Here is a 57,671-nt window from a genome sequence, read left to right on the forward strand (position 1 = left end):
CCACGCAGCGATGGCCTTCCTCGAGCGGGCAGAGTTCGAACCCGGCTGCGCAGTCGCCGTCCGCGCAGTCAAGCTCGATGCCGCAATGCAGCCACTTGCGTGGCGGGTAAGCACGCAGCCATGCAAGGCGCGCATCGTCGCGGTAGAGCGGCCGAATGCGCTCCAGCGGTTCCGCGCCGGCCAGCGCGAAACCATCGCTCCAGGAAAAATGATCGCGCTGCCGGTCAAAGGCAAACAGATGAATCGACGCCACCCCAGTCGCCTCGCGCAATTGCGCGCAAAAATCCTTCCAGGCGCAAGGATTATCGAGTGTGTCGTAAATAACGTGCAGCAGGCGGTCGTATTGTGATTCGTTTGTTCTCACGCCATTCTCGTTGTTCGTATTGTGAAAGACTATCGGCAGCAAAATGCGCTCCGCATAGCGTTCCACAATTGAGGAATATACAGACGCAATAGCCCCCGTTAATCTGCCTTCCGATATGGATGCGGATACAACCGTCAGCGTGGACGAGCGGCCATTGAACTTCCGTGCGGTATCCAACGGATAGCCGGGCGCGCTGGCCTTATTCTGTCTGACAGTACGAACAAAAGCTGTAAATCCGCCGCGGCGTGCATTTAGCACGGTCAGTCGGCGCGATTACCAAACTGACCGATTATCCGCGGCATGCGGAAAAGCGGCGATGCGACGAAAGTGAGTGCATGCTTTTTGCGCGCGCTCGATAAAACTTGTCATTACCGGGGGCAGCGATGAATCATCACCAACTCGAAAAGGACATTGAGCATCTCGAACACATCATCGGGCGGCTCTCAGGGCGCGACCGTATTCCGCTCTCTTATTGGCGCGGCCGGCTCGAGTCCGTTTCCAGCGAGAACCTCGTGCCTTCGCAGGTACAGCGCGTGAAGCGGCTCAATGAAGCGCTGCGCGCGCTCGAAAGCCGTCTGTCACACGAATCGCTGCAACAGCGCGAACGTTAACGCCAACGTTTGCGGCAGCGTTGTAAAAAAGCGCGCCTTCATCGTCGCTCGGGCTCCAAACCGGTCACAATGGCACTCTCTTGACCGAACTGGAGATGCGTTTTCATGCCGAGCTACAAGCAACTGACCGCCCAGCTGGAAAAGCTTCACAAGGAAGTGGCTGCGGCGCGTGAAAAGGAAATTGACCAGGCGATCGCCGAGATCAAGGAAAAAATCGCGGAGTACGACATCACCGCGGAAGAACTGGGCTTCGCGAGCCGACGCGCAGGCCCCGCGCGCAAGAAGGCGCTGCCGGCCCGCTACGTGAACCCGAAAACGGGTGAGACCTGGAGCGGCCGTGGCCGCGCGCCGGGCTGGCTGGCGGGCAAGAACCGCGAACGCTTCCTCATCAAGGAATAACGGGCCAAATCTCGCCCGGCCGTTACACCAGGGTGCACAGCACCCGACGTGACGGCCGCACCGCTTCAAGCCTCCCGAAAAAGCTCACCTCACGCACTGCGCAGCGCGCAGCGGCATGCACGAAGCGCAGGACAGGGACGTTCGTGGAGGGGGTGGACGTCTGTGGCGAAAGGAAATCTTCGCGAAAATAGGGGGCGTCCCGCCAGCGCGCCGGGTGCATGAGGGTGTCGACGGGGCGCTCGCACCGAGGTCCTGTAAAAGCTCACCTTTGGCGATGCGGCGCCAAGCTGCGCGTCCAACCGGTTCGAACCCCATCAAACCTTTAGTCGGCGGGACGAATGCCGTGTATCATTCGGTCCCGGCGCCTTTTCGCTTTTTACGCGGGCATCCCCGGGACATTCCCGATCGCTCGTGCTATTTGCCGGGCGTAGCGGTCCGCACTCTGCCGCCGCACGCGCCGTAAGCGTTGCTTGAAAACGCGCCCGCAAGCGCCGCCGCGCTCGCCGCAACCCCTGCCGCGCGGCCCGGTTGCCCGAATTCATCTGTGATACCCGCCCTATCCATGTCAGTAGCCGAACTCAGACGCCGCCGCACGTTCGCGGTCATTTCTCACCCGGACGCGGGCAAGACCACGCTCACCGAAAAGCTGCTGCTGTTTTCGGGCGCGATCCAGATCGCCGGTACCGTGAAGGGCAAGAAGAGCGGCCGCTTCGCGACCTCCGACTGGATGGAGATCGAAAAGCAGCGCGGCATTTCGGTCGCCAGCTCGGTCATGCAGTTCGAGTACGGCGACGCTGTCATCAATCTGCTCGACACGCCGGGCCACGAGGACTTCTCGGAAGACACGTACCGCGTGCTGACGGCGGTCGATGCGGCCGTGATGGTGATCGACGGCGCGAACGGCGTGGAAGCGCAAACGCTCAAGCTGCTCGAAGTCTGCCGCAGCCGCAAGACGCCCATTCTCACGTTCATCAACAAGCTCGACCGCGAAGTGCGCGAGCCGCTCGACCTGCTCGACGAAATCGAGCAGCACCTGGGCGTGGCCGCCGTGCCGTTCACCTGGCCTATCGGCATGGGCAAGGAGTTCCAGGGCGTGTACGACATCCAGCGCGACCAGGTGCGCGTATTCCGCGCGGGCCAGGAGTCGCTGGGCGGCGCGGTGGAAACGCTGCAGAACCTCAGCGAAGCCGATGGCGAAGCGCGCTTCGGCTATCACTGGAAGCGCACCAAGGAAGAAGTCGAACTGATCACGGGCGCGACGCCCACCTTCGATCGCGACGCCTTCCTCGCGGGCGAGCAGTCGCCGGTGCTGTTCGGCTCGGCGATCAACAACTTCGGCGTGAAGGAAATTCTCGACGCGCTGGTCGATCTCGCGCCGCCGCCGTCGCCGCGTATGGCCGTGCAGCGTCCGGTCTCGCCCGACGAGCCCAAGTTCACGGGCGTCGTGTTCAAGGTGCAGGCCAACATGGATCTCGCGCACCGCGACCGCGTGGCGTTTATCCGCGTGTGCTCGGGCCATTTCGAGCGCGGCATGCAGTTGAAGGTCACGCGCAACAACAAGACTTTCCGTGCGAACAACGTGGTGAGCTTCCTGTCGCAGCGCCGTGAGACCGTGGCCGAGGCATACCCTGGCGACATCATCGGTATTCCTAATCACGGCACGCTGAGTCTCGGCGACACGCTCACCGAAGGCGAAGACCTGCAATTCACGGGTCTGCCGTTCTTCGCGCCGGAAATCTTCCAGACCATCGAAGTGGTCGATCCGATGCGTGCGAAGCAACTGGGCGAAGCGCTCAAGCAGCTTGGCGAAGAGGGCGCGATCCAGGTGTTCCGCCCGATCCACGGCGGCGCGACGATTCTGGGCGCCGTCGGCCAGCTGCAGTTCGAAGTGGTGTCGCACCGCCTCGCGGCCGAGTACAAGGTTGCCGTGCGCCTGATGCCCGCGCGCTATCGTCTCTCGCGCTGGGTGACCTGCGACGATCCCGCCGAGCTGCGCCGCTTCACCGATTCGTACGAGGCGCGCATGGCCTACGACGCTTCGAACGCGCCGACGTATCTCGCCTCGCACGTCTCCGAAATCGAAGTCGCACAAAAGGCCTGGCCGAAGATCGTGTTCAACGAACTGCGCGAGCATTCGGGCGCGCCGTTCCGCAAGTCGATGTAACACGCACGGCGCGCTCGCGCCGTGTTCACAAACCACGCGAAGTTCCTTCTCGTGCATCGTGGTGTCACACGCCCAGGGCGGCGTGCGGCGCCATGCCGCCGCGTCTGCGCTCACATGCGCCGGGCGAAAAACGCGCAGCGCCTGCGCGCTTGCCCTATCCTCTTCTCGTAACGGTAAAAGACGACAAACGGGCGTCCGCCTGCGGGCGCGCGCCTCGCCAGACCAACGAGGAGTGCCTGTGACCGTACGCAATCTCGACGCAGTGTTCCAGCCGAAATCCGTGGCCGTGATCGGCGCTTCGCAGCGCCCCGGCAGCATCGGCAGCATGGTGTGGCGGCGGCTGATCGACGGCGGCTTCACAAGCCCGCTGTGGGCCGTCAATCCGCGCCATGCGGGCGACTTCGAAGCCTTCGACGGCCGGCCCGTGCTCGCCGACGCGGGCGACCTGCCCGAGGCGCCCGGCGTTGCCATCATCTGCACGCGGCCCGCCACGTGGCCCGCGCTCGTGCATCGCCTCGGCGGCATGGGTACGCGCGCGGCGATCATCGTCGGCGAGGTGAGCGACGAGGCCGATCAGGCCGACCTGCGCCATGCGCTGGCGGCGGCGCGCCCGCACCTGCTGCGTATCGTCGGCCCCGGCAGTCTCGGCGCGCTCACGCCCGCGCTCAACGCGCAGCTGGGCGCGGCAGCATCGATTGCGCGCAAGGGCGGCGTGGCGTGGGTGTCGCAGTCCAACGCGCTCACCAACGCGGTGCTGCGCTGGGCTGCGCCGCGCGGGCTGGGCTTTTCGCACGTGATCGCGCTCGGCGACGAAGCCGACGTCGACGTGGGCGACGTGCTCGACTACCTCGCGAGCGACCCGAGCACGCGCGCGATCCTGCTCGAAGTGGACACGATCCGTGCGGCGCGCAAGTTCATGTCGGCGGCGCGCGCGGCGGCGCGCAACAAACCCGTGCTTGCGCTGCGCAGCGGCCGCGACGACAAGGGCGATGCGCTCTACACGGCGGCGTTCCGGCGCGCGGGCCTCGTGCGCGTCGACACGCTCGACGACCTGCTCGACGAAATCGAAACGCTCGGCGTGGGCCGCGTGGCCGCGAGCGACACGGCCACGCTCATCACGAGCGACCGCGGCGTGGCCACGCTTGCGCGCGACGCCTTCATGAAAGCCGGCGACACGCTCGCGCGCTGGAACGACGAAGCGCTCGCGGCCGTCCAGGCCGCGCTGCCGCACGCGCAGGCCGGCAATCCGCTCGTGCTCGGCGACACCGCGAAGCCCGAGCACTTCGGCCTCGCGCTGCAAACGCTCGCCACGCACCGCTCGAGCGGCACGGCGTTCGTCGTCCACGCGCCGACCCACAGCGCGCCGGTGGACGCCGTGGCGCGCACGCTGATCGAGCAACAGCGTTTCGCGTATCGCGGCATGCTCGCGTGCTTCTTCGGCGGCGTGGACGAAGCTACGCGCGACGAACTGCACGCGCACGGCATTCCGGTGCACACCACGCCGCGGCGTCTGGCGCGCGCGTTTGCGCGTCTCGTCGATTACCGGCTGGGCCGCGAGCTATTGATGCAGACGCCGGAGACGATGCCCGCCCAGGGCCCGGCCGCGATCGAGGCCGCGCAGGGCGAAGCGCGCGCGGCGCTGGCGGCGGGGCGCACGGAGCTGAAAGGGGAGGAGGCGGGCAGATTGCTGGCCTTGTTCGGGCTCGCCATGCAGGCGCAGGATGAACCGGGCGTGAAGCCGGTGGTGGACGTGTCGGTCGAGTTTCGCGACGACGACAACTTCGGGCCGGTGTTCCGGTTCGCCGCGCCTTCGCCGGACGATTTTTCGCCGCCGCTGCGCGTGTACAGCCTGCCGCCGCTGAACCCCGTGCTCTCGCGCGACATCGTCGCGCACTCGCCGTATGCGCGCTATACGGCGCCCGAGCCGACACTGGCCGCGCTCACCGAGCTATCGCAGTTCGTATGCGAGGTGCGCGAAATCGTGGGCTTGCGACTGACGCTGCGTGTGCTGCCCGAGGCGGTCGTGGTCGTCGCGCCTAGCCTGCAGCTTGCGGAAAAGCGCAGCCGCTTCGCGATCATGCCGTATCCGCGGCGGCTCGAAGAGACCATCGACTGGCACGGCGAGCGCCTCACGATCCGCCCGATCCGTCCCGAAGACGAGGACATGCACCGCATGTTCGTCGAGTCGATGACGCCCGACGACTTGCGCCTGCGCTTCTTCTCGGCGGTGCGCAGCTTCGATCACACGCAGCTCGCGCGCATGACGCAAATCGACTACGACCGCGAGATGGCGCTCATTGCCGTGGTGCACGGCGAAGACGGCCAGCCGCGCACGCTGGGTGTGGTGCGCGCCGTGGCCGACCCGGACAACGAGACCGCCGAGTTCGCGGTCGCGATTCTGTCGACTCTCAAGCGGGGCGGCCTTGGCCGCTTGCTGATGTCGCGCATCATCGAATATGTGCGCTCGCGCGGCACGCACTGGCTGCTCGGCGAGGCGCTACGCGAGAACGCGCCGATGATCGGCCTCGCGCGCGCCTGCGGCTTCACCGTCACGCCCACGGAAGACCCGGGCGTGGTCGGTTTTCGCATGCCGCTCGACTGAGCCGGCGTGCCTGGCCGCTTAAGCGGCCAGCTTTGCGAGCGCGTCGTCGATCTGGCCGCGCATGAGTGCGAGTTCTTCGAGCCACGTCTCGCCGTACTGCGCACCGGTTTCCTTCTCGAGCCGCGCGATGGTCGCGGCGCAGCGCGCGGCGTCCTTGGGCGTGGCGATGAACGCCTTGACCGACTGGCCGCCCTGGAACGCCTCGAACAGCGGCGTGCGGATTTCATCGGGCAGCGCGCGCGTCGTCCACTGGTGCGTCTTGCCGTTGAAGGTAAGCGAAGGCGGCAGCACGCGCTCCTTGCGCGTGGCCGGAATCAGGCCGAAATTGCGCGCGGCTTCGGCGATCTGCTCGGCCGTGAAAAGCTCCTCGGGAGCGATCTCGAATTGCGCGATGGCGGTTTCGACGGTCTTCATCGCGTCGGCGCGGTCGTCGCGCTTTTTCTGCGCGCGCGCGACGATGTCGCGCAGCTCGTCGGCTTCGTCGGTTGAGATCGTGAAGCTCGCCTGTTTCTGCTGAAGCTCGGAAAAGCGCTGGAATTCTTGATCGGTCAGGAGTTTCGCCATGGGTTTCGAATGCGCGTGAGCCGCTCGCCCGCCGTTTTGCGGCAGCGCGCGGCGCACAGGTTTTTTTGAGAGGGCCGCCATTCTAACCGTTTTGCGTGACCGGCTCTCCATGCACGAGAATCTGCGGATCGTCACGTTCGACGCAGAGCGCTGGGGCATCGAACTGCGTTCGTACTGAGCCCCACCGAGCACGACTGAGCTTCAGGCCGCGCCGTCCTCGCGAAACATCGACAAGGTCTGCACGGTCGCGCTCAGCATGCGCGTCGCCTCGTCGAGCGAGGGCGCGACGTAGTCGTCGATGCGCTTGAGGTACGGGCAGGTCAGCGCCGCGATCGCCTGACCCGAGGGCCCGAGCACCGGAAACGTCACGTCCGTCACGCCGAAAATCTGCTGACTGTCCTTGCGCGAGAAGCCCGCCTCGCGCACCTGCTCGCACGCGGCCTCCAGCGCGGCGTGGTCGACCGCCACCTCGCCCTTCACCTTCGTATGCTCCGCGAGCATGTGCGTGCGCTGCTCCGGCGTTTGCCAGGCGAGCAGCGTGCGTCCCGAACTCGTATCGACGAGACCCACGCGCGAACCCAGCCGTACCGCAATGCCCCATGTGCCCGGCCCGTCCACCTGTGCGATCACGAGCAGGTTGCCGCGGTCGTACACGGTGAGATGGCAGGACTGCTCGGCTTCGTTGGCAAAGCGCTGCATGAGCGGCAGCGCCTCCGAGATCAGGCGCTCCATGGGCGGGTGACGGTGTGCGAGCGTGAAGAGTTTCAGGCTCAGCGCATAGCGGTCGCCGCCTTCCGAGCGGATGACGTACTGGCGCGCCACCAGCCGCTCGAGCATGCGGTAGATCTCGCTCGCGTTGCGCCCTAGCGCCTTCGTGATCTCGGCGCGTGTGAGGCCGGCGCGCTGCTCCGCAAGCAGTTCGAGGATGTCGAGCCCCTTATCCAGCGCGGGCGCGCGATAGCGATCGGCGTCGTCTTTCTCTTCGGTTTCTTCGGGCACGTTGTCCATCTGGCTCTTTTTCGCGTTCTTTTCCATTCGATCGTCCCCAGGGAAATCACGGGCCCATGCTGCACTGCACATCGCTTGACCTTGTGATATGCGTATATGAATAATATGTTCACTGGTGAATAAATGCCAGCGTCGTCGGGTATGGACGAGGCAGTTGCAACGGGTCGTGGGCGCGGCGGCATTTCGCTCGATGGCGACAAGAGCGCAGGACTAAAAGCGGAGATTATTTGTGAACGGCTACGCCCCCCATACCGACGCCCGCCTCATCCTGCTCGCTCCTGAGGACAACTGCCTGATCGCGGCGGCGCGTCTGGCGGCGGGCGAGACGGTGGAGATAGAAGGCGAGCGCGTGACGCTCGCGAAGACGATCGAACTTGGCCACAAAGTGGCGCGCCGCGCGCTCGCGAAAGACGAGAAGGTGCTGCGCTATGGCGCGCGCATCGGCCACGCGAATGCGCCGGTGGCGCGTGGTGAGCATCTGCACACGCACAACCTGGAAAGCGATTACTTGCCGACCTATACGCACGACGCGGGGCACGAGTTCGTGCCGCACAAGTAACGCACCGATGATGCGGCACGCGCCGCGAGCAGGATTCAAGTGATGAGCGATAGCAACGTTACGACTTCAGAAGCCGCAGCGCCCATGCTCGAAGGCTGGCTGCGCAGCGATGGCCGCAAGGGCATTCGCAACGTGGTTGCGGTGGCGTACCTCGTGGAATGCGCACACCACGTGGCCCAGGAAATCGTCGCGCAGTTCCGCGAGCCCTTCGGCGCCTTCGACGATCCGCACGCGCTGCATCAGCCAAAAGCGCCGCCGGTGCATCTGATCGGTTTTCCGGGCTGTTTCCCGAACAGCTACGCCGAGAAGATGATGAAGCAACTCACCACGCATCCGAACGTGGGCGCGGTGCTGTTCGTTTCGCTCGGCTGCGAGAGCATGAACAAGCACTATCTCGTGGAGCAGGTGCGCGCGAGCGGCCGTCCAGTAGAAGTCCTGACGATTCAGGAAAAGGGCGGCACGCGCAGCACGATCCAGTACGGTCTCGACTGGGTGCGCGACGCGCGTGCGCAACTTGCCGCGCAACAGAAGGTACCGATGCGCCTCGATGAACTCGTGGTCGGCACGATTTGCGGCGGCTCGGACGGCACGAGCGGCATCACCGCCAACCCGGCTGTGGGCCGCGCCTTCGATCAACTGATCGCAGCCGGTTCAGCGTGCATTTTCGAGGAAACCGGCGAGCTGGTGGGCTGCGAATTCCACATGAAGAGCCGGGCGGCCCGGCCCGAACTGGGCGAGGAGATCGTTGCGTGCGTGACCAAGGCGGCGCGCTATTACTCGATTCTCGGCCACGGTTCGTTCGCCGTCGGCAACGCGGACGGCGGCCTCACCACACAGGAAGAGAAGTCGCTCGGCGCGTATGCGAAAAGCGGTGCCTCGCCGATCGTCGGCATCGTGAAGCCGGGGGACGTGCCGCCCACGGGCGGCCTCTATCTGCTCGACGTGGTGCCCGATGGCGAACCGCGCTTCGGCTTTCCGAATATCAGCGACAATGCGGAAATCGCGGAGCTGATCGCCTGTGGCGCGCACGTGATCCTGTTCACGACGGGGCGCGGGTCGGTGGTGGGCTCGGCGCTTGCGCCCGTCATCAAGGTGTGCGCGAACCCGCAGACCTACCGCAACCTCGCCGGCGATATGGACGTGGACGCGGGCCGCATTCTGGAAGGGCGCGCAACGCTCGACGAAGTGGGGCGCGAGGTGTTCGACCGCACGCTGGCGGTAGCGGGCGGCGAGCGTTCGAAGTCGGAAATGCTCGGGCACCAGGAATTTATCCTCACGTACAAGACGTTTGAGCCAGTCGGCCCCGCATGCCTGCCCGCCAGTGCGCGCGTGCCGATTGTCGAAGCCGCGAACTGAATCGCGCAGTCGGATGATTTCGTTGTGGGAACAACCATCTCCAGGAGGTGACGAGCCATGGCGCAAGAACAGCATCCCAGGGTGGCGCACAGGCGCCGTATCGGACGTACTGCGCTCGAAGTGAGCGCATTGGGTCTGGGCACCGCGCCGCTCGGGGGCCTGTATCGCGACTTGTCCGAAGAAGAGGCGCAAGCCACCGTCGACGCCGCGTGGGAAGCCGGCATCCGCTTTTTCGATACCGCGCCGCACTACGGCCACACCAAGGCCGAGCACCGGCTGGGCGCGGCGTTGCGGCGCTATCCGCGCAACGAGTACGTGATTTCGACGAAAGTGGGTCGCCATTTCGTGCCGCGCACGCACCCGTACGACGGCAGCGAGGGCTGGCAAAACCCGCTGCCATTCGAAGCGATCTTCGACTACACGCGCGACGGCATCCTGCGTTCGTTCGAGGACAGCCAGCAGCGGCTTGGCCTCGTCGATATCGATATCCTGCTCGTGCACGATATCGGCCGCTACACGCACGGCGAGCGTAACGAGCACTACTGGCGGCAACTGAGCGACAGCGGTTTCAAGGCGCTCGACGAATTGCGCAAGGCGGGCGTAATCAAGGCGATCGGCTTCGGCGTCAACGAGCGCGAGGTGATACGCGAGGCGATGGAGGAATTCGACATCGACTGCGCGCTGCTGGCGGGCCGCTATACGCTGCTCGAACAGGCGCCGCTCGACGACCTGCTGCCCGAGTGCGAGAAGAAGGGGGTGAGCATTCTGCTGGGCGGCGCGTTCAATTCGGGCATTCTCGCGCACGGGTTGCTTGGCGAACTCAAGTTCAACTACGCCGATGCGCCCCAGGAAGTGGTCGAACGCGTGGCGCGCCTCGATACGATCTGCCGGACCTACGACGCGCCGCTCGCTGCGGCGGCACTGCAGTTTCCCTATGCGCACCCGGCCGTGGCGACGGTGCTCAACGGCGCACGCAGCCCGCAGGAGGTGCGCGAGAACGTCGCCTCGTTCGAGACGAATTTGCCCCGCGGGTTGTGGCTCGCGCTGCGCGACAAGGGTCTCATCGATCCGCGTGCGCCGCTTCCGCAGGCTTGAGCGATGACTACGATCTCTACGATCGAACGAATCGACGCCCATCAGCATTATTGGGACCCCGCGCGCGGCGATTACGGCTGGCTCACGCCTTCGATGACCGTGCTTTATCGTGCGTTCGGACCCGCCGATCTCGCGCCGCTGCGCGCGTCGTGCGGCGTGGCGCGCACAGTGGTCGTGCAGGCCGCGCCGACTGTCGAAGAAACGCGCTGGCTGCTCGATCTTGCGCGCAACGAGCCCTCGATTGCGGGCGTGGTGGGCTGGGTGCCGCTGGACGACCCCCACGTCGCCACGCTGATCGCCGAACTCGCGCGCGAGCCGAAGCTGCGCGGCGTGCGCCCCATGCTGCAGGACCTGCCCGACGACGACTGGATCGCAAAAGCCGATACCGCGCGCGGCGTGCAAGCGCTCATCGCGCACGATCTCGCTTTCGACGCGCTCGTGTTCACACGTCATGCGAATGCGCTGGCGACTTTCCTCGCGCGGCATCCGACGCTGCGCGTGGTGATCGATCATGGCGCGAAGCCGCCAATCGCGGCGGGCGGCGAGAGCGGTTTTACCGCGTGGGCGCAGGCCATCACGCGCTTCGCGCAGTTTGCGCACGTGCACTGCAAGCTGTCGGGGCTCGCGACCGAAGCCGCGCCTGGCTGGGACGACGCCACGCTGGCGCCGTGGGTCGCGCATATGCTCGCGTCGTTCGGACCGCGACGTCTCATGTGGGGTAGCGACTGGCCGGTGCTGAACCTCAATGGCGACTACGCACGCTGGCATGCGAGCGCGCAACAGCTCACCAGGACACTGTCCGCAGACGAACGCGCCGCCGTATTCGGCGGCAACGCTGCAGCTTTTTATCGGCTTGAAACCGGGCTCGGGGGCCATCCAGCCGGTTAGAAAACGTCCGCCGAACGCCACGAAGCGCGCCTGCGTCGCCATAATGGCCGTTTGCGTCATCCCAACTTCTTCCCGCGATTTCATCGCTCGATCGCGGCATGAGACGCCTGCTGCAATACGGGGTATCGCCGTGCCGCGCTTCCAACCGGAGTGGCAGATGGTACAAAGACTGGCCGGCAAGACGGCCTTGATCACCGCGGCGGGCCAGGGCATTGGCTACGCGGCCGCCGAACTGTTCGCGCGCGAAGGCGCACGCGTGATCGCTACTGACCTGCGCATCGATGCACTCGCGGCGCTGCCGGTCGAGGCGCGCAAGCTCGACGTGCTCGACGGCGCGGCCATCACCTCGCTCGCGCAGGAACTGGGCGCGATCGACGTGCTGTTCAACTGCGCGGGCTTCGTGCACGCGGGCTCGATCCTGGAAGCGAGCGAAGAAGACTGGGACTTCGCGTTCGATCTGAACGCGAAGGCGATGTACCGGACCATCCGCGCCTTCCTGCCGGCCATGCTGACGAAGGGCGGCGGGTCGATCATCAACATGTCGTCGGCGGCGTCGAGCGTGAAGGGCGTACCCAACCGCTTCGTGTACGGCGCCTCGAAGGCCGCTGTGATAGGGTTGACGAAGGCTGTTGCCGCGGATTTCGTGACGCGCGGCGTCCGCTGCAACGCGATCTGCCCGGGCACGGTGTCGTCGCCGTCGCTGGAGGAGCGCATCGCCGCGCAGGCGGCGGCACAGGGCACGAGCGTGGACGCGGCGCGCGCTGCGTTCGTCGCACGCCAGCCGATGGGGCGCGTGGGCAAGCCCGAGGAAATCGCGGCGCTCGCGCTCTACCTCGCCTCCGATGAATCAGGATTCACGACGGGCCAGGCGCATGTGATCGACGGCGGATGGTCTAACTAGTTAGCCCTAACATTCGCCCAAGGCGATTCTGACCGACTGCAACGCACAGACACACGAGGAACACAGACGATGAAACTGCTTCGCTATGGCCCGAAGGGCCACGAAAAACCGGGCCTGCTCGACGCCGAAGGCCGCATTCGCGCGCTCTCAGGCAACGTGGCCGACATTGCGGGCGACGTGCTCTCGGACGCCGGCCTCGCACAACTGCGCACGATCGACCCGGAAACGCTGCCGCTCGTCGAAGGCAATCCGCGTATCGGGCCCTGCGTGGGCCACATCGGCAAGATGGTCTGCATCGGTCTGAACTATGCCGATCACGCCGCCGAGTCGGGCATGGCGGTGCCGAGCGAGCCGGTCGTCTTCAACAAGTGGACGAGCGCCATCGTCGGCCCGAACGACGACATCGAGATCCCGCGCGGCTCGAAGAAGACCGACTGGGAAGTGGAGCTGGGCGTGGTGATCGGCAAGCACGCGAAGAACGTGAGCGAAGCCGATGCGCTCAACTACGTGGCGGGCTACTGCGTGGTGAACGACGTGTCCGAGCGCGAATGGCAGATCGAGCGCGGCGGCCAGTGGGACAAGGGCAAGGGCTTCGACACCTTCGGCCCGACCGGCCCGTGGCTCGTCACCCGCGACGAAGTGGCCGATCCGCAAAACCTCTCCATGTGGCTCGAAGTGGACGGCCATCGCTACCAGAACGGCAGCACGCGCACGATGATCTTTACGGTCGCGAAGCTCGTTTCGTATCTCTCGGAGTGCATGAGCCTGCAGCCGGGCGACGTGATCTCCACCGGCACGCCGCCGGGCGTGGGCATGGGCGTGAAGCCGAACCCCGTGTTCCTGAAGGCGGGGCAGACGGTGCGCCTTGGCATCGAGGGCCTGGGCGAACAGCAGCAGAAAACGCGCGCGGCAGAGTAAGCGCGCCTGAAGAAGCACGAAAAAGCGCGCGAGGAGAGGCGGGACAAACCCGCTTCGCCTCGCGCGCTTTGTTTTGCGGCGCAGTCCTTTCAGTTCGTCGGACTTTTGTCTTCCGGCCCGCTGCCTTCCGCGAGCCGGTTCACCGTCCCCTGCGCCAGCGCCACGAGCTTTTCGTCGCCGTTTTCCATCACGTACACGCTGCACTGGCAGGTGGCCTGGTACCGCCCGGCGTGCACCACGCGCGCGCGTGCCAGCAGCGTGCCCTTGAGCGCCGGGCGCAGATAGTTGATCTTGTATTCGCCCGTCACCACCCGCGGCCCGAGGGCCAGCGCGCCGGCGAAGGTCAGCGCATTGTCGGCGAGATAGCTGATCACGCCGCCGTGCACGAAGCCGTGCTGCTGCTTGAGGTCATCGCGTACCGGCAGGCGCAGGGTCAGCTCGTCGGCTCCCACATGCATCAGTTCGGTTCCGAGCAGCACGCTGAACGGTTGGGCATGCAAAGCGCCGCGCGCGCGGTCCACAAGATCTGTCATCGTCGCATTCCCTGGGTCTATCCCCGAGTGGTTTCCTAACCACTCTAGGAAGCATCGGCGTCGAGTCAAGGTGAATCGAATCGAGCCGGCATTCTATTGTTGCGAGAAATGCAGGGAATGACCGTGTAACCATTGCCGAAATGATCCGTTGCGCATTTTGGGGCGTTTTTTCACGGTTTAGGGCTCAAAAACCACGTTTGCGCGGCCGTAAACGCAGTGCGGGCCCGAGCGATCACATGCTCGTGCCTCACTCATTCACTGCCATCCAGGTGTCCCGATGTTCAGCAAGATCAAGGTCGCATCCGGCCTGTTGTGTGTCCTCGTCGCGTTCTGTGTACTGCAGCTCGTGACAGCAGGACTTGGTTACTGGTCGCTTACGCGCACGCATGACGACGTGGCCGACCTTTCGAAGGTGGCGTTGCGGCAGGCGAGTGCCGCCAACGTCATCACCCAGCAATTGATGGACGCCCGTATCAATCTCTCGCGCGCGGGCACGCGCATGGTCCGCGGCGGCACGGTGCCGACCGACATGGTCAATCACGCGCGCGACCAGCTGGCCGCCGCCGACACCACGTTCGCGGCGCTCATGGCCGTCCCGCCGATCAACGATGACAACCGCGCGCGCGTCGCCGCGCTCGGCGAGCGCTATCAGGTGTACCGCAAGGCGCTCGGCGAGCTGATCGACGACCTCAACGGCAACAATCTGCAGGCCTTCCTCGACCAGCCGACGCAGTCGTACCAGGACGCCTATCTCGCCGAACTGCACGCCTTCGCGCAGTTCAGCGCCGCGGCGAGCCGCGCTTCGCTCGATTCGATCGACTCGCGCCTCGCACTCTTCCAGGGCGTGGGCATCGTCATCCTGCTCCTGCTGATCGCGCTCGCGACCGGCGTGCACTTCGCGCTGCGCCGCGGCGTGGTGGAGCCGCTCGAGGAAGCGGGCCGCCATTTCGACCGCATCGCGCGCGGGCGCCTCGACGAGCGCGTCGCCACGCGCGGCGAGAACGAGATCGGCCGGCTGTTCCAGGGTCTTGCGCTGATGCAGTCGAGCCTGGCGCGTACGGTCCACACCGTGCGCGAAACGGCGGGCTCGATTAACGTGGGCGCCGACGAGATCGCCACCGGCAACGCCGATCTTTCGGCGCGCACCGAATCGCAGGCGGCGTCGCTGGAGCAAACGGCGGCGAGCATGGAGGAACTGACGGGCACCGTGCGCAACACGGCCGAGAACGCACGCGAGGCGAACGCACTGGCGGAAGCGGCGCTCGACGCAACCGCGCGCGGCGGCGCCGTCGTGGGCGAGGTGGTCGAGCGCATGCGCGGCATTGCGCAAAGCTCGGACAAGATCGCCGAGATCATCGGCGTGATCGACGGCATCGCGTTCCAGACCAACATTCTCGCGCTCAACGCCGCGGTGGAAGCAGCGCGTGCGGGCGAGCAGGGCCGGGGTTTCGCGGTCGTGGCGGGCGAGGTGCGCGGGCTCGCGCAGCGCAGCGCGCAGTCGGCCAAGGAGATCAAGACGCTGATCAGCGAGTCGGTTTCGCAGATCCGCGGCGGTTCGGAGCTGGTGGAGCGCGCGGGCGAGTCGATGCGCGAGGTGTCGAACTCGATCTCGCGAGCCACGCAGATGATGGCGGGTATCAGCGCCTCGTCGCTCGAGCAGAGCACGGGCATTGATCAGGTGAATCAGGCCGTCTCGCAGATGGACCAGATGACCCAGCAGAATGCGGCGCTCGTCGAGGAGGCCGCCGCTGCCGCGGCCTCGCTGCATCAGCAGACGCGCCAGCTTTCCGAGGCCGTGGCCGCGTTCGAGATTTCGCCGGCGGTGCTGGCGGCCTAAGCGACTCGAGCGGTCTGGGCGCCCTTGCGGCGGGCTTGCGCCCGCCTGGTTCGGCGCTTTGTGCTGTTGCGCCTCAGACGCCCATGCCCTGGTAGGCCGTCAAGAGGTGATACGGCGTCGTGGACGGCATGTCCGCGCGCGCCACCTCGCCGTTTGCGCTACGGCATTCCACCCAGCCCTGCGCCGTGAGGAAGCGCGGCGCGAAGCGCCCGATCTGCGGCGCTAGCCCGGCGCGCACCGCGGCGTCGCCGTGCGTGGCGAGCGCGCGCAGGTATTCCGTTTGCGCCCAGATGCGCTGGGTCGCATCAATCACCCGGCCCTGCTCGTCGAGCGCGGCCGCCACGGCTCCCGTTTCCGGGTCCACGCCGTGCTTCTGTGCAAAGGCGAAGGCGCGCGCGAGCGCTTCGTCCAGTCCCGATGCGCCCAACCGGGCGCCTGCACGCGAAGCCAGCCAGAACCATTCGAACTGATGTCCGGGCTCGAGGCGGTTGTCCGCCGCGCCGACCGGCAATTCGGCGATGCAGCCCGTCGGCGCATGCAGGAAGCCGCGCGCGAGCGCCTCGACGAGACGCGTGATCGCCGTGTCGAACGCGCTGTCGCCGGTCGCCTCGCTCGCCGCGAGCCAGGCTTCGGTGAGGTGCATGAGCGGATTCTGCAGCGGGCCGCCGGTGACGCTTGCAAAGGAAGCGTCGAGCGCCGCGTTGAGCAGGCCGTCGCGGGCCGCGAAGCGGTCGACGATCAGCGAGGACGTTTCTCGCGCGACGTCGAGCGCCTCGGCCGCGCCGAAGCGCTGGCCATAGGCCGCGGTTGCGAACACCACGAAGGCGTGCGTGTAGAGGTCCTTGGTGGTGTCGAGCGGCGCGCCGGCCGCGTCGACGCTATAGAACCATCCGCCGTGCTGCGGGTCCCGATAAGTGTGGCGCAGGGTTTCGAAGAGCGTTTGCGCGTGCGCGGCGTCGCCAGCCTGCGAGAAAACGAAGAGCTGGCGGGCGCACGCCATCGCGCGATAGCGCGTGACGGGCAGCGGCTGCGCGCCGGCCGCATCGAGCGCCTCGTAGGGCAGGCGCAGTTCGGCGTTGAAGCCCGGGCCGCGCCACATCGGCAGGACGACGCGGTCGAAATGCTCGCGCAGGCTGGCTGCGCTCGTAGGTGTGTTCATGGCGAAAAGTTGCGGCGAAGCGCGTCACATCGAAAGTGCAATGCCGGCGATTGTACGCATTCGCGCATGACGCGGACATTCCAGTCTGCCGCAGCGCGCTCGCCCACGACAACAAGACCAGGAGGGTGATAACAATGATCGGAAACTGGGAACTCATTTCGCGGCTGGTGCTGGCCGCGCTGCTCGGCAGCGTGATCGGCTTCGAGCGCGAGCGGCTTTCGTGGGCGGCGGGGCTGCGCACCCATATGCTGGTAAGCGTGGGCTCGGCGCTCATCATGCTCGTCTCCGCCTACGGTTTCGCGGACGTCCTCAAGGACGACCACGTCGTGCTCGATCCTTCGCGGATGGCCGCGCAGGTCGTCTCGGGCATCGGCTTTCTCGGCGCGGGCTCGATCCTGCTGCGCGGCGAGATCGTGCGCGGCCTCACGACGGCGGCGAGCCTCTGGTCGGTCGCGGCCGTGGGTCTTGCGGTAGGCGGCGGGCTCTACACGGGCGCGATCGCGGCAACCGTCATCATTCTCATCATCCTCGCGGGCATCAAGCCGCTCGAGCGGCGCTTCATCACGTTCCGGCAGCGGCGCCAGCTCACGCTGCTCGTGAGCCGCGGCGCGCTCACGTTTCACTCGCTGCACGACGCGCTCGGCACGTCGAGCCCGCGCGTGAAGCAGTTCGTCGTGCAGCAGAGCGACGACTCGCCCGAGCTCGACGAAGTGATGATCACGCTGAGCCGCGTGTCGTCGATGGAGTACGAGGCGATTTGCGCGACGCTGCGCCGCTTGCCCGACGTGAAGGACTTTCGCGAGGACGGCGCACCGGGTTGACTGCGCGGGGCGTTGGGTCGATGCCGGCTGGGTAAGTGGGGGAAGAGCACCTGGCCGCGCGTTCTGGCGTGCGACAATGGGCGTTCGAACCAGAACACGAGGACGTCGCCAAGCGGCCGTGACCGGCCGGCGCGCGACGCGAACCGCATCGCTGACCCATGGCTGATTACGCAGATACCGCATCCTTGAGCTCTTCGCATCCCGAACGCAACGCGCCGTGGCAGCCCCGCGCGACGTCTGAGTCGTCCAACGTTACTGAATCCCCGATTGCTGTCGAATCCGATGCTCCGCACGCGCTTGCCGGCGAGGGGGGCGCGGCCGTTGCCGAAGCGGATGCCGCCGTGCGCCAGGGCACACTGAGCGGCTTCGAAAACCCCGAGTCCACTCAAGCGGTGGCAGCGCCCGTCGACGAAGCCAGCGCGACGAGCCCTGTTGCGGCTGCAACGACCGCGCGCCGCGCGCCGCGGGCGAAACGTGCCGCGGCTCCCGCCGTGGCCGAGGCGGTGGAGCCGGGCGTTGGGGCGGTGCAGGAACCGGCTGCCGCAGCCTTTGTCGCCGAGCCGTCGTTTGCCGCCGGCCCTGCTGAGCGTGTGGAACCCGCCGGGTTCGCGCCCGAAGCGGCTCAGTCGGCCAGCGAGCCGGACGCGCTGACGCAGCGCCTCGACGCGCTCCAGGGCGCGCTCGCCGAGCAGCGCCGCGTGGCGGCCGCCTCGTCGCGGCAACAAAAGTGGGTGCTCGCCGCCGCTTCGGCGGCGGTGCTCGCATCGGTCGGCTTCGGGATCGCGCAGTCGGTGCGGCTCGACAGCCTTGCGAACGAATCCCGCGCAGATGAGGCGCGCCTCGAGCAGTTCATCCTGAAGCAGCAATCCACGCTCGACGACCTGTCCCAGCGCGTTGCCGCGCAAACCGCCGCCGCCACGGCCGCTGCTGCGGCGGCTACCGCTGCCGCGGAAACTCAGGCCGCGCCCCCGGCACGCGTCTCGGCCAGGGCGGTGCCCGCCAAGGCCTCGCCCGCGCCCGCGCGCCATGCATCGGCCCATTCCACGCGTGCAGCTCACGCGAAAAGCGCCCAGAAAGCCACGCGCTGACCGGCTTCGTCCCGTGATCCCGCCCCTGTATCCGAAATCTCGATGCGTTGTTTTGTTGCAACGCATCGAATGCGCTCGACCCCGTGCGACGGCGCGCCGCAGTTTTCTTGCTGCGCTGCACTAGCGTTGCCCTAGGGAAAACCCTATAATTCAGTTGTCTTAGGGAAAACCCTGAACCGCAGCCTAACTGGGAGTCGCCATGAGCTTCATCTTTGCACTGTTCCAAAAGGTGAGCGACCTCTTCGCGTCGCCGTATCTGCCGATGGATTCGGAATACTCGTACGAAGCGCGCCACCGCGAAGCCGAGCGCGTTCGCCGCTCGCAATACATGCCGTTCGGCATGCCGCGTGACTGATCGAAGCTGAAGCGCTTCGGACGGCGCGCGCCGTCCAACGCGTTTCTCCGGTCAGACCGCCAGGTCTTCGAGCAAAGCCGGCTCTCGAAAGAGAGCCGGCTTTGTTGCGTTCGGGGCGGCTGCAAGCCGGGCTCGCTTCGCCGCGCGTGACGGCAGCTGCGCGCGGCTCGTGTCATAGTGATGCCGCATCGAAATCGCTACGCCTCATCCATGTCCAATACCTACTTCTACGACCCCGCCCAGGGCCATGGCCTGCCGCACGATCCGTTCAAGGCGATCGTCGCGCCGCGCGTGATCGGCTGGATCTCCAGCCGCGCAAAAAGCGGCGCGCTCAATCTCGCGCCCTACAGCTTCTTCGGCGCGTTCGCCACGTTTCCGCCGATCATCGGATTCTGCAGCGAAGGCCGCAAGGACAGCATCAGCAACATCGAAGAGACCGGAGAGTTCGTCTGGAATCTCACGTCCAAGGCGCTGGCGCCGCAGATGAACCGCACCTCCGCGCCGGTCGCCGCCGATGTCGACGAATTCGCGCTCGCGGGCCTGACGGCCGCGCCGGGCCGCAGCGTCGCGGTGCCGCACGTGGCCGAGTCGCCGGCCGCGCTCGAATGCAAGCTGCTGAAGGTCGTGCGGCTCAACACGCTGGACGGCGCGCCCATGGACAACTGGCTCGCGCTGGGGCAGGTGGTGGGTGTGCACATTCGCGAGGAATTCCTGAAGGACGGCCTCTTCGACACGCAAGCCGCCCAGCCCGTGATGCGCGCGGGCTATCGCGCCGACTACGCGCAGATCGGCGAGATGTTCCAGATGGTGCGGCCGAGCGCGTAAGCCGCTGCGGGCGTGCGCTTCGGGATGAACGGGTCGCGGCGTTGCCGCGTCCTGCCCGCCCGCCGATAATGGCCCGACAGCGCGAAGCGCGCAGGGAGGCAATCCATGCAATCTCCGACGGGATCGGTGGTGGCGCTCAGTTCGGCCGCCTCGACGATGTTTTCGATCGGCCTGATCGCGCTCGGCTACTGGGGCCTGCACGAGCCGTCGGCCTGGCGCATCGGCGACCGGGTGGTCGTCGGCATCGCGCTCGCGGGCTTCGCGTGCCTCGGCAGCGTGCCGTGGCTCGCCACCTCGCCCGCGAAGCCCAACGACGAATCGCGCTTCCTGATGGCGCGCCGCGCCTTTCTCTGCGGCGCGGCTGCCGTGTGGGTGTCGATCGCGCTATCGCTCGTGCTCTGATCAACAGCGTGATCAGAAGCGGGCGCGCAACCCCACCGTGCCCACCACTTGATTGGCCGTCGAGGACGCGCCGCCCGCCGTGTTGATGAACGCCACGTAGTTGTGTCCCGAGGCGTGCTGGTACATGGCCTCGCCGTAGAGGTCGGTGCGCTTCGAGAGGCGGTACACGACCTGTGCGTCCACCTGGTTCCACTTCGGATCGGCGCCGTAGGTCGTCGTGTTGCTCACGTGGCCATCCGTGAAGGTGTAGGCGAGACCGAGGCTCCACGCCGGGTTCAACTGATACTTCCCGTTCACTTCGTAGTTGTTGAAGCTCATGTCGCCGCCTTGCGAGCCGAACGAGCTGGTGCCCGCGTACTCGCTGCGCGTGAACACGAAGCCCGCCGTAGCCGGTCCGAACGTGTAGTTGATGCCGCCGCCGAACGAACGCAGGCGGTCGGCGCCGAGCGCGAAGCCGCCCTTGCCGTTGGCCGTCGATTCCGCGAGATCCACCGCGCCCGGGCTGCTCGCCGTCGCGCCCTGGGTGCCGTTCAGCTGCAGATACCCGGCTGCGATGGCGAGTGGCCCGTTGGTGTAGCTCGCGCCGAAGCTGTAGGCGCGGTTCACGGCGAAGTCGGTCTGGTTCGAGAACGCGTACAACGCGCCGAACTTCAGGCCGCTATACGTATTGCTCGTGAACTTGACTGCGTTGCTCATGCGCAGCGAGTGGTTCAGGTTGTCGTTGTCGAACGGATGCGCGAAGCCCGTGTCACCGAAAGTGCCCGCCGTGGCCGAGAGCGGCGCGACGAAGTCGACGAGCGAGTCGTACTGGCGGCCGAGCGTGAGCGAGCCGAACTGGTCGCTCGCGAGGCCCACGTACGCCTGGCGGCCGAACATGCGGCCGTCCTGGCCAAGCTTGCCGTTCTGCACATTGAAGCCGTTTTCGAGCACGAAGACCGCATGCAGGCCGCCGCCCAGGTCCTCGCTGCCGCGCACGCCGAAGCGGCTGCCGTTCACGTTGCCGCTCGTCGCCTGCCAGAGCGCGCCGCCCGACTTGCCGCTCGCGACGTTGTTCGTGTACATGATGCCGGCGTCGATCAGGCCGTAGAGCGTGACCGAGCTTTGCGCGTGGGCCGCGGGTGCGGCGAGCGTGCCGAGTGCGCCGAGCAAGGCGGTCGCGGTGGTGAGCGAGAGGGAGTTCTTCATTCGATGTTCCTGTAGCGTTGTTGTTTCGTGGCTTGTGCAACAGCGACAGGAGTGTAGGGAGTGAGCGTCGCCGGAAAAACCGGCTGTGACTGGATAGGATTCTTCCTCGATCTGGAAGGATGATTTCATCTCTCTGTCATAAATCGACTAGGGAGATGTAGGGCGTGCGCCTGGCCCGAAGCAGGAGCGGCCTCGCGAGTTTGGTACGATTCACGCTTTGCCAGCCGACCCTACCTGCCGCGTGAAGCGTTACGTGCCGTTGATCCGCGATCGAATCGCGATGTCGTTGTCCCGCCTGAAGCCTGCCGCCGCGCGGCTGGGCGGGTTTGTCCGTCCCGCATTCGCGCGTGCGCTCCATCATCTGCGGCATCCCACGCGGCGCGGCGTGCTCATGACGATTGGGGCGTTGCCGGCGCTCGTCGTGCTCTACGTGCTCGTGCTGATTCCGTTCACGCCGAGCATTGGCGACATCCGCAAGGCGCGGGTGGACGAGCCGGCCCAGATTCTTTCCGCCGACGGCAAGGTGCTCGCCGAGTTCAAGCCCTCGAATCGCGAATGGGTGCCGCTCGCGCAGATCTCGCCGCACATGGTCGACGCGCTGATTTCCACCGAGGATCACCGCTTCTACGAGCACCACGGCATCGACTTCAAGCGCACGGCGGGCGCGGCGCTGCACACGTTCTCGGGCGAGCGCCAGGGCGGCTCGACCATCACGCAGCAGCTCGCGCGCAATCTCTATCCCGATGAAATCGGCCGCGCGCCCACGCTCACGCGCAAGATCAAGGAAGCGATCACGGCGTTCAAGATCGAGGCGGTGTACAGCAAGCAGCAGATTCTCGAGACCTATCTGAACACGGTGCCGTTCCTCTACAACGCCTACGGCATCGAGATGGCGGCGCGCACCTACTTCGGCGTTTCGGCGGATCAGCTCGACATTCTGCAAGCGGCAACGCTCACCGGCATGCTCAAGGGCAACGCCTACTACAACCCGGTGATCAACCCCGAGCGCGCGCTCGCGCGGCGCAACACCGTGCTCGGCCAGATGGTGAAGTACGGCAAGCTCAGCGAGGCGCAGTACGCCACGCTGTCGAAGAAGCCGCTGCGCCTCGACTTCGAGCGTCAGACCGAGCCGCCGGGCCCCGCGCCGCACTTTGCGCTGCAACTGCGCAAGTGGCTGATTTCCTGGGCCGACCGCAACGACTACAACATCTATTCGGATGGCCTCGTGGTGCGCACCACGATCGATTCGCGTCTCCAGCAGATGGCAACCGCCGCGCTGCGCCAGCACACGAACCAGCTCCAGGGCATCGCCAACGGCGCATGGAGCGGACGCAACGGCTGCGTGGCCGGCAACGACCTGTTCGCGACGTTCATGCGCGAAACGCAGGACTACAAGAGCGCACGCGACGCCGGTGCGAACGACGCCGACGCACTCAAGCAGCTCGCCGGCGACCGCACGTTCATGCGCAACCTCTGCAAGAGCAAGACCGCAGTGGAGGCGGGCTTCCTCGCCATCGACCCACGCAACGGGCAGATCAAGGCGTGGGTGGGCAGCCGCGACTTCACCGACGAACCGTTCGACCACGTGCAGCAGGCGCGCCGTCAACCGGGCTCGACGTTCAAGCCGTTCGTGTACGGCGCGGCCTACGCGGCGGGCGCGAAGCCGAGCGACACGTTCATCGACCAGCCGGTGGAAATCCCGCTCGCGGGCGGCGAAATCTGGAAGCCGACCGACGACGTGCCGCCGAGCAATCGCCCGATGACACTGCGCGACGCGATCGCGTTCTCGCGCAACCGCATCACCGCGCAGCTCATGCAGACGGTGGGCCCGGACAAGGTCGCGCGGCTCGCGCGCGCGATGGGCGTGCGCGACAGCCAGCTCGACCCGGTGCCGTCGCTCGCGCTCGGCACGAGCCCGGTCACATTGAAGGAGATGGTCTCCGCGTACAGCACCATCGCCAATGACGGCGAGTACCTCGAACCGCGCATGGTCACCAGTATCGAGGACCACAAGGGCAACGTGCTCGCGCAGTTCGAGAGCGCTTCGCCCGAGCGGGCGCTTTCGGCTGAGGCGGACCGCACGCTGCTCGACACGATGCGCGACGTCGTCAACCGCGGCACGGGCTCGGCCATCCGCACGCGCTTCGGCATTCGCGGGGACGTGGCGGGCAAGACCGGCACGACCCAGGGCAACACGGACGGCTGGTTCATCCTGATGGACCCGCAACTCGTGGCGGGCGCGTGGGTGGGCTTCGACGATGGACGCGTGACGCTCGACGACTACTGGGGGCAGGGCGCACGCAGCGCGCTGCCGATCGTCGGCGACTTCTTCCAGCGTGCGCTGCGCTCGCGCCTCGTCGATCCGCGTGCGCGCTTCAACACCGAGGTGACGCCGGGCGCGTTCGAGACCTTCCGCGAGAAGTTGCGCGCGTGGATGGACACGCTGTTCGGCAAGCATGAAGCGCCGCCGCCGACCGCGCCGGTGCGGCATGCTCCGCCGCCGCGCGTGAGCGCACCGGCGCCTGCATCCGTGCCTGCTGCGGCGTCGGAGGCGGGGGCATCGGCGGCTGCGGCGGCATCTGCGCCTTCTGCCGCGTCGGCGGCGGCTGCGGAATCCGCCGCGCGCGCGATCATGGGCCTGCCGCCGATCATCGGGCCGTCCAGCGCGCCGGCGGCGCAAGCTCCGCAGCCCTCGTATCCGGCGCAGGCGCCGGCGCTTGCGCCGACGCCGACGCCCGACGAGGCGGACCCTGACACGCCGGGCGCGAGCGCGAGCTACACGCCGCCCGTGGCGCAGCCGCAGGGGCAATGAGCGCGGCGTAGTGCAGCCGGCTCAGCGAGTCGCGGGCGCTTCTCCCGTGCCGGTAGCGACGGGGCGCGCCGCGTGCCGGGCGCGCAGGTGAGCGAGCAGCGCCCGGCGCACGGGCGCGTCGTAGTAGCGACTGGCGACCCACGCAAGTAGCACGACGCCCGGCACGAACACCGCGGCGATGACCCGGGACGGATGGCTCAGTGTGTGAATGCGCGACGCAAGGTCTTGCAGGATGAATCCGAGCGGCACATGAAGAACATAGATGCCGTAGGAAACGAGGCCGGAAAAGGCGAAAAGCGGCAGCAGGCGCGCCGGCGGCTCCACGCGGGACGCCACCCAGACGATTCCAGGAAGGACCACCAGCGAGAGAAACAGATCGATTGCGTTTTGATGCGCCGCTGGCCAGGGCATGCAGAGCAGTGCGATCACGAGCACGATGACCGCGAGCGCCGCAAGATGTCTGCGCTCGCGTGCGGGGCGGCCGAATCGATAGAGCAGCAAGCCGGCGGGAAAGGCGTAGCCAAGGCGGGCGAAGCCCGAATCGAACGTGTCCCAGGCCACTCCGCCGCTGATGGAGGACGTGCAGGCCAGGTACACGAGACAGAGGCCGGACACGCACATGATGGCGACGAGCGTGCGCGTCGTCAGATCGCGAAAGAACACACCGTAGGCAAGGCTCGCCACCAACTCGAAGAACAGCGACCAGGCCGGAAAGTCGAGCGGGTAGATAAAATTCCAGACCGTCGGCCAGGGATAGAACGTTGGCATGGCAACGTGTGACGGCAGCATCAGCACGCTTGCCGGCAGCGCCGAAGCGATCTCGCTCCAGTCCGATACTGGAAGACGCAGCACCATAGCGACGAGACCGAGCACGAGGCCGGCGCAGTAAAGCGGGTACAGGCGAACCAGTCGCAGCTGACTGTATTGACGGCAACTCAAGGCGCCCGACGCGAGTTTACAATCGTAAGCACTCCCAATGACAAAGCCGCTCATGATGAAAAAGAGATCGACCGCCAGATAGCCGTGCTCGATGGCACGCACGTGGCACAGCATTGGAAAGTGTACGAAGACGACAAGCAGCGCAGCAGCGCCGCGCAGGCCATCTAGCGTGGCGTATCTCGAACCCGGCTGGGTACCCTGCATGACTCGTTCCCCTTGCGATTTTCTTATCGCTTGTGCCCGCAAGGGTATCTGCACTGAGGGAAGGGGGTGTGTTCGCTAACGAGCATATACAGTGGAAACCGGGCTCCACGATTTCCGCCGACGCAGCGCGCACTGGGGTCAGATATGCATTCGAGCGCGGCTGAACGCGTGAAGCCGCGTTACAGACCGCGCCGAAGCATACGCGTCGTTACTCGCGCACCTTGAACACCGAGACGAGTTCGGCGAGCGCAGCCGCATGATCGTTGAGCGCGGCGGCGGCGCGCTCGGCGTCGCCCACGAGCACGGCGTTCTGCTGCGTCGCCGCGCCGATCTGCGAAACCGCGATATTCACCTGCTCGATGCCGCCCGACTGTTCGCGTGAGGCCACGCTGATCTCGCCGATGATCGAGCGCACTTCATCCACGCGCGCGACGATGCCGCGCATGGTCGTGCTCGCTTCGCCGGCGATCCGGTAGCCCGTCTCAACCGTTGACGACGATTCGGTGATCAGCGCCGAGATTTCCTTGGCGGCCGCCGCGCTGCGCTGCGCGAGCGCGCGCACTTCGCTCGCAACCACCGCGAAGCCCTTGCCGTGCTCGCCCGCACGCGCCGCTTCCACGGCCGCGTTGAGCGCGAGGATGTTGGTCTGGAACGCGATGCCGTCGATGACGCCCGTGATCTCGGCGATCTTCTGCGATGCGCGGCTGATGTCGTTCATCGTTTCCACGACGCGGCTCACGGCGCGGCCGCCGTCGAGCGCGGCTTCGGCTGCGCTCGTCACCACGGTGTTGGCGCGCGTCGCGTGGTCGGCGTTCTGCTGCACGGTGGAGGTGAGCTCTTCCATGCTCGCCGCCGTCTCCTCCAGGCTGCTCGCCTGGCTCGCGATGCGCGAAGCAATCTCGCCGCTGCCTTGCGCGATGCGCGAGGTGTCCTCGCTCATCTGCGCCGTGGCGCTGCGCACCTGCGCGACGATCTGCGCGAGGCCCACGCCGATGCCGTCGATGGCGCGCGTGAGGCGGCCGATCTCGTCGGCGCCCGCCGTGCCTTGCGCGCTCGCTGCATTGCCATTTCCGAGGCTGTTGCGGCTGTCGTTGCCGATGCGCACCGTGAGGTCGCCCGCGGCGAGCTGGCCGGCGGCGTGCGCGGCGGCGTCGAGCGGACGGCTCACGAGGCGCCGCGCCGCGTAGATCGACAGCGCCGCGAACAGCGCAACCAGCACGAGGCCGATGGCCGCGAAGCGGTCGCGCGTGGCGTTCACGTCGGCCATGATCTCGTCGCGCACGGCGACGCCGCCCACGAGCCATTGCCACTGCGGGACGCTCACGAACGAGACGAACTTCGCGCGCGCGTCGCCTTCTCCGCGCGTCGAGTCGGCGGAGGTGTAGTCGAGCGTGCCTTCGCGCGTTTCGAGCATGCGCGACCAGGGCGCGTCGGCGTCGTCGTAGTGTTTGCCGACAGCGCTCGGGTGGACGAGGAAGGTGCCGCGCGTCGGGCCGTTCGAAGCATCCATCACGAAGTAATAGCCGCTCTCGCCGATCTTGAGCTTGGCGATCTCGCTCTTGAGCGCGTCGATCTGCGCGCCCACGTCCACGCCGACGAACAGCGCGCCGATCACGTGGCCGCTCGAATCGAGAATCGGCTTGTACTGCGTGATGTACTGCTTGCCGAACAACTGGGCGAGGCCGGTAAAGGTGCGGTTGGCCATCACCGGGCCATACGCCGGGCCCTTGCGGTCGAGCAGCGTGCCGATCGCGCGCGAGCCGTCCTGCTTCTTGAGCGAGGTGGTCACGCGTACGAAGTCGTCGCCGCTGCGCGCAAAGACAGTTGCGATTTCGCCGCTGCGCGCGAGAAACTGGTCGGGGATCGTGAAGTCCAGGTTCAGCACGTGGTCGCCGGACTTGAAGACCGGTGTGGCCTTGCCGCCAATGTCGACCGTTTGCGTGGGGTCGAGTGTGAACGCGCCGGGCAGGAAGCTCTCGAAGAGCTGCATGGCGCGGTCGACTTCGGCTTCGAGCGCGCCGTTGATGAGCGAGATCGACGAGGCGACCGCCTGATCCTTTTCGGCAATGCGCGAGCGCACCTGGTGGCCGACCTGAGTCGCCGCCGAATGCGTGATTGCCCACGTGAAGGCGGCAAATATGGCTGCGACGAGCACGCACGATAGCAAGGCGAGGCGCACGCCGACGCTCGCGCGGCTTGATAAGCGTGAAAGCATGGATTCGGTTCCGGAAAGAGCTTGTGAAGAAGGAACCTGCGCCTTCGAGGCGCTGGCATGACGCATTACGGCGCGCGCGAGCGATCCTTTAGGGGTAGGACTGAAAAACCTTACAGTCACGTAAAGATTACCGATCGCTCACGCCATTTCGGTGTGCAGACTGTGGGATATTTCGGAACCCAAAATAACGCCGACACAAGGAAAAGGGCGCATGAAGCGCCCTGTCGTTATGTTTCGCGCGATACGTCGCTCGCGCTGTCCAATCCTATGCGCAGCCGTTAGCGGCGGGCCTTCCACGTTCTGAGCAAGAGCGCATTGGTCACGACGCTCACGCTGGAAAACGCCATGGCCGCGCCCGCGAGCATGGGGTTGAGCAGGCCGAAGGCGGCGAGCGGAATCCCGATCAGGTTGTAGATGAACGCCCAGAACAGGTTCTGCTGGATCTTGCGCCACGTGCGCCGCGAAATATCGATTGCGGCGGCAACGAGCGCCGGGTCGCCGCGCATGAGCGTGATGCCTGCCGCGTGCATGGCGACGTCGGTGCCCGTGGCCATGGCGATGCCGATGTCGGCGGCGGCGAGCGCCGGAGCGTCGTTGATGCCGTCGCCAGCCATCGCGACGATGCCGCCGCTCTTGATCTTGAGGTCGCGGATCGTGCGCGCCTTGTCGTCGGGCAGCACCTGCGCGTGCACTTCGCCGATGCCGAGCTGCGCAGCAACGGCCGCCGCGCTGCCCGCGTTGTCGCCGGTCACGAGCACGCTGCGGATGCCCATCGCCTTGAGGCTCGCAATGGCTTCGCGCGCCGTGGGCTTCACGGTGTCGCCGAAAGCGAGCAGGGCGAGCACGCCGCCGTGCGGCTCGAATAGCCACGACACCGTATTGCCCGCCTCTTCGAGTGAACGCGCACGGGCCGCGAGCGCGGGCGGCACGGCGAGCGCCAGTTCGTCGAGCCAGCGGCCGCTGCCGATTGCGAGGCGCCGGCCATTCACTTCGGCCTCCACGCCGCGCCCCGGCACCGCGCGCGCATGGGCGGCGACGGCCAAAGCGCCTGGCGCCTGGGCATTCGCTTGCGCTTTTGCCTGCACTTCATACGCCTGCACCACGGCTTTCGCGAGCGGGTGATCGCTTTGCCGCTGCACGGCGGCGGCGAGCGCGAGCGCCTCGCCGTGCTCGCGCCCCTCGGCCGTTTCGAACGCGGTGAGTGAGGGCTGGCCGAGCGTGAGCGTGCCGGTCTTGTCGAAGGCGACCACGCTCACGTTGTGGGCGGTCTCCAATGCTTCGGCGTCCTTGATGAGCACGCCATGGCGCGCGGCCACGCCGGTCCCGGCCATGATCGCGGCGGGCGTCGCGAGGCCGAGCGCGCACGGGCAGGCGATCACGAGCACGGCCACGGCGTTGAGGATCGCCGTTTCGGCGCTCGCGCCCGCGAACAGCCAGCCGCCCAGCGTGATGGCCGCGATCACGAGAATCGCCGGGACGAACACGGCGCTTACGCGGTCGACGAGACGCTGGATCGGCGCCTTCTCGGCCTGCGCGCTTTCCACGAGGCGAATGATGCGTGCAAGCGTGGTTTCCGCGCCGATGGCCGTGGTGCGCACGGCGATCGCGCCTTCACCGTTGATCGAGCCCGCCGTAACGGGATCGTCGGGCGCTTTCGGCACCGGCAGGCTTTCGCCCGTGATGAGCGATTCGTCGATGTGGCTGCGCCCTTCGAGCACGACGCCGTCCACGGGCAGGCGCTCGCCGGGGCGCACGACCACCACTGCGCCTACGCGAACCTGGGCGAGCGGGACTTCGCGCTCCTCTGCGTTGGCGCCGTTTGCGCCATCGACGCGGATACGCGCGCGATCGGGCCGCAGCGCGTTGAGGGCGCGGATCGCGTCGGTGGTCTGGCGCTTCGCGCGCGCTTCGAGCCATTTGCCGAAGCGCACGAGCGTGATGACGACCGCCGAGGCCTCGAAATACAGATGCGCCATATCGCCGGGGTGCGCGAGCATCGCATAGACGCTCACGCCATACGCGGCCGAGGTGCCGAGCGCGACCAGCAGATCCATGTTGCCCGCGCCGGCGCGCACGGCTTTCCACGCGGCGCGGTAGAAGCGCGCGCCGAACACGAACTGCACGACGCTCGCGAGCGCCAGCTGGACCGCGGCGGGCAGCATCCAGTCGAGGCCGAGCCAGTGGCCGAACATCGGCAGCACGAGCGGGGCCGTGAGTACGGCCGAAATCAGCACGGCGCGCCATTCGCGGCGCGCCTCGTCGCTGGCGGCGGCGCTTTTCGCCGGGGTGGTCGTGTCTTCATCGGCGGCGAGCGGCGTGGCTTCATAGCCGGCCTTCTTGACCGCGGCGACGAGCAGGTCCTGCAATTCGCCTGTGAGCGGCGAGCGCGTGTTGACGGTGGCCTGCTCGGTGGCGAGGTTCACGCTTACGCCAGCCACGCCGGGCACGCGCGCGAGCGCCTTTTCGACGCGGTTCGCGCACGACGCGCAAGTCATCCCGCCGATGGTGAACGTGGCGGCTTCGGTAGCGACGGGCATGGCTTCGTAGCCGGCCTTTTCGATCGCGGCGACGAGCGCCGCGGGCGCGACGCCGCTGCTGGCCTCGACGGTGGCCTTTTCGGTGGCGAGGTTGACCGAGGCGCGCGTGACGCCCGGCACTTTGGCGAGCGCCTTCTCGACGCGCATGGCGCAGGAGGCGCACGTCATGCCGTGGACCTCGAGTTCGGCCACGGCGGTATCGGTGCGTTCTGCAACGAGGGGTGCATTCATGATGGGGTGCGAGCACTGGCTGTCATCGATGTTACGCAGTATCTACGTTCCCATCATGGGAAGGTCAAGGGGCGTGACACTACGCCACTTTCGTTTCAGAGGGACGTCCTTGGAGCAAGCTCTCCGCCTGTAAGGCAATATTCCACGCCACAGTCTTTTCAGGCCCATGCGCGAGCGATACGATACCAACCGGCGGCATTGGCGCCTTGCCGCGCGCAGACTACGGCCCTGGGGGGGCCCGCGCGCGGAGTGGCCAGCCGGTCGACGTCACTTCATGGACCGCCCGCACCGAATACAACCAACAAATGACAACAATACATCGAGCATTCTCTACGTACCGTAGCTGCTCTGCGCTTGCCTGCCTTGCCCTGATTGCCGGATGCGCCTCGGCGCCGGGCGACGTTGCGCCGAAGAGCAACGGCTGGATGAAGGACGAAGTCTCCGACTCCTATGTGTTTGGCTATCCGCTCGTGCTGATGGACGTGGCGCGCGAAGCCGCCACTGGCAGCGGGCCTGGCCAGGCCGCGCCGAACACACTGCGCCACGCGCAGTCGCTGCCGCCCGTCGGGGCCTCGAGCCCGCCCGAACCCAATCTCGACACGCTGGCTTCCAGCGGCTGGCTCGATGTTTCGAGCGAGCCGGTGCTCGTCACGCTGCCCGACACGCACGGCCGCTACATGGATGCGCGCGCGCTCGACATGTGGACGAACGTCGTCTGGTCGACGGGCGCCGCGCAGACCGGTGAGCATGTCAGCGGTCTGAAAGCGCAAACGATTGCATTCGTGCCGGCCGGCTGGAAAGGCACGCTGCCCGCGCGCGTGAAGCGCGTCGACGTGTCGACGCGCTACGTCTGGTTCCTCGCGCGCATCCAGACGCGCGGCGGCGGCGACCTCGCTGCCGTAAGGCGGCTGCAGCACGGTCTGCAGGTCACGGCGCTTTCCGACTGGGACGAGCGCGGCGCGCACGGCAAAGCCGGCGCTCGCGGCGCACGCGGCAACGAGCCGATCGGCGCCACGCAGAGCGGCGATCCGGTGGCGCCGGGCACGCCGTCCGCGCAGGTCGCGGCGCTCGACGCGCACGGTTTCTTCGACCGGCTCGCCCTGGCGCTGGAAGACAACCCGCCCACGGCGGACGACGCGCATGCGCTCAAGATTCTCGGCGACATTGGCGTGCACCCGGGCGACCCGGCGCAGTTGCCTTCGGGCACGAAGGACGCCGCGGTCATCAAGGCGGGTCTCGCCGATGGCCGCACGCGCGCCGCGACGCCGCCGTCCAACCTGCTGGCGGGCAACGGCTGGCTCTGGGTAGGCGACGACGCGGGCAACTACGGCCCCGACTACTCGCTGCGCGCGTACGCGGCGTACACGTCGCCGGGTCTGCCGACGACCCGCGACGAAGTGCGCGCCCGCGTGAGCCAGGACAGCGACGGCCATGCGCTCAACGGCGCGAACCGCTACACGATCCACTTCGCGGCGAAGCAGTTGCCGCCGGTGCGCGGCTTCTGGTCGATCACGGCCTATACGACCGACGGCGCGCTCGATGCCGACGCGCCCGTGCGCGTGGCGTTCGGCGACCGCAGCGGCGCACGCCGCAACCGCGACGGCTCGCTCGACGTGCACGTGAGCGCCGAGCGCCCGCGCGGCGGCGCGAACTGGGTGCCGGCGCCGCATGGCGACTTCCGCCTCGTGATGCGCCTCTACGCCGCGAAGCCGCAAGCGACCGATGGCAGCTGGCAGCCGCCCGCCGTCGAGCGGCAGTAATCGCTGAACCGGGCTGAACCATACGTTGGCGGAACACTGTCCCGCCAACGCTTTTCTTGCGCCGCGTAAGCCCGCTCGCGCGCGACGCCCGGCTGCCTCGCCCGCATTTTCATGCACCGCGCAACGCGCGCGGCGCACATCACGCAATCGCCGGGCCATCGCTCTCCCGCTGTTACTTCTTGTTGCGCAATACCTGCGCAACGGGCGGCGTTTTCCCGCCGTCCGATCTTCTATCGGACCTATACTTCCGGCTGTCGGCATCCCCGGATTTCCGACATCAGACCCACATCCCGCGGCGGGCCTGTTGCCGCCTCATCCGCAAGCAAGCATGGCAAGCCTCAACAAAGCGTCGCTCAACTCCTCCTTGCAATCGGTGCGCGCGGTCGCGCGTGCGCCCCGCACCCGGCGCATCCTCACGGGCGTCGTCATCTTTCTGATTGTGTTCGGTCTGGTCGGCTTCTTTGCCGCGCCGCCGATCATTCGCCATGTTGCCGAGCAGCAGTTGAGCAAGCAGCTCGACCGGCCCGTCACGATCGGCCGCATCGCGCTCAATCCGTACACGCTGCGTCTCGAAGCGGATCGCGTGCATATCGGCGAGCGCGGCGGCAACGGCGACTTCTTCGATGTCTCGCGCGCCGTCGTGCAGGCGTCGTGGTCGTCGATCTTTCGCGCGGCGCCCATCGTGGACGAACTGCGGCTCGACTCGCCGCGCGCCACGATCGTGCGGCTCGACGCGCAGCACTTCAACTTCTCGGACCTCATCGAGAAGTTCTCGACGCCCTCGAAACCCGGCAGCAAGCCCACGCAGTTTTCGGTTTCAAACATCCGCATCGAGAACGGCCAGATCACCTTCGACGATCGCCTGCTCAACGAAAAGCACGTGATCGACCGCTGGTCGCTCGGCATTCCGTTCATCGCCACGCTGCCTTCGAAGACCGATATCTTCGTTCAGCCGATGCTGCGCGCACGTATCGACGGGGCGAGCACGCTCGCCATCGATGGCAGGACCAAGCCGTTTTCCGCGACACGCGAGTCGGAAGTCGAACTGCGCCTGACCGATCTCGACGTGCCGAAGCTTCTCACCTACGCGCCCACGAAGCTGCCCGTCACGGTGAAGAGCGGCAAGCTCTCGACCAACCTCAAGCTCGATTTCGTGATGTCGGGCGAGAAGCCCACGCTGCGCGTGACGGGCACGACCGACCTGAACGACTTCGACTCGACCGACAACGCCAATGCGCCGTTCTTCGGCGCGCGCAGTCTGCACGTGGCGGCGGCCTCGCTCGAACCGTTCAGCAACGTCTATCGTTTCGACGACATCCATCTCGACGCGCCCACCGTGTGGGTCGCGCGTGACAAGCAAGGCGTGCTGAGCGTCGAGAAGCTGATGGGCGCGCCGGCCGCGAACGAGGCCGCAAGCAAGGCCGCGAGCGCCGCGCCGGCCTCGGGTGCATCGGGTGCCCAGAGCGCGCAGGCGGCGCCCGAAGAAGCGAAGCCCGCGCCGCTCGATGTCTCGATCCGCCAGTTCGCGCTCACGGACGGCACGGTGCACATCGCGGACGATCTCCCCGCTAAGCCGGTGAATGTCGAACTCACGCAGCTTTCCACCACGCTTGCGAACTTCTCGACGACCGCCAAAGCGGGCGCGCCGTTCACATTTGCGACGAACGCGAACGACGGCGGCACGGTCAAGGCCTCGGGTACGGTCAGCCTCGCGGGCAAGAACGCCGAAGCCAACATCGCGCTCGAGCGCTTGAGTCTGCAGCGGGCGCAACCGTATATCGACAACGTTAGCCGCGCACAAGTCCTCGACGGCAGGCTCAATCTCACGTCCACGCTCAAGGCCGACTGGGCGCAGCAGCCTGCCGCCGTGCAAATCGGGCAAAGCACACTAGGCCTCGAATCGCTCAAGCTTGCGGAGCCTGGCGCGACGACGCCTTCCATCACCCTCGCCCAGGGGACGGTGCAGGTGAGCGGTATCGACCTCAACGCGCGCAAGGCCCAAATCGCCTCGGTGGATGTGACCGGTCTCGTGGTGGACGCCGAGCGCAGGAAGGACGGCAAGATCGGCCTGGCGGAGCTTGCCTCCACGCAACAACAGGCGATGCCCGAGCGCACGGCGATTCGCGCGGCGCAGAAGTCGGTGCAGGAGGGCCCGGCCTGGCGCTACACGATCGACGCTTTCACGCTGAACAACGGCACGATCAACGTCACGGATAACTCGACGCCGCGCCCGGTGAAGCTAGCCATCACGCCGCTCGATCTGAAGATCCAGCAGATCAGCGACGACCTGAGGCACCCGCTGCCGATCGACCTGAAGGCGACCGTCAACCGTAAGGGCACACTCGCGCTGAGCGGCAAGATCAATCCGACGCCGCTCACGGCGCAGCTGAAGATCGACGCGAACCGGCTCGACGCCGCCGCGTTCGAGCCTTACTTCGGCAATCAGCTCAACGCGGTGATCGCAAGCGCGCTGCTCAACATGAGCGGGCAGCTAACGGTTGAACAGGGCAAGGCGCTCAAGGCGAACTATCGCGGCGACGCGGCGCTCGTCGACGTACGCATGCTCGACAAGGCCACGTCCGGCCCGTTCGCGGGCTGGCGCTCGCTCGCGCTCACGAATCTGAAGGCGAACTACGACGACGCGCGCGGCACCGACGTGGACGCGAGCCGCGTGACCTTCGCCGGCTTCTATGGCCGCGTGCTGCTCGACGCGCAAGGCAAGCTCAACCTCAAGGACGTGGTCGCGCATCAAACCGGCGCGGCGCAGTCGCTCACGCAGGACAAGAGCGGCAAGCCAGGCGAGCGCGAGCCGGTGCCGCTCACGCCGCAGGCGGCGAGCGCGCCCGTGCAGACGGCTTCCGCACCCGCGCCGGCTTCCGCGCCAGCAACGGTCGTGGCCGCGCAGCCGCCGAAGAACCCTGTGCGCCTGCACTTCGGCGAGCTCGTGCTGCAGGACGGCCGCGTGAACTACACCGACAACTTCATCAAGCCGAACTACACCGCCGATCTCGTGCAGATCCACGGCACGGTGGGCGCGTTCGGCACGCAGTCGACGACGCCCGCGCCGGTGGACGTTTCCGCGAAGCTCGCGGCGAACGGACCGCTCTCGATCAAGGGCACGGTGAACCCGCTCATCGACAAGCCGTCGCTCGACCTCACGGCGAGCGCGCACGATATCGAGCTCACGAACCTCACGCCGTATTCGGCGAAGTACGCGGGGTACCCGATCACGAAGGGCAAGCTCAACGTCGATCTGCATTACCAGCTCGCGAACGACCAGCTCACGGCAAACAACCATATCTTCATCGACCAGCTCACGTTCGGCGATCACATCGACAACGACACGGCCACCAAGCTGCCGGTGCGTCTCGCGATCTCGCTGCTCAAGAACCGCAAGGGTGAGATCGACGTGAACATTCCGGTGTCGGGCTCGCTCTCGAACCCCGAGTTCAGCATCGGCGGCCTGATCTGGAAGGCGGTGCTCAACCTCATCGCGAAGGCGGTGACCGCGCCGTTCACGCTGCTCGCCAATGCATTCGGGGGCGGCGGCGAAGACCTGGGCTACGTCGAATTCGCGGCCGGCACGGCAACGCTCACCGATGCCGACCAGAAGAAGCTCGACACGATCGTGAAGGCGCTCGACGACAAGCCTTCGATCAAGATCGATCTGATCGGCCGCGTCGATCCGGCCGTGGACACGCCCGCGTTGCGCGAGCGGTACGTGGATCGCCTCGTGCGGCTCCAGAAGGTGAAGGACACGGTGGGTAACGGCGAGAGCGTCGATACCTCGCAGGTCAAGGTGGACGACAAGGAGTACGAGAAGTACCTCACCAAGGCCTATAAGGATGCCGACTTCAAGAAGCCGCACAACATGATCGGCTTGACGAAGACGCTGCCCGTGGACGACATGAAGCAGGCGCTGGCCGACCACGCACCCGTCGACGACGCCACCTTGCGCAACCTCGCTCAGGATCGTGCGCAAGCGGTGCAGCAGTACTTCGAAGGCAAGGTCGATCCGAGCCGCGTGTTCATCGTGGCGCCGAAGCTGGACGCCAAAGGCATCGATGACAAGGGCGCGACGACGCGGGTCGATTTCGGGCTGAAGTAAGCGGTGGTTTTGTGATTCGATGCAGCGGCGCGTTTCGGTCTAACCGGCGCGCCGCAGCTTTTTCGGGCTCGCGAACGCGTGTTCCTCGATGACCTGCGCGAGCGTCGCAAAGGCCGGCTCGATTTCCTCGTGCGGCACGCACGCATAACCCGTTAGCAATCCTTTGCGATCCTGGCGCACGCTGTAGTAGGCCGCGAGGGGGCGCACGATCACGTCCGCGTCGTAGGCGGCCGCGGCGACTGCGCGATCATCGGTGTGAGAGGGCAGGCCGAGCACGAAGTGCAGACCCGCTTCGTCGCCCATAACGGGCAGTGCGTCGCCGAAGTGGCGCGTGACCGCGTCGATCAGCAACTGGCGCCGCTCGCCGTAGAGCGTGCGCATGCGGCGCACGTGCGAAGTGAGATAGCCGTCCATGATGAATTCGGCGAGCACGGCCTGCTGCATGAGCTGGCCTTCACGATACAGTTCTGCCACGCCCGTGCGGAACGTGGCCGCGAGCCGCTCGGGCACGACCATGTAGCCGATGCGCAGGCCCGGAAACAGCAGCTTGCCAAGGCTGCCCACGTAGATCACGCGGTCCGACTCGTCGAGACCCTGCAGCGAGGCAAGCGGCCGGCTGCCGTAGCGGAACTCACTGTCGTAGTCGTCCTCGATGATCCACACCTTGTGCTGGCGCGCGTATTCGAGCAGCGTACGGCGCCGTGCGAGGCTCATCACCATGCCGAGCGGGTATTGATGTGAAGGCGTGACGAGCGCGATGCGCGGCGGGTCGCGCAAGTCTTGCTCACGCGGATTGAGCCCTTCGTCGTCGACGGGAATGGGCGCGAGCTTCAACCCCGAGGACTGCAAAACACTGCGCGCGCCCCAGTAGCACGGTTCTTCCACCCAGGCGCGGTCGCCCACGTCGGCGAGCAGGCGCACGGCGAGATCGATCGACTGGTGAATGCCGGTCGTGATGATGATCTGGTCCGGCGTGCAGCGCACCGAGCGCGCCACGCGCAGGTAGTCCGAAAGCGCCCGCCGCAGCGGCCGATAACCGCCGCCGGGAGCGTAGGTAAGCAAACCATGATTGGCCGATTTCCACAGCCTGGCCTGCAAGCGGCTCCACGTGCGCGCCGGAAACTCGGCCACATCGGGGACGCCCGGCATGAAGGCGCCCCACTGCTTGGCGGACACGCCCGCTTCGTCGATGAGCCGTTGGCCGCGCATCGACATGTCGCCGCGCGGGGAGGCGACGCTTGCGTCGTCGTCGTCCTCATCGGCGGGCGCGGCGGCCGGCGTTGCCGTGCTCACGGCGGCCGAGTCGGGGCGCGTGTCGGCGACATAGGTGCCGCTGCCCGTGGTCGAGATCACGTAGCCTTCGGCGCTCAGCTGGTCGTAGACGTGCAGCACGGTGTTGCGCGCCACGCCGAGGTCGACCGCGAGCGTACGGGAGCTAGGCAGCTTGGTGCCGGGCGCGAGCCGGCCCGTCAGGATGGCCTGCTGCATGAGCTGCAGCAGCTGACGGTAGGCGGGCTCAGCGCTTTCCTTGTCGAGTTGCGCCGCGAGCCATTCGGACAGGATGACCATGGCCAAGTGGTTCCATCGATAATAATGAAATGGCTCCATTGAATAGAGCCGGGACCATCTATAGTAATTCGCACGTCAGGTTCGGTTAATGCCTGTGACGTATTTATTTAATCGCGTCAGAAGGCCGGCCGGAAAAAAGAGCAAGCAAAGGAGACAGGGCGAATGAAGACCTCGGATGTGATCGTCAGTTTTCGCGGCGTGCGCAAGACCTACGACGGCGAAACGTTGGTCGTCAAACAACTTGACCTTGATATCTACCAAGGAGAGTTTCTGACGCTGCTCGGGCCGTCCGGCTCTGGCAAGACCACCTGCCTGATGATGCTCGCGGGCTTCGAGTTTCCCACCGGCGGTGAGATCCGCCTCGAAGGCAAGCTGCTCAACAACGTGCCGCCGCACAAGCGCGACATCGGCATGGTGTTCCAGAACTACGCGCTCTTCCCGCATCTCACGGTTGAACAGAACGTGGCCTATCCGCTGGGCGTGCGCAAGGTGCCGACCGCCGAGCGTGCGCAGCGTGTGAACGACGCGCTCAAGATGGTGCGCATGGAAGGTTTCGCCAAGCGCTATCCCGCGCAGCTCTCGGGCGGCCAGCAGCAGCGCATCGCGCTCGCCCGCGCGCTCGTGTTCCAGCCCAAGCTCGTGCTGATGGACGAACCGCTCGGCGCGCTCGACAAGCAGTTGCGCGAACATATGCAGTACGAACTGAAATCGCTGCACGAGAAGCTCGGCGTCACGTTCGTCTACGTCACGCACGATCAGGGCGAGGCGCTCACGATGTCGGACCGCGTGGCCGTGTTCGACAAGGGCATCGTGCAGCAGCTCGATAGCGTGGACCGGCTCTACGAGTCGCCGTGCAACGAGTTCGTGGCGAACTTCATCGGCGACAGCAACCGGCTGCGCGGCACCATTGCCGCGGTGGATGGCGAGTACTGCGAAATGCATCTCGCCGACGGCACGCGCCTGAAGGGCCGCAATGTGGCGGGTGCGCAAGCGGGTGCTTCAGCCATCGCCTGCATTCGCCCCGAGCGCATGAAGCTCGCGAACGGATCGAACGGCAACGGCGCGAACGCGCTGGCGGGCGAAGCGCGCGGCCTCATCTATTTCGGCGACCACGTGCGCATGCGCTGTGGCTTGCACCAGCAGGACGAGTGCTTCGTGAAGGTGCCGCTCGGCACCGAGGCGCTCGACGGCTTCGCGCCCGGTCAGCCGGTCGCACTCGAATTCGCGCCTGAGCATCTGCGCGTGTTCGCTTGAGGCGTGCGGGCGCGGCGCGCAATCGCGCGCGCCGTTGCCTCGCGAAGCAGGCGTCTCGACGATCGGGCCACGTTTCTCGCATCGAAGGGCCCGGCAAGACAAACCACCAAGGAGAAGGGACTCAACCATGAAGCAGATCGGCAACATGCGCGTTGCAGCGGTCGCGGCCGCGCTCGCACTCTCGTTCGGCGTGGCGAATGCCGCGGAACTGACCGTCGTGAACTTTGGCGGCGCCAATGGCAATGCGCAGAAGGCGGCGTTCAACGAGCCGTTCCAGTCGCAGACGGGCAACAAGATCACCGCTGTCGAGTACAACGGCGAGCAGGCCAAGGTGAAGGCCATGGTCGACGCGAAGCACGTGGACTGGGACGTGGTGGAAGTCGAAACCGGCGACATCGCGCGCGGCTGCGACGAAGGTCTCTATGAGAAGCTCGACTGGGCCAAGCTCGGCAACAAGGGCGACTTCATGAAGGCTGCGCAGCAGCCCTGCGGCGCAGGCTTCTTCGTGTGGTCCACGGCGCTCGCCTATAACGCGGACAAGCTCAAGACCGCGCCCACCAGCTGGGCCGACTTCTGGGACGTGAAGAAATTCCCGGGCAAGCGCGGCATGCGCAAGGGCGCTCAGTACAACCTGGAATTCGCACTGATGGCCGACGGCGTGCCGCCGCAGGACGTCTACAAGGTGCTCTCGACCAAGGCCGGCCAGGACCGCGCGTTCAAGAAACTCGATGAGCTGAAGCCGAACATCCAATGGTGGGAGGCAGGCGCGCAGCCGCCGCAGTTCCTGGTCGCGGGCGACGTGGTGATGTCCACGGCGTACAACGGCCGTATCGACGCCGCGCAGCGCGAAGGCAAGAACCTCAAGGTGGTCTGGAACGGCAGCATCTACGACCTCGACTACTGGGCGATCCCGAAGGGCGCGCCGAACAAGGCGCTGGCCGAGCAGTACATCGCCTATACGCTTTCGCCGAAGCCGCAGCAGGCGTACGCGCAGCATATCGCGTACGGCCCGGTGAACGCGAATGCGATCAAGGCGCTCGACGCGACGACGCTCGGCAATCTGCCGAACTCGCCGGCCAACGGCAAGAACGCGGTGCAGCAGAACCTCACGTTCTGGACCGACCATGGCGACGAGCTGGAACAGCGCTTCGCTTCGTGGGCCGCGAAGTAAGGGTGATGTAGTGACGCTCCGGCGCGATGCGCCGGAGCGGTTTGGCTGCATGGTTGGAGACCGGATGTGACCACAATGACGACCGTGACGAATGTTGCCGGCGCGGCACGCGAAGAGTCCGCGCGCCTGAAGCGAGAACTGCGCGTTGCGCAAGCGAAGAAGCGCACGATGGCGCTCATGCTGATCGCGCCGCTCGCGATCTTTCTGCTGCTGATTTTCGTGGTGCCGATCGCCGCGCTGCTCACACGCGCGGTGCAGAACCCCGAAGTGGCGACGGCGCTGCCGCATACCATCACGGCGCTGCGCGACTGGGACCGCAAGAGCGCGCCGCCCGACGCGGCCTACGCGGCGCTCGCGCAAGACCTGACGGTCGTGCAGGACGGCGATGCGATGGGCGCGCTGGCGCGCCGCCTGAACGTGGAAATCGCGGGCTTTCGCTCGCTGGTGGCAAAGACGGCGCGCGCCATGCCGCTCGCCGACGACGACGGCAAACCGCTTACGCTCACGCCCGCGCAAACGCGCGCCAAAATCGTCGAACTCGACGACCGCTGGGGCGACGTCGCCTACTGGCAGGCGATCGCGAAGAACAGCTCGCGCTATTCTCCGTTCTACCTGCTCGCCTCGCTGGACCATCGGCAGGATGCGTTCGGCCGCATCGTGGCCGCCGATCCTGAGCAGCAGATCTATCTCGACGTGTTCGCGCGCACCTTCGTCATCAGCGTGTTCGTGACAGTGTTCGCGTTACTGCTCGGCTATCCGCTCGCCTACTGGATCTCCACGCTCTCCGAGCGCCGCGCGAATCTCGTGATGATTCTCGTGCTGATTCCGTTCTGGACATCGATTCTCGTGCGCGTGGCCGCGTGGATCGTGATTCTCCAGGGCGAGGGTCTCGTCAACAAGGCGCTGCTGGGCACGGGCCTCATTTCGCAGCCCTTGACGCTGCTGTTCAACCGCGTGGGCGTCTACATTTCGATGACGCACATCCTGCTGCCGTTCATGGTGCTGCCGCTCTACAGCGTGATGAAGTCGATTCCGCCGACTTACCAGCGCGCGGCCGTGTCGCTCGGCAGCCATCCGTTCGCGGCCTTCTGGCGCGTGTATGTGCCGCAGACGTACCCCGGCGTGGGCGCGGGCGTGCTGCTCGTGTTCATTCTCTCGATCGGCTACTACATCACGCCGGCGCTGCTCGGCGGCCCGGGCGACCAGATGGTCAGCTACTACGTGGCGTACTTCACCAACGTGTCGATCAACTGGGGCATGGCCTGCGCGCTCGGCGCGCTGCTGCTCGGGGCGACAACGGTGCTCTATTTCGTCTACGGGCGCTTCACGCGCACGCAACTGAGCCTCGGCTGAGGAAGGCGCAACCATGAAATTCGCCAAACCGCTTTTTGCGCCGCATACGTCAGCCGTCGAACGCGTGTGGTACTTCGCGTTGCGCGCGCTCGTCGTGCTCACGCTGCTGTATCTGATCCTGCCCGTGCTCGCGATCGTGCCGCTGTCGTTTTCGTCGAGCACGTTCCTGGTCTACCCGATTCCGGGCTGGTCGCTGCGCTGGTATGAAAACCTCGTGATGTCCGACGAGTGGCGCATGGCCGCGAAAAACAGCTTCATCGTTGGCCCCGCCGCCACGGTCGTGGCGACCGTCCTCGGCACGCTCGCGGCCATTGGCATCACAAAGGCCGATTTCCGCGGCAAGTCGCTGCTCATGGCCGTGCTCATCTCGCCGATGATCGTGCCCGTGGTGGTGGTGGGCGTGGGCATGTATCTGTTCTTCGCGCCGCTCGGCCTCGCCAATACGTATCTTGGCCTGATCCTCGCGCACGCGTCGCTGGGCGTGCCGTTCGTCGTGACCACGGTGGCGGCCACGCTGCAGGGCTTCAATCACAATCTCGTGCGCGCGAGCCTTTCTCTCGGGGCGAATCCGGTCACGACGTTCTTCCGCATCACGCTGCCTGTCATCGCACCGGGCGTGATTTCGGGCGCGCTGTTCGCGTTCGCAACGTCGTTCGACGAAGTCGTGGTGACACTCTTCCTCGCGGGCGCCGACCAGACCACCTTGCCGCGCCAGATGTTCACGGGTATCCGCGAGAACATCAGCCCGACGATCGCGGCGCTCGCCACGATCCTGATCGTGTTCTCCACGTGTCTGCTGCTCGCGCTCGAATGGCTGCGCGGCAGGAATGCAGCGCGCGCCGTGAAGGCGTGATCGCGTGAGATGTCGATGAAAAAAGGCAGCGCTGTGGCGCTGCCTTTTTTACTTCTGCGCACTACGCCTGCAGCAGCGGCGGCACACGCCGCTTGACCCACGGCGTGGCCTGATCGTACGCGTGGGCGAGTTGCAGCACCGAGAGATCCGCCTGCGGCTTGCCGATCACTTGCAGCCCCATCGGCAGTCCCTGCGCATTGAAGCCCGCGGGCACGCTGATGACAGGCAGCCCCGCGAGACTGCCGCCGATCACGACTTCCATCCAGCGGTGATAGGTATCCATCGTGCGGCCCGCGATCGACTTCGGCCAATGCTCGCTCGCGTCGAACGGGAAGAGTTGGGCGCTGGGCAGCACGAGGTAGTCGTAACGCTCGAAAAGCGCGAGCAGCGCGTTGTACCACTGGCTGCGCGTGACCGAGGCGTTCCATACGTCTTCGCCCGAGAGCTTCAAGCCGCCCTCGACTTCCCATTGCGCTTCCGGCTTGAGCAGCGCGCGCTTTTCCGGGTCGCGATAGAGCGCGCCCAGCGTGCCCGCGCACGAGAAATGGCGCAGCGTGACCCACGTTTGCCATACGCGCTCCATGGCGAAGTCGGGGCGTGCGGCTTCGACCTTGCAGCCCAACGATTCGAAGTCCTTGAGCGCCGTTTCGCAAAGTGCGAGCACACCTTCTTCCATCGGCAGGTAGCCGCCGTAGTCGCCCAGCCAACCGATGCGCGTGCAACCAAAGTCGCGCTCGAGCGGGCCCGCGAACTGAGCGGGATCTTCGGCAATGGAAAGTGGCGCCCGCGAGTCGTAGCCCGCCTGGGTGGCAAGGAGCATTGCGAGGTCGGGTACAGTGCGGGCCATCGGTCCCGCGTAGCCGAGCTGGTGGAAGAACAGTTCGTGCGCCGGCACGGAGGGCACGCGGCCCTGCGACGGACGAAAGCCGAACACGTTGTTCCAGCCGGCGGGATTGCGCAGCGACCCCATCATGTCGCTGCCGTCCGCCACGGGCAGCATGCGCAGCGCCAGCGCCACGGCCGTGCCGCCGCTGCTGCCGCCCGCGCTACGTGTGGGGTCGTAAGCGTTGAGCGTGGTGCCGAAGACCGTGTTGTAGGTGTTCGAGCCAAGGCCGAATTCCGGCGTGTTCGTCTTGCCGATGAAAATCGCGCCCTGTGCGCGCATGCGCGCGGCCATCAGGGAATCCGCTGCGGGCACTTCGTTGCGGAACAACGGCGAGCCTTGCGTGTACGGGATGCCAGCCGTGGGCGTGAGATCCTTCGGCGCTTGCGGCATGCCGTGCATCCAGCCCAGGTACTCGCCTCGCGCGAGCTGGGCGTCGCGTTCGCCCGCCTCGGCGAGCAGCGTGGCTCTCTCGCGTAGCGAGACAATGGCGTTGGCCGGCGTATTCACGCGCTCGATATGGTCGAGAAACGCCGTCATGACTTCGCGGCAGGACACCTTACGCAGGCGTATCCATTCCGAAAGCTCAAGCGCGTCGGCCGCGACGAGATCGTTGGGGGACGGTTTTGCGGGGGACAGCGATGCCTGGTTCATACGTGTCTCTCGTTTGCGGATGGAGCAGGGGGAGGGTCATTGTCGCGCAGGCGCGGCGCACGCGGAAGGAAACGAATGGTTGCCGCCGCGGGCTGCTGGTTGCCGCGTGGGGCGGCCAGGTCACTGTACGGGGGCGCTCGGCGCCGATGTGACGTTGCCTTGCGCAGTTGGCTCCGTGCCTGGGAGTGGGGCGCCGCCTAGGGCTTGGTAGAGCGCTGCGGTGTCGGTTAGCCGATCCGCATGAACGCGCGAGCGGTCGAGCATTGTCTGGAGTGCCTGGCGTTGCGCGTCAATCAGCGAAAATTCGCTTACGCCGCCCGCGTTGTAGCGCGTTTGTGCGATCGCTGCGTTGGCCTGCGCCTCGCGAGCGGCGTCGTCGCGCGCCTGCAGTTCGGTCGCATCGTTCTGGAGGGCCTGGAGCGAGTCGGCGACCTGCTGCAGCGCTTGCAGAACTGTCTGACGATAGTCGGCGAAAGCGGCTTCATAGGCGGCCTCAGATGCGCGTTTCTTCGCGCGCAATTCGCCGCCATGGAACAGCGGCTGTGTGAGGCCGAGTCCGACGTTCCAGATGTTCAGCCCGCTGATGACGTCTTCGATACGCGTGCGCTCCGACCCGATACTCGCCGAGAGCGAGATCTGCGGATAGAGATTCGCCGTCGCCACGCCCACGTTCGCGCTGGCCTGGTGCAGCAGCGCCTCGGCGGCGCGGATATCGGGACGCTCGCGGGCCAGCGTGGAAGGCACAGTGAGCGAAACCGTATTGGGCAGATGCAGTGCATCGAGCGAAAGGGCATCGAGCGGCGCGGCAAACTGCGAAGGCGCGATACCCAGCAGGGTTGCGAGCTGATGCTCCGCGGCCTCGCGCTGCGTTTCGAGCGGCGGCAGCGAGGCGCGCGTTTGCGCGAGCAGGGTGCGCTGGCTGCGCACGTCGATCTCCGCCACGCCGCCGGCAGCCAGGCGGGCTTGCATGATCGCGAGCTGGCGTGCCTGCGTCTGCGCGAGTTGCGTGGTGAGGTCGATCTGGCGTTGCAGCGACGCGCGGCGGATGGCGGTGGACACCACGTTGGCGGCCACCGAAAGTCGCGCGGCCTCCATTTCGTACGCCTGATAATCGACCTGTGCGAGCGTGGACTCCAGCGCGCGACGGTTCGCGCCGAACAGGTCGAATACGTACGAGACGCTGACCGAAGCGTTGTAAAGCGTGAACGGCGGCGGGTTCGGCACCTGTGTAATGCCGAAAGCGGCGAGATCGACCTTCTGGCGCGTGCCGGAAAGTTTCAGATCGACAGAGGGAAAGTTCGTCGCGCCTGCCTGCGCGTTGTAGTTTTCGCGTGCTTCTACGAGCTTGGCGCGCGCCGAGTCGAGCGTGGGGCTCGCGCGCAAGGCCTGATCGACGAGTTCGTTCAACTGCGCACTGCCAAACTGTGTCCACCAATCGTTTGGAGCGTGCTCTGCTGCCGTGAAGGTCTGCGCATCGCCGCCGGGGCCGGTGGCGCTGGCGGTAGTCGCCAGCACGGGCTCGCGCGTCCAGCCCGTGGCATCGGGCGCGGCGGGCGGGTGGAAATCGGGGCCCACTTTGCAGCCCGCGAGCATGAGCACAAGCAGGAAGGCAACGGTGGCGTCGCGCGTCATGGTCGTGTGCCTCGCGCTAGTCGAGCGTGCGCCGGTAAAAGCGCACGGCGATCGCCATGATCGCGACCGTAAACACGGCCAGTGGCCAGACCGCGGGCCACAGGTCGGTCCAGCCGTTGCCCTTGAGCAGGATGCCGCGCACGAGCCGGTTGAAATACGTGAGCGGCAGCAGGTTGCCGAGCCACTGCGCCCAGCGCGGCATGCCGCCGAACGGGAACATGAAACCGGAGAGCAGCAGGCTTGGCAGGAAATAGAACATCGTCAGCTGCATGGCCTGCAACTGGTTTTGCGCGAGCGACGACAGCGTGATGCCCACCGTGAGATTCGCGGCGATGAACAGCAGCGCCGAAAGATAGAGCGTGACGAGACCGCCCGCGAACGGCACGTGAAAGACGTAGCGCGCGGCGAGCACGATGATCGTCGCCTGAATCAGCCCGATCGCCACGTACGGAATGATCTTGCCCGTCATCACCTCGATGGGCAGCACAGGCGTCGCGAGCAGGTTCTCCATCGTGCCGCGCTCGCGCTCGCGCGTGATGGCGAGGCCCGTCATCATCACCATCGTCATGGTGAGGATCACGCCCATGAGGCCAGGCACGACGTTGTATTGCGTGATGCCCTCGGGGTTGTAGAGCCGGTGCACCTGCACGTCGAACGCGGCGGGCGTGCCGTTCAAGTGTGCGAGCGGGCCCGTGAGGTCCTTCGCGGCCACGGGCCCGACAAGCCCGGGCAGCGCCGCGAGCGCGGTGGTGATGGCCGTGGGGTCGCTTGCGTCGGCTTCGACGAGCAGCGAAGGGCGCTCGCCGCGCAGCAGGCGCCGCGAGAAATCAACAGGAATGCTGAGTACGAACTGCACCGTGCCGCGCGCGAGCGCACGACGCGCCGAGGCTTCGTCGGGCAGCGTTTCGATCACGTCGAAATAGGCGGAATTACGCATGCCCGCAACGAAGCTGCGCGCGAACACGCTGTCTTCGCCCACGACGATGGCCGTGGGCAGATGCTTGGGGTCGGTGTTGATCGCATAGCCGAACAGCGTGAGCTGGATGATCGGCAGGCCAACGATCATCGCGAACGTGATGCGGTCGCGCTTGAGTTGCAGGAACTCCTTGAGCACGATGCTCCACCAGCGCGCCACGGAAAACGGGAACGACACGCTCACGACGTGACTCCGTAATTGTCCTGAGCATGGCTCATCAGGTAGATGAAGACATCTTCGAGACCGGTGTCGATGCGTTCCGCGCGCAGCGGCTGGCCTTGCACGGCGCGCTCGACCGCTTTGGCGAGCGCCGCGTGATCGCGTCCGCTCGCGTGCAGCGCGGAGCCGAACACCACCGTCTGGTCGATGCCCGGCGCTTCGCGCAACTGCGCGGCGAGTGCGCTGAGCCGATCGCCATGAATCGCCCACGTTTCGAGGTTCTGTTCGGCGATGACCTCGGCGGCGGTGCCTTGCGTGAGCAGCTTGCCGTAGGCGATATAGGCGAGCTTGTGGCAGCGCTCGGCTTCGTCCATGTAATGCGTGCTCACGAGCACCGAAATGCCCCGTGCGGCGAGCCGGTGCAACTCCTCCCAGAAGTCGCGGCGCGCAGTGGGATCGACGCCCGCAGTCGGTTCGTCGAGCAGCAGCAATTCGGGCTCGTGCAGCATGCAGGCCGCGAGCGCGAGCCGCTGCTTCCAGCCGCCCGAAAGCGCACCCGTGAGCTGGCTCGCGCGACTTGCAAGCCCGAGCGATTCGAGCGCGCGGTCGACGGCTTCGCGGCGGTTCGCCATCTGGTAGATGCGCGCGACGAAGTCGAGGTTCTCGCGGATCGTCAGGTCTTCCCAGTACGAGAAACGCTGCGTCATGTAGCCCACGTGACGCTTGATTTGCGCGCTCTCGCGCAGGATGTCGTAGCCAAGGCAAGTGCCCGATCCGGAGTCGGGCGTGAGCAGCCCGCACATGAGCCGGATCGACGTGGTTTTGCCGCTGCCGTTCGGGCCGAGAAAGCCGAAGATCTCGCCGCGCGCCACACGCAGCGTCACGTCGTTCACGACATGCTTGCTACCGAAGTGCTTGTTGAGGTTGCGCACGTCGATGGCGTAGTCGCCGGCAGATCGATCAGGTGTGCTCATTGCAGCGTCACCTCGACCGGCTGGCCCGGATGCAGCTTCACGGCATCTTGTGCGGAAGGGCGCGCCTCGATCAGGAAAACAAGCTTCGCGCGGTTCTCGTTGCTGTAGATGACAGGCGGCGTATATTCGGCGGCGTTCGAGATCCACGTGATGGTGGCGGGAACCAGGGCGGCGCAGCCGTCGCAGCGCACGTTGACCTTGCGGCCGGGCGCGAGCGATCCGACTATCGTTTCCGGCACGAAGAAGCGCACCTTCACGTTCTGCGGCGGCAACATCTGCACGACGGGGTTGCCCGCCTGCACCCACTCGCCCACACGAAACAGCGTGTCATAGACGAGGCCGCCGCTCGGCACGCTTACGCGCTTCTGGTCGAGCCGCCACTGGGCTTGCGCGAGCGAGGCGCGCGCCGCTTCGACGTCGGCGGCCTGGGCGGCGATTTGCGCGGTACGTCCCGGCAGATTCGCCACGCGCACCTGGTTTTGCAGCTCGCGCACCTGGGCAGCCGTGGAGGCGGCCTGCGCGCGCGAGTCGTCGAGCTGCGCCTGCGCAATGCCGCCTGCGCGAAGCTGCGTTTCGTCGCGCGTGAGCTGGAGCGCGGCCTTGCGCGCGTTCGCTTCGGCCTGCGCGAGTTGCGCCTCGGTCACGCGTACTTCGGGCGGACGCTTGCCGGTCTGGAGGTCGGCGAGCTGCTGCTGTGAGGCGGTCAGCCGATGCTGCGCCTCGTCGCGCGCGGCCGCTTCCTCGACGGAGTCGAGCGCGAAGGCGGGCGCATTGGCGGCCACGGTTTGCCCACGCTGCACTTCGAGGTGCGTAAGCGTGCCCGACTGCGACGACGCGAGATAGACGTACTCGCCTTCTGCATAGCCCTGCCAGCCAGCCGGTCCATGCCGCGAACATGCGGCGAGCACGAGCACCGCGGCGCACATGATGGCAATGCCGCGCTTCATGACGCGTCCCCCTTGCGGCTCGTCGTTCGGCCCGTCGCTCGCTGTACTCGCTTGTCCTGAGGCGCGGGCCGCAGGGCGGCGCTCAACAGCGCGCTCACATGCCGATGCAGCGCCTCGCGCTCGATCTGCGGAAAGCCGGGCGAACTTTGCCAGATCTTCGAGGTGGCAAGCGGCAACATGACGAGCGCGAGAATCGAGATGAAGAGCAGCGGCGCTTCCAGTTCCGCGTTGACGCTGCCATCGCGCTGCGCCTCGCTGACGCGTGCGGCAAAACGCTGCAACTGCGCGATGGGTAGCCGCTTGAGCATGCGTTCGCGCAGCAGGCCACCTTCATTGACGATTTCGCGCAGCCAGAGCGGCGGCAGCCAGGGCATGCGCGAGGTGACATCGAAGAGCCGCGCGACCAATTCCTCTACGAGCGCATGAGGATCTTGCGCGAGATCACCTTCAGCGCTATCCACGCTCTCCCAGACGAAAGCAATTGAGCGTGCGATGCGCTCCTCTACCACGGCGTCGAGCAGCTTTTCGCGGTTCGTGAAGTAGTAGTGAACCATGGCGGACGTTACGCCCGCGGCCTCGGCGATCTGCGCCATGGTGGTGGCCGCGATGCCCTGCTCCCCGAACAGTTGCGTGGCGCTGGCGAGCAGCCGCTCGCGCATGTCGAGTTCGGCGGCGGCGGGGCGCCGGCCGCGCGGGCGGGGCGCAGCAGCAGCGGTGCGGGTGCGCGTGATCATCGCTCTACTTTAATTCACGCGTTAGTTAAATTCAAACTACGCACGCGGTGGGTTAACCCTGCGACATTCTTGAGAGTCGTTTCAGAACTTTCCTATACAAAAATGGTGGCACGTCGTTCAGGCTGTGAGATTCACGCTGAAGGGTCAAACAAATCACTCCGCCATGGAACAAAAAATGAAACGCATCGTTGTCATCGACGACCATCCGATCGTGCTGAAGATGCTCGCCAACGTGCTGAATACGGAGTACGAACTGGTGGGAGAGTGCAGCGACGGCGAAGAGGGCCTTCGCCTCGTACAGGAATTGCATCCCGATCTGGTGATTCTCGACCTCGAGTTGCCGAAGCTCGACGGCCTTTCCGTCATCCGCGGCATTCGCGCGAAGCAGCCCGGTGCGCGCATTCTCGTGCTCTCTACGAAACCTGAATTGGTCATGGCCAATCACACGCGCGTCGCGGGCGCGAACGGCTACGTCAACAAGAATCGCGGTGTGGAGGAACTGTGCGGCGTGGTCAAGACGGTATTGCTCGGCTACGACTGCTTTCCTGCGGGCAGTTGCGGCGGCGGGCGCGACGTGGCGCTCAACGGGCTGTCGCCTCGCGAAGTCGAAGTCCTGCAGTATCTCGCGCGCGGGATGAGCAACAAGGGCATCGCGGCGCGGCTCGGGCTGTCAGATAAAACTGTCAGCACCTATAAGACCCGCGTGCTGGACAAGCTCGGCGTGTCGTCGCTTGCGGCGCTCATCGAGTTTGCTACGTTGAACAAACTGATCGAATAGCGCTACCCAAAGCGCAGTCGAAAAAAAAGCCCGACTCGCGTCGGGCTCCAAGTGTGACCGCACCCGTTGCCGGGCGCGGCACCTGCAAAAAACTGCGTACTTACGCCGCGAGCAGCGAGCGCAGCACGAACGGCAGAATACCGCCGTGCTTGTAGTAGTCCACTTCGATCGGCGTGTCGATGCGCAGCAGCACTTGCACGCGCTGATCCTTGCCGTCCTTGTGGTGGATCACGAGCGTCAGGTCCTGTTGCGGCTTGAAGTCGTCCGTCAGGCCTTCGATGTCGAACGTTTCTTCGCCGGTCAGGCCGAGCGACTGAACGCTGTCCGAACCCTTGAACTGCAGCGGCAGAACGCCCATGCCAACGAGGTTCGAGCGGTGGATACGCTCGAAACTGCGTGCGACCACGGCCTTCACGCCCAGCAGCTGCGTGCCCTTGGCTGCCCAGTCACGCGACGAACCCGTGCCGTACTCTTCGCCTGCGAACACCATGGTCGGCGTGCCGGCGTCGATGTACTTCATCGCTGCATCATAGATCGAGAGCTGTTCGCCGCTCGGCTGATGGATCGTCAGGCCGCCTTCCACACGCGTGCCGTCGGCCTTCGCCGGGATCATCAGGTTCTTGATCCGCACGTTCGCGAAGGTGCCGCGCATCATCACGTCGTGATTGCCGCGACGCGAGCCGTAGCTGTTGAAGTCGGCCTTCTGCACGCCGTTTTCCTTCAGCCACTTGCCAGCGGGCGAGTCTTCCTTGATCGAGCCGGCCGGGCTGATGTGGTCGGTCGTGACCGAATCACCGAAGATGCCCAGTGCGCGCGCGCCCTTGACTTCGGGCACTTCCGACGACGGCGTCATCGAGAAATCGCTGCCGAAGAACGGCGGCTCGGCGATGTAGGTCGACTTCGGCCAGTCGTAGACCTGACCTTCCTCGCCTTCGATCTTGCTCCACAGGTCGCCCTTCTTCGTGAGCTGGCTGTAGTTCTTCTGGAACGCGTCCGGATCGAGCGCGAACTTGAGCAGCGCGTTGACTTCGTCGCTCGTCGGCCAGATGTCGCCGAGGTAGATGTCACGGCCGCCCTTGCCCTTGCCCACCGGTTCCGTCATCAGGTCGCGCGTGATGTTGCCCGCGATCGCGTAAGCGACGACCAGCGGCGGCGAGGCCAGGAAGTTCGCGCGGATGTTCGGGTGGATACGCGCTTCGAAGTTACGGTTGCCCGAGAGCACCGCAGCCGCGACGACATCGTTCTTGACGATCGATTCGTTCAGTTCGGGCGTCAGGTCGCCGGCGTTGCCGATACAGGTCGTGCAGCCGTATGCCGCGAGTTCGAAGCCGAGCTTCGAGAGGTACGGCATGAGGCCCGTCTTCGTCAGGTATTCCGTGACGATGCGCGACCCCGGAGCGAGCGACGTCTTGATGTGCGGCGCGACCGTGAGACCTGCTTCCACGGCCTTCTTCGCGAGCAGACCGGCGGCCAGCAGCACGCTCGGGTTCGACGTGTTCGTGCACGACGTGATTGCGGCGATCAGCACGTCGCCGTTGTGCAGCTTGACCTTGTCGCCCGCCGCGTATTCGGCGGAGAGGTCGGCGGCCTTCTTGTTGAAGCCGTTTTCCGCGACCGGCTTCGAGAACAGGTCCGTGAAGGTCGACTTCACGTTGCCGATTTCGATGCGATCTTGCGGGCGCTTCGGACCGGCCAGCGACGGCGCGACCGTGCCGAGGTCGAGGACGAGCGTCTTCGTGTAGTCGATGTCGCCGGCCTTCGGCACGCCGAAGAGGTCCTGCGCCTTGAAGTAGTTCGCGAACGCCTCGATTTCGGCTTCCGTGCGGCCCGTGCCCTTGAAGTAGTCGATCGTCTTTTCGTCGACGGGGAAAAAGCCCATCGTCGCGCCGTATTCCGGCGCCATGTTGCCGATGGTCGCGCGGTCGGGCACGCCGATCGATGCCGTGCCTTCGCCGAAGAACTCGACGAACTTGCCGACGACCTTCTCCTTGCGCAGCATTTCGGTGATGGTCAGCACGAGGTCGGTTGCCGTGCAGCCTTCGCGCAGCTTGCCCTTGAGCTCGACGCCCACCACGTCAGGCGTGAGGAAGTACACCGGCTGGCCGAGCATGCCGGCTTCCGCTTCGATGCCGCCCACGCCCCAGCCCACCACGCCGATGCCGTTGATCATCGTGGTGTGCGAGTCGGTGCCGACGAGCGTGTCCGGGTAGTAGACGGTATCGCCGCCTTCTGCCTTCTTGTGCACGCCGCGCGCGAGGTATTCCAGGTTCACCTGGTGGACGATGCCGATGCCCGGCGGCACGACCTTGAACGTGTCGAACGCCTGCATGCCCCACTTCATGAACTGGTAGCGCTCGTTGTTGCGCTGGAATTCCAGTTTCATGTTCAGGTCGAGCGCGTCCTTCTGGCGGAAGTAGTCGATCTGGACCGAGTGGTCGACGACGAGATCCACCGGCACGAGCGGCTCGATGACCTTCGGGTCCTTGCCGACCTGCTTGGCCACGCCGCGCATAGCGGCGATGTCGGCGAGCAGCGGCACGCCGGTGAAGTCCTGCAGCACGACGCGGGCGACGACGAACGGGATTTCGTCGACGCGCGACGCGTTCGGCTTCCAGTTCGCGAGTTGCTCGATGTGCTCTTCCGCGATCTTCTTGCCGTCGTAGTTACGCAGCACAGACTCGAGCACCAGACGAATCGAGACCGGCAGACGATTGATCTTCACGCCAAGCTGCTTGCCGAGTTGCGGCAGCGAGTAGAACTTGCCTTTGCCGGAACCGCTGTCGAATTCTTTTAGCGTTTTGTGGAGATTGTGGGCCATAGTGTTTTCCTTCGTTTAATCGCGGAAATAACGCTTACTGCTCGTTTGCTGCTGTCACTGATACCTGCCTGATTGCTCAGATCACATACATGTCGACGTACTCGTTGACGGGCAGGGCGCAAAGCCGCGCTTCGTCGAGCGAGACATCGAGAATCGCCTGCTGCTGCTTCGCGGGGAAGCGGCGAGCAAGGTTGATTCGAAACTTCTCGATCAGTAGCGGAATGCCTTCTTCGCGGCGCCGCTTGTGGCCGATCGGGTACTCGACTACGACCTCGTCGAGCGTCGTGCCGTCGATGAGCTCTATGGTGAGCGCATTCGCGATCGAGCGCTTGTCCGGATCGTGATAATCCTTCGTGAACTGCGGGTCTTCCACGCATACCGTTTTTGCGCGCAGCGCGTCGATGCGCGGGTCGCTCGCGACTTCGTCTTCGTAGTCGGAGGCGGTGAGGCGCCCGAAGATCAGCGGCACGGCAACCATGTACTGGATACAGTGGTCGCGATCGGCCGGGTTGGCAAGCGGTCCGCTCTTGTCGATGATGCGGATTGCCGCTTCATGCGTGCGGATGGTGATGCGTTTGATGTCCCCGGCCGTCTTGCCGCGTTGCGCGAGCACGCCGTGCAGCGTCATCGCGGCTTCGGCAGCGGTCTGCGCGTGGAATTCGGCGGGGAACGAAATCTTGAACAGCACGTTTTCCATGACATACGTGCCGTAGGGGCGCTGAAACTTGAACGGCTGTCCCTTGAACGAGACGTCGTAGAAGCCCCACGTTTTTGCCGTGAGCGCCGAGGGATAGCCCATCTCGCCCGTTTTCGCCATGAGCGCGAGGCGCACGGCGCGCGAGGTGGCGTCGCCTGCGGCCCACGACTTGCGCGAGCCCGTATTGGGCGCGTGGCGGTAGGTGCGCAGCGACTGGCCGTCGACCATCGCGAGTGAAACGGCGTTGATGAGCTCGTCGCGCGTGAGCCCGAGCATTTGTCCGACCACGGCGGTCGAGGCGAGCTTCACGAGCAGCACATGGTCGAGACCGACCTTGTTGAACGAGTTTTCCAGCGCAATGCAGCCCTGGATCTCGTGCGCTTTCACCATGCCTTCGAGCACGTGCTTCATGGTGAGCGGCGCTTTGCCCTGGGCGATGGCGGTGCGCGAGAGCCAGTCGGCGGTCGCGAGGATGCCGCCCAGGTTGTCCGACGGATGGCCCCACTCAGCGGCGAGCCAGGTGTCGTTGAAGTCGAGCCAGCGGATCATCGCGCCGATGTTGAACGCGGCCTGAACCGGATCGAGCTGGAATGACGTGCCCGGTACCTTCGCACCGTGCGGGACGATCGTGCCTGGCACGATCGGTCCCAGCAACTTGGTGCAGGCGGGGTAGGAGAGCGCCTCGAGCCCGCAGCCGAGGGTATCGATCAGGCAATGCCGGGCCGTCGTCAGCGCGAGCGCGCTGTCAACCCGGAAACCCAGCACGTAGTCGACGATATCGACCAGTACCTGGTCCGGCTGCGGCCTGACGTTGGAGATCAGGGCGGACATCGAGGCGATCCTGCGGTCCTTACTGGCCCGCGGCGCCGCTGGCGGCTGCCGGAGCGCGGTTAGCCGGGTTCAGCGCTTGAGCCTGGGTCGGCGCCATTGCGCCTTGCTGCATTGCAACAGTCTTGCACTCGTCGGCCAGACGCGAGCTGTCCTTGTCCGAGAACAGCATGGCCTTCGTCGGGATCACGACGAGGTCGAGGCCGGTGGCGGCGTCGTGGAAGCGGTCAGCGCCCGTGGTCGTGACCTGACGCGGCAGGTTGTAGTTCTTGTTCGCCCAGTGAACGGTGACGATCTGGTCGCGTGCCATGTCACCCTTCAGGTCGAATTGTGCGCCTTCAGCGCAGGTCCAGTGCTCCGAGCCTTCCGGGACCGGATCGACCTTCGCTTCCTTGGCCGGGTTGGCTTTGCGCTTGATGATGCGATGCTTCGGAGCCGGCTTCTTGGCGGTCGTGGTCGACGTCGTGCCTTGTGCGGCGGCGTCGGTGGCGGCCAGCATCAGCGTCGAGGACAGCGTGCCGATGACAGCGGCGATCAGCAGTTTCTTCATGAGTGTCAAACCTTTATCTATCTAAAAGCGGTTGATCAGTGCGCGGTTGAACAGGCAACCGCCGTTTGCACTGCGCGCGCCCCGAAAGCGCGCAGCGGACGCTATTTTCACCTATTTATCGCCATGAACTTCAATTTCTCCGGCCCGGTGTTGTTTGCGCCGTGGTTCGCAAGTAACTGCCTGTAACTGTCCGTGACTGCCGTCGCTGCGCTATGCGGCGCGAGATCCGCTTCGCTGCCGTGGCGCAATAGGTTGAAAACGTTTTCTGCGTCCGTTCACGGCGCGCATCAGGCCGACTCCTGCGTCAGCTCGCCCCGCGCGAACAGCGGCGCCGCTTCGGCCGGCACGGCGCGGCCCGTGGCGCGCGCGCGGCGCAGCACCGACCAGTAATAGCGGTAGCTCGCGCGATCGTGCAGCGTATCGCCGTGGCGTGTCGGACCCCATTGCGCGTGCTGCGCGGCCAGCAGGATTTCGGCGGCCAGCGCGATTTCTTCGTCGCGCGGCGCGAAAGCGGCCACGATCGCGGGAATCTGCGCTGGGTGAATGCTCCACATGCGCGTGTAGCCGAACTCGTTGCGTGCGCGGCGCGCATCGTTCGCCACCACGTCCATGTCGCGCACTTCCGTACTCACGTTGTGCGAGGGCACGCGGCCGAACGCGTGGCACGCGGCCGCGATTTCGAGCTTCGCGCGGCGCACGAGCGGGTGGTCGAACTGGCCGGGCGAGCGCATCGCCGTGTCGGGAATCGCGCCGTCGTGCGCGGAGACGAAGTCCATCAGCCCGAAGCTCAGCGACTCGACGCCGCGCAGCGCGGCGAGGTCGAACGCGCGCGCGAGTGCGCCATGCGTTTCGACGAGCAATTGAACGGGAATGGGCTTGTCGATGCCCATCTCGACACGCGTGGCCTCGATGAACGCCGTCATTTCGGCGGCGTCGCCCACGGCGCGGATCTTCGGCAGGGTGACGAAGGCCGGCGCGCGCTTCGCGGCGCGCAGGATCATGCGCACGTCGTCGCGCCAGTGCGGGTGATGGAAATCGTGGATGCGTACGCCGACGCGGCCAAAGCGGTCGTGTTCGCCGCCGATGAACGACGCCACGAGTTCCGCGTGTTCGGCTTCGCGGCCGACCTGCGCGCCGTCTTCGCAATCGAGCGTGATGTCGAATACCGGGCCCAACTGCTGTTGCAGCGCGAGCGATTTGAGCATCAGCTTCTCACTGCCCGCGTAGTGGTCGCATGCGGGCAGGATGGCGGGCGGCGCTTCGCCGTCAAACAGCACTTCGGCTGGCAGAATGGCGCGCATCTTCGGCGTCGGGAGTCGAGTTTTGTAGGAGATACCGGATTCGGATGCGTCCTGCCGGCAAGGCGCATGCGGATCGGGTCGAGACGGGCCGCGGGGGCTGCCCCGCGTGTCCATAAAGCAGAACGGAACGGGCGTTGATCGCGCGTTCCGTTCGTACAGCCGGCTTACTTGCCGAGCAGGTGAGCGACGCCTTCGCGCTCTTCGAGCAGCTCAGCCAGCGTGCCGTCCATCTTCTCGCGCGAGAACGCGTCGATTTCGAGGCCTTCCACGCGCTTGTATTCGCCGTTTTCGCAGGTCACCGGCACGCCGTAGATGATGTCTTCGGGGATGCCGTACGAGCCGTCCGACGGGATACCCATCGTGACCCACTTGCCGTTCGTGCCGAGGACCCAGTCACGCACGTGGTCGATCGCTGCGTTGGCCGCCGAAGCCGCCGACGAGAGGCCGCGCGCTTCGATGATCGCCGCGCCGCGCTTGCCGACCGTCGGGATGAACGTGTTGCGGTTCCATTCGTCGTCGTTGATCAGCTTGGTCAGCGACTGGCCTTCTGCCGTTGCGACACGGAAGTCGGGGTACATCGTCGGCGAGTGGTTGCCCCACACGGCGAGCTTCTCGATCGAAGCGACCGGCTTGCCCGACTTGGCGGCCAGTTGCGAGAGCGCGCGGTTGTGGTCCAGACGCAGCATGGCGGTGAAGTTCTTCTTCGGCAGATCCGGAGCCGACTTCATGGCGATGTAGGCGTTCGTGTTGGCCGGGTTGCCGACGACCAGCACCTTCACGTCGCGGCTGGCGACGTCGTTCAGCGCCTTGCCCTGAACCGTGAAGATTTCGGCGTTGGCCGAGAGCAGGTCCTTACGCTCCATGCCCTTCGAGCGCGGACGTGCACCAACCAGCAGGGCGACGTCGGCGTCCTTGAACGCGACCTTCGGGTCGTCGGTGATGACCACGCCCGCGAGCAGCGGGAATGCGCAGTCGTCCAGTTCCATCACGACGCCCTTGACGGCGGCTTGCGCTTGCGGCAGGTCGAGCAGTTGCAGGATGACGGGCTGATCCTTGCCGAGCAGGTCGCCATTCGCAATGCGGAACAGCAGGGAGTAAGC

General features: G+C 66.0%; 45 protein-coding genes (2 of these 45 only partly in view). 24 read left to right on the forward strand and 21 right to left on the reverse strand.

The features are described 5' to 3' along the window. On the reverse strand, nucleotides 1–364 hold the 5' portion of the coding sequence (locus E1N52_RS16475) for a helix-turn-helix transcriptional regulator (RefSeq protein WP_133183818.1). It extends 884 nt beyond the left edge of the window; 364 of the gene's 1,248 nt are visible here — the first part of the coding sequence; it begins with the start codon at nucleotides 362–364; the stop codon falls past the left edge of the window. 383 nt (nucleotides 365–747) lie between these two features. Between E1N52_RS16475 and E1N52_RS16480 the strand changes: the two genes are divergently transcribed. From E1N52_RS16480 to E1N52_RS16495, 4 genes are all read left to right on the forward strand, one after another. After that, a complete protein-coding gene (locus tag E1N52_RS16480; RefSeq protein WP_042268171.1) occupies nucleotides 748–975 on the forward strand; it encodes a hypothetical protein in 228 nt (75 codons plus the stop codon). A 105-nt stretch (nucleotides 976–1,080) separates the two neighbouring features. Beyond that, entirely contained in the window at nucleotides 1,081–1,374 is a 294-nt protein-coding gene (locus tag E1N52_RS16485) for an H-NS histone family protein (protein ID WP_133183819.1), read from the forward strand. A 562-nt stretch (nucleotides 1,375–1,936) separates the two neighbouring features. Then, nucleotides 1,937–3,538, forward strand: coding sequence for a peptide chain release factor 3 (locus E1N52_RS16490; RefSeq protein WP_133183820.1), 1,602 nt, complete (start codon nucleotides 1,937–1,939; stop codon nucleotides 3,536–3,538). A 238-nt stretch (nucleotides 3,539–3,776) separates the two neighbouring features. Then, entirely contained in the window at nucleotides 3,777–6,140 is a 2,364-nt protein-coding gene (locus E1N52_RS16495) for a bifunctional acetate--CoA ligase family protein/GNAT family N-acetyltransferase (protein ID WP_133183821.1), read from the forward strand. An 18-nt stretch (nucleotides 6,141–6,158) separates the two neighbouring features. On the opposite strand, the gene E1N52_RS16500 is transcribed toward E1N52_RS16495, so the two are convergent. Together E1N52_RS16500 and E1N52_RS16505 are read right to left on the reverse strand one after the other, a co-directional pair. After that, the gene (locus E1N52_RS16500) at nucleotides 6,159–6,704 is read right to left on the reverse strand and encodes a hypothetical protein (RefSeq protein ID WP_133183822.1); all 546 of its coding nucleotides are present in this window, start codon (nucleotides 6,702–6,704) and stop codon (nucleotides 6,159–6,161) included. 201 nt (nucleotides 6,705–6,905) lie between these two features. Then, nucleotides 6,906–7,739, reverse strand: coding sequence for an IclR family transcriptional regulator (locus E1N52_RS16505; RefSeq protein ID WP_246089090.1), 834 nt, complete (start codon nucleotides 7,737–7,739; stop codon nucleotides 6,906–6,908). A gap of 202 nt (nucleotides 7,740–7,941) precedes the next feature. Here E1N52_RS16505 and E1N52_RS16510 point away from each other — a divergent pair, with 202 nt between their 5' ends. The 6 genes from E1N52_RS16510 (at nucleotide 7,942) to E1N52_RS16535 (ending at nucleotide 13,429) form a co-directional block, all read left to right on the forward strand. Continuing rightward, nucleotides 7,942–8,271, forward strand: a complete 330-nt coding sequence (locus tag E1N52_RS16510) for a UxaA family hydrolase (protein WP_133183823.1) — start codon at nucleotides 7,942–7,944, stop codon at nucleotides 8,269–8,271. Nucleotides 8,272–8,313: 42 nt separating this feature from the next. Then, a complete protein-coding gene (locus E1N52_RS16515; RefSeq protein WP_133183824.1) occupies nucleotides 8,314–9,627 on the forward strand; it encodes a UxaA family hydrolase in 1,314 nt (437 codons plus the stop codon). 57 nt (nucleotides 9,628–9,684) lie between these two features. Next, nucleotides 9,685–10,722 carry an aldo/keto reductase gene (locus E1N52_RS16520; protein ID WP_133183825.1) on the forward strand — a complete coding sequence of 346 codons (1,038 nt, stop codon included), beginning with the start codon at nucleotides 9,685–9,687 and terminating at the stop codon, nucleotides 10,720–10,722. A gap of 3 nt (nucleotides 10,723–10,725) precedes the next feature. Further along, nucleotides 10,726–11,610, forward strand: coding sequence for an amidohydrolase family protein (locus E1N52_RS16525; RefSeq protein WP_133183826.1), 885 nt, complete (start codon nucleotides 10,726–10,728; stop codon nucleotides 11,608–11,610). 157 nt (nucleotides 11,611–11,767) lie between these two features. Continuing rightward, nucleotides 11,768–12,511: an SDR family oxidoreductase gene (locus tag E1N52_RS16530; RefSeq protein ID WP_133183827.1), complete on the forward strand. Its 744-nt coding sequence runs from the start codon at nucleotides 11,768–11,770 to the stop codon at nucleotides 12,509–12,511. 69 nt (nucleotides 12,512–12,580) lie between these two features. After that, nucleotides 12,581–13,429 carry an ureidoglycolate lyase gene (locus E1N52_RS16535; protein WP_133183828.1) on the forward strand — a complete coding sequence of 283 codons (849 nt, stop codon included), beginning with the start codon at nucleotides 12,581–12,583 and terminating at the stop codon, nucleotides 13,427–13,429. 89 nt (nucleotides 13,430–13,518) lie between these two features. Here the strand turns inward: E1N52_RS16535 and E1N52_RS16540 are convergent, their stop codons facing one another. Next, nucleotides 13,519–13,962, reverse strand: a complete 444-nt coding sequence (locus E1N52_RS16540; protein ID WP_133183829.1) for a PaaI family thioesterase — start codon at nucleotides 13,960–13,962, stop codon at nucleotides 13,519–13,521. Nucleotides 13,963–14,239: 277 nt separating this feature from the next. Here E1N52_RS16540 and E1N52_RS16545 point away from each other — a divergent pair, with 277 nt between their 5' ends. Then, a complete protein-coding gene (locus tag E1N52_RS16545) occupies nucleotides 14,240–15,799 on the forward strand; it encodes a methyl-accepting chemotaxis protein (protein ID WP_133183830.1) in 1,560 nt (519 codons plus the stop codon). Between the two features lie 73 nt (nucleotides 15,800–15,872). Here E1N52_RS16545 and E1N52_RS16550 read toward each other — a convergent pair whose 3' ends face one another. Further along, nucleotides 15,873–16,958 carry an AGE family epimerase/isomerase gene (locus E1N52_RS16550; protein ID WP_133183831.1) on the reverse strand — a complete coding sequence of 362 codons (1,086 nt, stop codon included), beginning with the start codon at nucleotides 16,956–16,958 and terminating at the stop codon, nucleotides 15,873–15,875. Between the two features lie 134 nt (nucleotides 16,959–17,092). Between E1N52_RS16550 and E1N52_RS16555 the strand changes: the two genes are divergently transcribed. The 5 genes from E1N52_RS16555 (at nucleotide 17,093) to E1N52_RS16570 (ending at nucleotide 20,449) form a co-directional block, all read left to right on the forward strand. Continuing rightward, a complete protein-coding gene (locus tag E1N52_RS16555) occupies nucleotides 17,093–17,779 on the forward strand; it encodes an MgtC/SapB family protein (RefSeq protein ID WP_133183832.1) in 687 nt (228 codons plus the stop codon). A 185-nt stretch (nucleotides 17,780–17,964) separates the two neighbouring features. Continuing rightward, nucleotides 17,965–18,867, forward strand: a complete 903-nt coding sequence (locus E1N52_RS16560) for a hypothetical protein (RefSeq protein ID WP_133183833.1) — start codon at nucleotides 17,965–17,967, stop codon at nucleotides 18,865–18,867. A 199-nt stretch (nucleotides 18,868–19,066) separates the two neighbouring features. Next, nucleotides 19,067–19,222 carry a hypothetical protein gene (locus tag E1N52_RS44065; protein WP_165979393.1) on the forward strand — a complete coding sequence of 52 codons (156 nt, stop codon included), beginning with the start codon at nucleotides 19,067–19,069 and terminating at the stop codon, nucleotides 19,220–19,222. Nucleotides 19,223–19,432: 210 nt separating this feature from the next. Continuing rightward, nucleotides 19,433–20,047, forward strand: a complete 615-nt coding sequence (locus tag E1N52_RS16565) for a flavin reductase family protein (protein ID WP_069261419.1) — start codon at nucleotides 19,433–19,435, stop codon at nucleotides 20,045–20,047. A 105-nt stretch (nucleotides 20,048–20,152) separates the two neighbouring features. Beyond that, nucleotides 20,153–20,449: a hypothetical protein gene (locus E1N52_RS16570; RefSeq protein WP_028202877.1), complete on the forward strand. Its 297-nt coding sequence runs from the start codon at nucleotides 20,153–20,155 to the stop codon at nucleotides 20,447–20,449. Between the two features lie 12 nt (nucleotides 20,450–20,461). Here the strand turns inward: E1N52_RS16570 and E1N52_RS16575 are convergent, their stop codons facing one another. Continuing rightward, nucleotides 20,462–21,634: a porin gene (locus E1N52_RS16575; RefSeq protein ID WP_133183834.1), complete on the reverse strand. Its 1,173-nt coding sequence runs from the start codon at nucleotides 21,632–21,634 to the stop codon at nucleotides 20,462–20,464. A gap of 280 nt (nucleotides 21,635–21,914) precedes the next feature. Between E1N52_RS16575 and E1N52_RS16580 the strand changes: the two genes are divergently transcribed. Further along, the gene (locus tag E1N52_RS16580) at nucleotides 21,915–24,446 is read left to right on the forward strand and encodes a penicillin-binding protein 1A (RefSeq protein WP_133183835.1); all 2,532 of its coding nucleotides are present in this window, start codon (nucleotides 21,915–21,917) and stop codon (nucleotides 24,444–24,446) included. 21 nt (nucleotides 24,447–24,467) lie between these two features. Here E1N52_RS16580 and E1N52_RS16585 read toward each other — a convergent pair whose 3' ends face one another. The 3 genes from E1N52_RS16585 to E1N52_RS16595 all read right to left on the reverse strand — a co-directional run bounded on the left by E1N52_RS16585 (nucleotide 24,468) and on the right by E1N52_RS16595 (nucleotide 30,572). After that, complete coding sequence (locus tag E1N52_RS16585; protein WP_133183836.1) at nucleotides 24,468–25,589, reverse strand: acyltransferase family protein; 1,122 nt, start codon at nucleotides 25,587–25,589, stop codon at nucleotides 24,468–24,470. Nucleotides 25,590–25,797: 208 nt separating this feature from the next. Further along, nucleotides 25,798–27,804 (reverse strand): methyl-accepting chemotaxis protein, encoded by a 2,007-nt coding sequence (locus tag E1N52_RS16590; RefSeq protein ID WP_133183837.1) that lies wholly within the window; start codon nucleotides 27,802–27,804, stop codon nucleotides 25,798–25,800. Between the two features lie 278 nt (nucleotides 27,805–28,082). Beyond that, complete coding sequence (locus tag E1N52_RS16595) at nucleotides 28,083–30,572, reverse strand: heavy metal translocating P-type ATPase (protein WP_133183838.1); 2,490 nt, start codon at nucleotides 30,570–30,572, stop codon at nucleotides 28,083–28,085. A 305-nt stretch (nucleotides 30,573–30,877) separates the two neighbouring features. Here E1N52_RS16595 and E1N52_RS16600 point away from each other — a divergent pair, with 305 nt between their 5' ends. Continuing rightward, nucleotides 30,878–32,332, forward strand: a complete 1,455-nt coding sequence (locus E1N52_RS16600; protein ID WP_133183839.1) for a DUF1254 domain-containing protein — start codon at nucleotides 30,878–30,880, stop codon at nucleotides 32,330–32,332. 328 nt (nucleotides 32,333–32,660) lie between these two features. Next, nucleotides 32,661–36,440, forward strand: a complete 3,780-nt coding sequence (locus E1N52_RS16605) for a DUF748 domain-containing protein (RefSeq protein ID WP_133183840.1) — start codon at nucleotides 32,661–32,663, stop codon at nucleotides 36,438–36,440. A 39-nt stretch (nucleotides 36,441–36,479) separates the two neighbouring features. Here E1N52_RS16605 and pdxR read toward each other — a convergent pair whose 3' ends face one another. Further along, nucleotides 36,480–38,015, reverse strand: coding sequence for a MocR-like pyridoxine biosynthesis transcription factor PdxR (pdxR, locus tag E1N52_RS16610; RefSeq protein WP_133183841.1), 1,536 nt, complete (start codon nucleotides 38,013–38,015; stop codon nucleotides 36,480–36,482). Nucleotides 38,016–38,171: 156 nt separating this feature from the next. Between pdxR and E1N52_RS16615 the strand changes: the two genes are divergently transcribed. The 4 genes from E1N52_RS16615 (at nucleotide 38,172) to E1N52_RS16630 (ending at nucleotide 42,640) form a co-directional block, all read left to right on the forward strand. Then, entirely contained in the window at nucleotides 38,172–39,263 is a 1,092-nt protein-coding gene (locus E1N52_RS16615) for an ABC transporter ATP-binding protein (RefSeq protein WP_133183842.1), read from the forward strand. A 127-nt stretch (nucleotides 39,264–39,390) separates the two neighbouring features. Further along, the gene (locus tag E1N52_RS16620) at nucleotides 39,391–40,434 is read left to right on the forward strand and encodes an ABC transporter substrate-binding protein (RefSeq protein ID WP_133183843.1); all 1,044 of its coding nucleotides are present in this window, start codon (nucleotides 39,391–39,393) and stop codon (nucleotides 40,432–40,434) included. Nucleotides 40,435–40,509: 75 nt separating this feature from the next. Beyond that, nucleotides 40,510–41,787 (forward strand): ABC transporter permease, encoded by a 1,278-nt coding sequence (locus tag E1N52_RS16625; RefSeq protein ID WP_133183924.1) that lies wholly within the window; start codon nucleotides 40,510–40,512, stop codon nucleotides 41,785–41,787. 13 nt (nucleotides 41,788–41,800) lie between these two features. After that, the gene (locus E1N52_RS16630) at nucleotides 41,801–42,640 is read left to right on the forward strand and encodes an ABC transporter permease (protein WP_133183844.1); all 840 of its coding nucleotides are present in this window, start codon (nucleotides 41,801–41,803) and stop codon (nucleotides 42,638–42,640) included. A 61-nt stretch (nucleotides 42,641–42,701) separates the two neighbouring features. Here E1N52_RS16630 and E1N52_RS16635 read toward each other — a convergent pair whose 3' ends face one another. The 6 genes from E1N52_RS16635 to E1N52_RS16660 all read right to left on the reverse strand — a co-directional run bounded on the left by E1N52_RS16635 (nucleotide 42,702) and on the right by E1N52_RS16660 (nucleotide 49,599). Next, a complete protein-coding gene (locus E1N52_RS16635; RefSeq protein WP_133183845.1) occupies nucleotides 42,702–44,177 on the reverse strand; it encodes an amidase in 1,476 nt (491 codons plus the stop codon). Nucleotides 44,178–44,297: 120 nt separating this feature from the next. Then, nucleotides 44,298–45,809, reverse strand: coding sequence for an efflux transporter outer membrane subunit (locus tag E1N52_RS16640; protein ID WP_133183846.1), 1,512 nt, complete (start codon nucleotides 45,807–45,809; stop codon nucleotides 44,298–44,300). A gap of 16 nt (nucleotides 45,810–45,825) precedes the next feature. Beyond that, nucleotides 45,826–46,962, reverse strand: coding sequence for an ABC transporter permease (locus tag E1N52_RS16645; RefSeq protein WP_133183925.1), 1,137 nt, complete (start codon nucleotides 46,960–46,962; stop codon nucleotides 45,826–45,828). Between the two features lie 2 nt (nucleotides 46,963–46,964). Then, entirely contained in the window at nucleotides 46,965–47,918 is a 954-nt protein-coding gene (locus E1N52_RS16650) for an ABC transporter ATP-binding protein (RefSeq protein WP_133183847.1), read from the reverse strand. Beyond that, nucleotides 47,915–48,865, reverse strand: a complete 951-nt coding sequence (locus E1N52_RS16655) for an HlyD family secretion protein (protein WP_133183848.1) — start codon at nucleotides 48,863–48,865, stop codon at nucleotides 47,915–47,917. The genes E1N52_RS16650 and E1N52_RS16655 overlap by 4 nt, the downstream gene beginning before the upstream one ends. Then, entirely contained in the window at nucleotides 48,862–49,599 is a 738-nt protein-coding gene (locus E1N52_RS16660; protein ID WP_246089091.1) for a TetR/AcrR family transcriptional regulator, read from the reverse strand. The genes E1N52_RS16655 and E1N52_RS16660 overlap by 4 nt, the downstream gene beginning before the upstream one ends. A gap of 175 nt (nucleotides 49,600–49,774) precedes the next feature. Between E1N52_RS16660 and E1N52_RS16665 the strand changes: the two genes are divergently transcribed. After that, nucleotides 49,775–50,377 carry a response regulator transcription factor gene (locus E1N52_RS16665; protein ID WP_133183849.1) on the forward strand — a complete coding sequence of 201 codons (603 nt, stop codon included), beginning with the start codon at nucleotides 49,775–49,777 and terminating at the stop codon, nucleotides 50,375–50,377. 100 nt (nucleotides 50,378–50,477) lie between these two features. Here E1N52_RS16665 and acnA read toward each other — a convergent pair whose 3' ends face one another. From acnA to E1N52_RS16690, 5 genes are all read right to left on the reverse strand, one after another. Further along, nucleotides 50,478–53,195: an aconitate hydratase AcnA gene (acnA, locus tag E1N52_RS16670; protein ID WP_133183850.1), complete on the reverse strand. Its 2,718-nt coding sequence runs from the start codon at nucleotides 53,193–53,195 to the stop codon at nucleotides 50,478–50,480. 76 nt (nucleotides 53,196–53,271) lie between these two features. Continuing rightward, nucleotides 53,272–54,723 carry a bifunctional 2-methylcitrate dehydratase/aconitate hydratase gene (locus E1N52_RS16675; RefSeq protein WP_133183851.1) on the reverse strand — a complete coding sequence of 484 codons (1,452 nt, stop codon included), beginning with the start codon at nucleotides 54,721–54,723 and terminating at the stop codon, nucleotides 53,272–53,274. A gap of 19 nt (nucleotides 54,724–54,742) precedes the next feature. Then, nucleotides 54,743–55,270, reverse strand: coding sequence for a hypothetical protein (locus E1N52_RS16680; protein WP_133183852.1), 528 nt, complete (start codon nucleotides 55,268–55,270; stop codon nucleotides 54,743–54,745). A gap of 287 nt (nucleotides 55,271–55,557) precedes the next feature. Next, nucleotides 55,558–56,571, reverse strand: coding sequence for an HpcH/HpaI aldolase/citrate lyase family protein (locus E1N52_RS16685; protein ID WP_133183853.1), 1,014 nt, complete (start codon nucleotides 56,569–56,571; stop codon nucleotides 55,558–55,560). 164 nt (nucleotides 56,572–56,735) lie between these two features. Beyond that, on the reverse strand, nucleotides 56,736–57,671 hold the 3' portion of the coding sequence (locus E1N52_RS16690; protein WP_069261397.1) for a malate dehydrogenase. The gene runs 51 nt beyond the window's last position; 936 of the gene's 987 nt are visible here — the last part of the coding sequence; its start codon lies beyond the right edge, outside the window — the gene reads right to left on this strand; it ends in the stop codon at nucleotides 56,736–56,738.

Origin of the sequence: Paraburkholderia guartelaensis, from assembly GCF_004353905.1 — a bacterium.
Lineage (GTDB): Bacteria > Pseudomonadota > Gammaproteobacteria > Burkholderiales > Burkholderiaceae > Paraburkholderia > Paraburkholderia guartelaensis.

What these genes read in the sequence shown, in the direction of transcription:
- E1N52_RS16480 (WP_042268171.1), top strand. Translation starts at nt 748, where the DNA reads ATGAATCATCACCAACTCGAAAAGGACATTGAGCATCTCGAACACATC.
- E1N52_RS16485 (WP_133183819.1), top strand. Translation starts at nt 1,081, where the DNA reads ATGCCGAGCTACAAGCAACTGACCGCCCAGCTGGAAAAGCTTCACAAG.
- E1N52_RS16490 (WP_133183820.1), top strand. Translation starts at nt 1,937, where the DNA reads ATGTCAGTAGCCGAACTCAGACGCCGCCGCACGTTCGCGGTCATTTCT.
- E1N52_RS16500 (WP_133183822.1), bottom strand. Translation starts at nt 6,704, where the DNA reads ATGGCGAAACTCCTGACCGATCAAGAATTCCAGCGCTTTTCCGAGCTT.
- E1N52_RS16505 (WP_246089090.1), bottom strand. Translation starts at nt 7,739, where the DNA reads ATGGAAAAGAACGCGAAAAAGAGCCAGATGGACAACGTGCCCGAAGAA.
- E1N52_RS16515 (WP_133183824.1), top strand. Translation starts at nt 8,314, where the DNA reads ATGAGCGATAGCAACGTTACGACTTCAGAAGCCGCAGCGCCCATGCTC.
- E1N52_RS16520 (WP_133183825.1), top strand. Translation starts at nt 9,685, where the DNA reads ATGGCGCAAGAACAGCATCCCAGGGTGGCGCACAGGCGCCGTATCGGA.
- E1N52_RS16525 (WP_133183826.1), top strand. Translation starts at nt 10,726, where the DNA reads ATGACTACGATCTCTACGATCGAACGAATCGACGCCCATCAGCATTAT.
- E1N52_RS16530 (WP_133183827.1), top strand. Translation starts at nt 11,768, where the DNA reads ATGGTACAAAGACTGGCCGGCAAGACGGCCTTGATCACCGCGGCGGGC.
- E1N52_RS16535 (WP_133183828.1), top strand. Translation starts at nt 12,581, where the DNA reads ATGAAACTGCTTCGCTATGGCCCGAAGGGCCACGAAAAACCGGGCCTG.
- E1N52_RS16540 (WP_133183829.1), bottom strand. Translation starts at nt 13,962, where the DNA reads ATGACAGATCTTGTGGACCGCGCGCGCGGCGCTTTGCATGCCCAACCG.
- E1N52_RS16545 (WP_133183830.1), top strand. Translation starts at nt 14,240, where the DNA reads ATGTTCAGCAAGATCAAGGTCGCATCCGGCCTGTTGTGTGTCCTCGTC.
- E1N52_RS16550 (WP_133183831.1), bottom strand. Translation starts at nt 16,958, where the DNA reads ATGAACACACCTACGAGCGCAGCCAGCCTGCGCGAGCATTTCGACCGC.
- E1N52_RS16555 (WP_133183832.1), top strand. Translation starts at nt 17,093, where the DNA reads ATGATCGGAAACTGGGAACTCATTTCGCGGCTGGTGCTGGCCGCGCTG.
- E1N52_RS44065 (WP_165979393.1), top strand. Translation starts at nt 19,067, where the DNA reads ATGAGCTTCATCTTTGCACTGTTCCAAAAGGTGAGCGACCTCTTCGCG.
- E1N52_RS16565 (WP_069261419.1), top strand. Translation starts at nt 19,433, where the DNA reads ATGTCCAATACCTACTTCTACGACCCCGCCCAGGGCCATGGCCTGCCG.
- E1N52_RS16570 (WP_028202877.1), top strand. Translation starts at nt 20,153, where the DNA reads ATGCAATCTCCGACGGGATCGGTGGTGGCGCTCAGTTCGGCCGCCTCG.
- E1N52_RS16575 (WP_133183834.1), bottom strand. Translation starts at nt 21,634, where the DNA reads ATGAAGAACTCCCTCTCGCTCACCACCGCGACCGCCTTGCTCGGCGCA.
- E1N52_RS16580 (WP_133183835.1), top strand. Translation starts at nt 21,915, where the DNA reads ATGTCGTTGTCCCGCCTGAAGCCTGCCGCCGCGCGGCTGGGCGGGTTT.
- E1N52_RS16585 (WP_133183836.1), bottom strand. Translation starts at nt 25,589, where the DNA reads ATGCAGGGTACCCAGCCGGGTTCGAGATACGCCACGCTAGATGGCCTG.
- E1N52_RS16590 (WP_133183837.1), bottom strand. Translation starts at nt 27,804, where the DNA reads ATGCTTTCACGCTTATCAAGCCGCGCGAGCGTCGGCGTGCGCCTCGCC.
- E1N52_RS16595 (WP_133183838.1), bottom strand. Translation starts at nt 30,572, where the DNA reads ATGAATGCACCCCTCGTTGCAGAACGCACCGATACCGCCGTGGCCGAA.
- E1N52_RS16600 (WP_133183839.1), top strand. Translation starts at nt 30,878, where the DNA reads ATGACAACAATACATCGAGCATTCTCTACGTACCGTAGCTGCTCTGCG.
- E1N52_RS16605 (WP_133183840.1), top strand. Translation starts at nt 32,661, where the DNA reads ATGGCAAGCCTCAACAAAGCGTCGCTCAACTCCTCCTTGCAATCGGTG.
- E1N52_RS16615 (WP_133183842.1), top strand. Translation starts at nt 38,172, where the DNA reads ATGAAGACCTCGGATGTGATCGTCAGTTTTCGCGGCGTGCGCAAGACC.
- E1N52_RS16620 (WP_133183843.1), top strand. Translation starts at nt 39,391, where the DNA reads ATGAAGCAGATCGGCAACATGCGCGTTGCAGCGGTCGCGGCCGCGCTC.
- E1N52_RS16625 (WP_133183924.1), top strand. Translation starts at nt 40,510, where the DNA reads ATGACGACCGTGACGAATGTTGCCGGCGCGGCACGCGAAGAGTCCGCG.
- E1N52_RS16630 (WP_133183844.1), top strand. Translation starts at nt 41,801, where the DNA reads ATGAAATTCGCCAAACCGCTTTTTGCGCCGCATACGTCAGCCGTCGAA.
- E1N52_RS16635 (WP_133183845.1), bottom strand. Translation starts at nt 44,177, where the DNA reads ATGAACCAGGCATCGCTGTCCCCCGCAAAACCGTCCCCCAACGATCTC.
- E1N52_RS16640 (WP_133183846.1), bottom strand. Translation starts at nt 45,809, where the DNA reads ATGACGCGCGACGCCACCGTTGCCTTCCTGCTTGTGCTCATGCTCGCG.
- E1N52_RS16650 (WP_133183847.1), bottom strand. Translation starts at nt 47,918, where the DNA reads ATGAGCACACCTGATCGATCTGCCGGCGACTACGCCATCGACGTGCGC.
- E1N52_RS16655 (WP_133183848.1), bottom strand. Translation starts at nt 48,865, where the DNA reads ATGAAGCGCGGCATTGCCATCATGTGCGCCGCGGTGCTCGTGCTCGCC.
- E1N52_RS16660 (WP_246089091.1), bottom strand. Translation starts at nt 49,599, where the DNA reads ATGATCACGCGCACCCGCACCGCTGCTGCTGCGCCCCGCCCGCGCGGC.
- E1N52_RS16665 (WP_133183849.1), top strand. Translation starts at nt 49,775, where the DNA reads ATGAAACGCATCGTTGTCATCGACGACCATCCGATCGTGCTGAAGATG.
- acnA (WP_133183850.1), bottom strand. Translation starts at nt 53,195, where the DNA reads ATGGCCCACAATCTCCACAAAACGCTAAAAGAATTCGACAGCGGTTCC.
- E1N52_RS16675 (WP_133183851.1), bottom strand. Translation starts at nt 54,723, where the DNA reads ATGTCCGCCCTGATCTCCAACGTCAGGCCGCAGCCGGACCAGGTACTG.
- E1N52_RS16680 (WP_133183852.1), bottom strand. Translation starts at nt 55,270, where the DNA reads ATGAAGAAACTGCTGATCGCCGCTGTCATCGGCACGCTGTCCTCGACG.
- E1N52_RS16685 (WP_133183853.1), bottom strand. Translation starts at nt 56,571, where the DNA reads ATGCGCGCCATTCTGCCAGCCGAAGTGCTGTTTGACGGCGAAGCGCCG.